This window comes from Streptomyces sp. NPDC004539 (genome assembly GCF_040610055.1).
Taxonomy (GTDB): Bacteria; Actinomycetota; Actinomycetes; order Streptomycetales; family Streptomycetaceae; genus Streptomyces.
The window spans coordinates 1-48,843 of the sequence record NZ_JBEXLS010000051.1 but is presented as its reverse complement, the minus strand read 5'-3'; the positions used below and the strand labels follow the sequence as shown (position 1 = coordinate 48,843).

Annotated in this window: 50 protein-coding genes; 21 read left to right on the top strand and 29 right to left on the bottom strand. The window is 70.9% G+C overall.

Annotated elements, in window-relative coordinates; genetic code table 11:
• The coding region (locus tag ABZX85_RS48995) for a biotin carboxylase N-terminal domain-containing protein (RefSeq protein WP_280842533.1) at positions 1–93 on the bottom strand (93 nt) is incomplete at its 3' end.
• Positions 94–457: 364 nt separating this feature from the next.
• Between ABZX85_RS48995 and ABZX85_RS48990 the strand changes: the two genes are divergently transcribed.
• Positions 458–949 carry a hypothetical protein gene (locus ABZX85_RS48990; protein ID WP_355884903.1) on the top strand — a complete coding sequence of 164 codons (492 nt, stop codon included), beginning with the start codon at positions 458–460 and terminating at the stop codon, positions 947–949.
• On the opposite strand, the gene ABZX85_RS48985 is transcribed toward ABZX85_RS48990, so the two are convergent.
• The 4 genes from ABZX85_RS48985 to ABZX85_RS48970 all read right to left on the bottom strand — a co-directional run bounded on the left by ABZX85_RS48985 (position 918) and on the right by ABZX85_RS48970 (position 3,614).
• Entirely contained in the window at positions 918–1,520 is a 603-nt protein-coding gene (locus tag ABZX85_RS48985; RefSeq protein WP_355884898.1) for a nucleoside triphosphate pyrophosphatase, read from the bottom strand. The two genes, ABZX85_RS48990 and ABZX85_RS48985, sit on opposite strands and share 32 nt — an antisense overlap.
• A gap of 32 nt (positions 1,521–1,552) precedes the next feature.
• Positions 1,553–1,681 (bottom strand): hypothetical protein, encoded by a 129-nt coding sequence (locus ABZX85_RS48980; protein WP_355884897.1) that lies wholly within the window; start codon positions 1,679–1,681, stop codon positions 1,553–1,555.
• 84 nt (positions 1,682–1,765) lie between these two features.
• Positions 1,766–1,972 carry an acyl-CoA carboxylase subunit epsilon gene (locus ABZX85_RS48975; RefSeq protein ID WP_355884896.1) on the bottom strand — a complete coding sequence of 69 codons (207 nt, stop codon included), beginning with the start codon at positions 1,970–1,972 and terminating at the stop codon, positions 1,766–1,768.
• Between the two features lie 37 nt (positions 1,973–2,009).
• Positions 2,010–3,614 (bottom strand): acyl-CoA carboxylase subunit beta, encoded by a 1,605-nt coding sequence (locus ABZX85_RS48970; protein ID WP_355884895.1) that lies wholly within the window; start codon positions 3,612–3,614, stop codon positions 2,010–2,012.
• A 121-nt stretch (positions 3,615–3,735) separates the two neighbouring features.
• On the opposite strand from ABZX85_RS48970, the gene ABZX85_RS48965 reads away from it, so the two are divergent.
• Positions 3,736–4,590 (top strand): biotin--[acetyl-CoA-carboxylase] ligase, encoded by an 855-nt coding sequence (locus tag ABZX85_RS48965; protein ID WP_355884894.1) that lies wholly within the window; start codon positions 3,736–3,738, stop codon positions 4,588–4,590.
• 214 nt (positions 4,591–4,804) lie between these two features.
• Complete coding sequence (locus ABZX85_RS48960; protein WP_355884893.1) at positions 4,805–5,920, top strand: adenylate/guanylate cyclase domain-containing protein; 1,116 nt, start codon at positions 4,805–4,807, stop codon at positions 5,918–5,920.
• Positions 5,921–5,947: 27 nt separating this feature from the next.
• Here the strand turns inward: ABZX85_RS48960 and ABZX85_RS48955 are convergent, their stop codons facing one another.
• Positions 5,948–6,628, bottom strand: coding sequence for a hypothetical protein (locus ABZX85_RS48955; RefSeq protein ID WP_355884892.1), 681 nt, complete (start codon positions 6,626–6,628; stop codon positions 5,948–5,950).
• A gap of 190 nt (positions 6,629–6,818) precedes the next feature.
• Here ABZX85_RS48955 and ABZX85_RS48950 point away from each other — a divergent pair, with 190 nt between their 5' ends.
• Both ABZX85_RS48950 and ABZX85_RS48945 read left to right on the top strand, forming a co-directional pair.
• A complete protein-coding gene (locus tag ABZX85_RS48950) occupies positions 6,819–7,622 on the top strand; it encodes an enoyl-CoA hydratase-related protein (RefSeq protein WP_355884891.1) in 804 nt (267 codons plus the stop codon).
• Between the two features lie 127 nt (positions 7,623–7,749).
• Positions 7,750–8,892 (top strand): diguanylate cyclase, encoded by a 1,143-nt coding sequence (locus ABZX85_RS48945; RefSeq protein ID WP_355884890.1) that lies wholly within the window; start codon positions 7,750–7,752, stop codon positions 8,890–8,892.
• 55 nt (positions 8,893–8,947) lie between these two features.
• Here the strand turns inward: ABZX85_RS48945 and ABZX85_RS48940 are convergent, their stop codons facing one another.
• A complete protein-coding gene (locus ABZX85_RS48940; protein WP_355884889.1) occupies positions 8,948–9,106 on the bottom strand; it encodes a hypothetical protein in 159 nt (52 codons plus the stop codon).
• Positions 9,107–9,246: 140 nt separating this feature from the next.
• Between ABZX85_RS48940 and hutH the strand changes: the two genes are divergently transcribed.
• Positions 9,247–10,785, top strand: coding sequence for a histidine ammonia-lyase (hutH, locus tag ABZX85_RS48935; RefSeq protein ID WP_355884902.1), 1,539 nt, complete (start codon positions 9,247–9,249; stop codon positions 10,783–10,785).
• A 42-nt stretch (positions 10,786–10,827) separates the two neighbouring features.
• Here the strand turns inward: hutH and ABZX85_RS48930 are convergent, their stop codons facing one another.
• The gene (locus ABZX85_RS48930) at positions 10,828–11,613 is read right to left on the bottom strand and encodes a hypothetical protein (protein ID WP_355884888.1); all 786 of its coding nucleotides are present in this window, start codon (positions 11,611–11,613) and stop codon (positions 10,828–10,830) included.
• Positions 11,614–11,658: 45 nt separating this feature from the next.
• On the bottom strand, positions 11,659–11,949 hold the full coding sequence (locus ABZX85_RS48925) for an LPXTG cell wall anchor domain-containing protein (protein WP_355884887.1): 291 nt from the start codon (positions 11,947–11,949) through the stop codon (positions 11,659–11,661).
• A 108-nt stretch (positions 11,950–12,057) separates the two neighbouring features.
• On the opposite strand from ABZX85_RS48925, the gene ABZX85_RS48920 reads away from it, so the two are divergent.
• The 4 genes from ABZX85_RS48920 (at position 12,058) to ABZX85_RS48905 (ending at position 16,282) form a co-directional block, all read left to right on the top strand.
• Complete coding sequence (locus ABZX85_RS48920) at positions 12,058–12,402, top strand: hypothetical protein (protein WP_355884886.1); 345 nt, start codon at positions 12,058–12,060, stop codon at positions 12,400–12,402.
• Between the two features lie 254 nt (positions 12,403–12,656).
• A complete protein-coding gene (locus tag ABZX85_RS48915) occupies positions 12,657–13,922 on the top strand; it encodes an Ig-like domain-containing protein (protein WP_355884885.1) in 1,266 nt (421 codons plus the stop codon).
• A 149-nt stretch (positions 13,923–14,071) separates the two neighbouring features.
• Entirely contained in the window at positions 14,072–15,550 is a 1,479-nt protein-coding gene (locus tag ABZX85_RS48910; RefSeq protein ID WP_355884884.1) for an ABC transporter permease, read from the top strand.
• 48 nt (positions 15,551–15,598) lie between these two features.
• A complete protein-coding gene (locus ABZX85_RS48905) occupies positions 15,599–16,282 on the top strand; it encodes an ABC transporter ATP-binding protein (RefSeq protein WP_355884883.1) in 684 nt (227 codons plus the stop codon).
• 63 nt (positions 16,283–16,345) lie between these two features.
• Here ABZX85_RS48905 and ABZX85_RS48900 read toward each other — a convergent pair whose 3' ends face one another.
• Positions 16,346–16,702 carry an ATP-binding protein gene (locus ABZX85_RS48900; protein WP_355884882.1) on the bottom strand — a complete coding sequence of 119 codons (357 nt, stop codon included), beginning with the start codon at positions 16,700–16,702 and terminating at the stop codon, positions 16,346–16,348.
• A complete protein-coding gene (locus ABZX85_RS48895; RefSeq protein WP_355884881.1) occupies positions 16,699–16,920 on the bottom strand; it encodes a hypothetical protein in 222 nt (73 codons plus the stop codon). Before ABZX85_RS48895 ends, ABZX85_RS48900 begins: the two co-directional genes overlap by 4 nt.
• A 126-nt stretch (positions 16,921–17,046) precedes the next feature.
• Here ABZX85_RS48895 and ABZX85_RS48890 point away from each other — a divergent pair, with 126 nt between their 5' ends.
• Both ABZX85_RS48890 and ABZX85_RS48885 read left to right on the top strand, forming a co-directional pair.
• Positions 17,047–17,910 carry a helix-turn-helix transcriptional regulator gene (locus tag ABZX85_RS48890; RefSeq protein WP_355884880.1) on the top strand — a complete coding sequence of 288 codons (864 nt, stop codon included), beginning with the start codon at positions 17,047–17,049 and terminating at the stop codon, positions 17,908–17,910.
• Positions 17,882–18,169 (top strand): DUF397 domain-containing protein, encoded by a 288-nt coding sequence (locus ABZX85_RS48885; protein ID WP_355884879.1) that lies wholly within the window; start codon positions 17,882–17,884, stop codon positions 18,167–18,169. Before ABZX85_RS48890 ends, ABZX85_RS48885 begins: the two co-directional genes overlap by 29 nt.
• A gap of 198 nt (positions 18,170–18,367) precedes the next feature.
• Here the strand turns inward: ABZX85_RS48885 and ABZX85_RS48880 are convergent, their stop codons facing one another.
• Positions 18,368–19,378 (bottom strand): helix-turn-helix transcriptional regulator, encoded by a 1,011-nt coding sequence (locus ABZX85_RS48880; RefSeq protein WP_355884878.1) that lies wholly within the window; start codon positions 19,376–19,378, stop codon positions 18,368–18,370.
• Between the two features lie 182 nt (positions 19,379–19,560).
• Between ABZX85_RS48880 and ABZX85_RS48875 the strand changes: the two genes are divergently transcribed.
• The gene (locus ABZX85_RS48875; RefSeq protein WP_355884877.1) at positions 19,561–20,601 is read left to right on the top strand and encodes an NAD(P)-dependent alcohol dehydrogenase; all 1,041 of its coding nucleotides are present in this window, start codon (positions 19,561–19,563) and stop codon (positions 20,599–20,601) included.
• 70 nt (positions 20,602–20,671) lie between these two features.
• On the opposite strand, the gene ABZX85_RS48870 is transcribed toward ABZX85_RS48875, so the two are convergent.
• The 6 genes from ABZX85_RS48870 to msrA (ABZX85_RS48845) all read right to left on the bottom strand — a co-directional run bounded on the left by ABZX85_RS48870 (position 20,672) and on the right by msrA (ABZX85_RS48845) (position 26,443).
• Positions 20,672–21,826: an iron ABC transporter permease gene (locus ABZX85_RS48870; RefSeq protein ID WP_355884876.1), complete on the bottom strand. Its 1,155-nt coding sequence runs from the start codon at positions 21,824–21,826 to the stop codon at positions 20,672–20,674.
• Complete coding sequence (locus tag ABZX85_RS48865; RefSeq protein ID WP_355884875.1) at positions 21,823–22,812, bottom strand: iron ABC transporter permease; 990 nt, start codon at positions 22,810–22,812, stop codon at positions 21,823–21,825. The genes ABZX85_RS48870 and ABZX85_RS48865 overlap by 4 nt, the downstream gene beginning before the upstream one ends.
• Positions 22,809–23,867: an iron-siderophore ABC transporter substrate-binding protein gene (locus tag ABZX85_RS48860; protein ID WP_355884874.1), complete on the bottom strand. Its 1,059-nt coding sequence runs from the start codon at positions 23,865–23,867 to the stop codon at positions 22,809–22,811. The genes ABZX85_RS48865 and ABZX85_RS48860 overlap by 4 nt, the downstream gene beginning before the upstream one ends.
• Before the next feature lie 140 nt (positions 23,868–24,007).
• Entirely contained in the window at positions 24,008–24,616 is a 609-nt protein-coding gene (locus ABZX85_RS48855) for a hypothetical protein (RefSeq protein ID WP_355884873.1), read from the bottom strand.
• A gap of 39 nt (positions 24,617–24,655) precedes the next feature.
• Positions 24,656–25,720 carry a serine hydrolase domain-containing protein gene (locus tag ABZX85_RS48850; protein ID WP_355884872.1) on the bottom strand — a complete coding sequence of 355 codons (1,065 nt, stop codon included), beginning with the start codon at positions 25,718–25,720 and terminating at the stop codon, positions 24,656–24,658.
• A 75-nt stretch (positions 25,721–25,795) separates the two neighbouring features.
• Positions 25,796–26,443, bottom strand: a complete 648-nt coding sequence (msrA, locus tag ABZX85_RS48845; protein ID WP_355884871.1) for a peptide-methionine (S)-S-oxide reductase MsrA — start codon at positions 26,441–26,443, stop codon at positions 25,796–25,798.
• A gap of 626 nt (positions 26,444–27,069) precedes the next feature.
• Here msrA (ABZX85_RS48845) and ABZX85_RS48840 point away from each other — a divergent pair.
• Both ABZX85_RS48840 and msrA (ABZX85_RS48835) read left to right on the top strand, forming a co-directional pair.
• Positions 27,070–27,726, top strand: coding sequence for a hypothetical protein (locus ABZX85_RS48840; protein ID WP_355884870.1), 657 nt, complete (start codon positions 27,070–27,072; stop codon positions 27,724–27,726).
• Between the two features lie 157 nt (positions 27,727–27,883).
• Positions 27,884–28,396 carry a peptide-methionine (S)-S-oxide reductase MsrA gene (gene msrA, locus ABZX85_RS48835; RefSeq protein ID WP_355884869.1) on the top strand — a complete coding sequence of 171 codons (513 nt, stop codon included), beginning with the start codon at positions 27,884–27,886 and terminating at the stop codon, positions 28,394–28,396.
• Positions 28,397–28,487: 91 nt separating this feature from the next.
• On the opposite strand, the gene ABZX85_RS48830 is transcribed toward msrA (ABZX85_RS48835), so the two are convergent.
• The 3 genes from ABZX85_RS48830 to ABZX85_RS48820 all read right to left on the bottom strand — a co-directional run bounded on the left by ABZX85_RS48830 (position 28,488) and on the right by ABZX85_RS48820 (position 32,822).
• Positions 28,488–29,579, bottom strand: a complete 1,092-nt coding sequence (locus tag ABZX85_RS48830; protein ID WP_355884868.1) for a hypothetical protein — start codon at positions 29,577–29,579, stop codon at positions 28,488–28,490.
• 92 nt (positions 29,580–29,671) lie between these two features.
• Complete coding sequence (locus tag ABZX85_RS48825; protein WP_355884867.1) at positions 29,672–31,282, bottom strand: M48 family metalloprotease; 1,611 nt, start codon at positions 31,280–31,282, stop codon at positions 29,672–29,674.
• 421 nt (positions 31,283–31,703) lie between these two features.
• Positions 31,704–32,822, bottom strand: a complete 1,119-nt coding sequence (locus ABZX85_RS48820) for a hypothetical protein (protein ID WP_355884866.1) — start codon at positions 32,820–32,822, stop codon at positions 31,704–31,706.
• 185 nt (positions 32,823–33,007) lie between these two features.
• On the opposite strand from ABZX85_RS48820, the gene ABZX85_RS48815 reads away from it, so the two are divergent.
• Entirely contained in the window at positions 33,008–34,162 is a 1,155-nt protein-coding gene (locus ABZX85_RS48815) for a cystathionine gamma-synthase (RefSeq protein WP_355884865.1), read from the top strand.
• Between the two features lie 16 nt (positions 34,163–34,178).
• Here the strand turns inward: ABZX85_RS48815 and ABZX85_RS48810 are convergent, their stop codons facing one another.
• The 3 genes from ABZX85_RS48810 to ABZX85_RS48800 all read right to left on the bottom strand — a co-directional run bounded on the left by ABZX85_RS48810 (position 34,179) and on the right by ABZX85_RS48800 (position 35,530).
• Positions 34,179–34,391, bottom strand: coding sequence for a hypothetical protein (locus ABZX85_RS48810; RefSeq protein ID WP_355884901.1), 213 nt, complete (start codon positions 34,389–34,391; stop codon positions 34,179–34,181).
• 35 nt (positions 34,392–34,426) lie between these two features.
• Positions 34,427–34,876, bottom strand: coding sequence for a sigma factor-like helix-turn-helix DNA-binding protein (locus ABZX85_RS48805; protein ID WP_355884864.1), 450 nt, complete (start codon positions 34,874–34,876; stop codon positions 34,427–34,429).
• A 144-nt stretch (positions 34,877–35,020) separates the two neighbouring features.
• The gene (locus ABZX85_RS48800; RefSeq protein WP_355884900.1) at positions 35,021–35,530 is read right to left on the bottom strand and encodes a MarR family transcriptional regulator; all 510 of its coding nucleotides are present in this window, start codon (positions 35,528–35,530) and stop codon (positions 35,021–35,023) included.
• 162 nt (positions 35,531–35,692) lie between these two features.
• On the opposite strand from ABZX85_RS48800, the gene ilvA reads away from it, so the two are divergent.
• The 3 genes from ilvA to ABZX85_RS48785 all read left to right on the top strand — a co-directional run bounded on the left by ilvA (position 35,693) and on the right by ABZX85_RS48785 (position 38,966).
• Positions 35,693–36,922 (top strand): threonine ammonia-lyase, encoded by a 1,230-nt coding sequence (gene ilvA / locus ABZX85_RS48795; RefSeq protein WP_355884863.1) that lies wholly within the window; start codon positions 35,693–35,695, stop codon positions 36,920–36,922.
• 188 nt (positions 36,923–37,110) lie between these two features.
• Positions 37,111–38,115, top strand: coding sequence for an ATP-binding cassette domain-containing protein (locus tag ABZX85_RS48790; protein WP_355884862.1), 1,005 nt, complete (start codon positions 37,111–37,113; stop codon positions 38,113–38,115).
• Complete coding sequence (locus ABZX85_RS48785) at positions 38,112–38,966, top strand: ABC transporter permease (protein WP_355884861.1); 855 nt, start codon at positions 38,112–38,114, stop codon at positions 38,964–38,966. The genes ABZX85_RS48790 and ABZX85_RS48785 overlap by 4 nt, the downstream gene beginning before the upstream one ends.
• A 181-nt stretch (positions 38,967–39,147) precedes the next feature.
• On the opposite strand, the gene greA is transcribed toward ABZX85_RS48785, so the two are convergent.
• Together greA and ABZX85_RS48775 are read right to left on the bottom strand one after the other, a co-directional pair.
• Positions 39,148–39,648, bottom strand: a complete 501-nt coding sequence (gene greA, locus ABZX85_RS48780; protein ID WP_355884860.1) for a transcription elongation factor GreA — start codon at positions 39,646–39,648, stop codon at positions 39,148–39,150.
• Positions 39,649–39,837: 189 nt separating this feature from the next.
• Positions 39,838–40,236: a DUF4307 domain-containing protein gene (locus tag ABZX85_RS48775; RefSeq protein ID WP_355884859.1), complete on the bottom strand. Its 399-nt coding sequence runs from the start codon at positions 40,234–40,236 to the stop codon at positions 39,838–39,840.
• A gap of 152 nt (positions 40,237–40,388) precedes the next feature.
• On the opposite strand from ABZX85_RS48775, the gene mca reads away from it, so the two are divergent.
• Positions 40,389–41,249: a mycothiol conjugate amidase Mca gene (gene mca / locus ABZX85_RS48770; RefSeq protein WP_355884899.1), complete on the top strand. Its 861-nt coding sequence runs from the start codon at positions 40,389–40,391 to the stop codon at positions 41,247–41,249.
• Positions 41,242–41,493 carry a hypothetical protein gene (locus ABZX85_RS48765; protein WP_355884858.1) on the top strand — a complete coding sequence of 84 codons (252 nt, stop codon included), beginning with the start codon at positions 41,242–41,244 and terminating at the stop codon, positions 41,491–41,493. Before mca ends, ABZX85_RS48765 begins: the two co-directional genes overlap by 8 nt.
• 95 nt (positions 41,494–41,588) lie before the next feature.
• Here the strand turns inward: ABZX85_RS48765 and ABZX85_RS48760 are convergent, their stop codons facing one another.
• The 3 genes from ABZX85_RS48760 to ABZX85_RS48750 all read right to left on the bottom strand — a co-directional run bounded on the left by ABZX85_RS48760 (position 41,589) and on the right by ABZX85_RS48750 (position 48,423).
• Positions 41,589–42,836, bottom strand: a complete 1,248-nt coding sequence (locus ABZX85_RS48760) for a CHAT domain-containing protein (RefSeq protein ID WP_355884857.1) — start codon at positions 42,834–42,836, stop codon at positions 41,589–41,591.
• Positions 42,837–42,839: 3 nt separating this feature from the next.
• Positions 42,840–45,146, bottom strand: a complete 2,307-nt coding sequence (locus tag ABZX85_RS48755; RefSeq protein WP_355884856.1) for a hypothetical protein — start codon at positions 45,144–45,146, stop codon at positions 42,840–42,842.
• A 73-nt stretch (positions 45,147–45,219) separates the two neighbouring features.
• A complete protein-coding gene (locus ABZX85_RS48750) occupies positions 45,220–48,423 on the bottom strand; it encodes a tetratricopeptide repeat protein (protein WP_355884855.1) in 3,204 nt (1,067 codons plus the stop codon).
• Positions 48,424–48,843: the final 420 nt, after the last annotated feature.

Sequence of the window (48,843 nt, the reverse complement as noted above, 5' to 3'; positions counted from 1 at the left end):
GTAGACGGCCACGCTGGCGATACCGGCGTCCCGGCACGCGCGGGCCACACGGACTGCGATTTCGCCACGGTTGGCGATGAGCACCTTGCGCACGATTGAGGCTCCCTCCTGGAAACAAGCCGAGTTTAGGGACTGCCGACACGGCGCATCGACCCGTCCCCAAAGGTGAGCTTGCCCACACAGAGCGTGACGCCAGGCTCGCTCGACCCGCGAAATCCCTTGTCGTACGGCCGTACGCAGGACTCCTCGGAAAACCCTAGCCCTCTGATGTGGTCAAGGTCTCTGTGAAGGCGTGCTGCGGCCCACTCCGTTTCTTTGTCAGATCCCTACGAACGACGCTCCGGATCTTTGCGCCGACGCGAACCATTGTCCTGAGCTTTACCAGTGAGTAGCGTTCCTGATGACCCGAACGTACTTCGGGCGGGAGCAGAATGGCTCCAGCCCGGGTCGAAAGCAGGTGGTGACAGTGGTCCGCAGACCGGTGGCGTGGGTGGTCGCGGTCGTCCTCCTCGCGGAGGCGTTCGGCGTCGCGCTCCTGAACTGGATTCTCGGGACGTTCGTCAGCCGCCAGAACATGTCCCTCGCGGGCCTCGACCCGGACCTGATGGCGAACTCCTCGAAGGCCGCGGGCCTCGTCTTCGCCGCCTACTTCGCCTTCTGCGCCCTCGTCGCGTTCCTGGTCGCCCTCCGGGGCCGCCGCCCGGCGGGCCTCGGCCGCGTCCTGCTGATCAGCGCGGCCGTCGTCCACGGCCTGCTGGCCGCCGTCGCCTGGGGCCTGGTCGGCCCCACGGCCTTCGGCACGCTGATCGTGGTCATGGCCCTGATCGTCCTGCTGCTGATGACGCACGACGGGGCCCCGGACGACGCCGGCGAGCCGGTCGTCGAGGGGAACCCGCGCGGCGGCGGGCCGGGGCCACTCACGCCTCCGTCGGTGCCCACAACTCCGTGATGCCGATGCCGAGTTCACCGAGCAGCCGGCGAACGAGCGGCAGGCTCAGGCCGATCACGTTCCCGTGGTCGCCGTCGATGCCGTCGATGAACGGCGCCGAACGGCCGTCGAGCGTGAACGCCCCGGCGACGTAGAGGGGTTCACCCGTCGCGACGTACGCGGCGATCTCCCCGTCCGTCGGTTCGCCGAAGCGGACGACCGTGGAGGCGACGGCGGAGGTCCAGCGGCCGTCGGCGTAGACGCAGTGCCCGGTCTGGAGGGTGCCCGCCCGGCCGCGCATCGACTTCCAGCGGGCGGTGGCCTCCTCGGCGTCGGCGGGCTTGCCGAGCGCCTGGCCGTCGAGGTCGAGGACCGAGTCGCAGCCGATCACGACCGCGCCCGCGGCCTCCGGGCGGGCGGCGACCACCGACGCCTTCGCCTCCGCGAGCGCCCGCGCCAGCTCGGCCGGGGTGGGGGCGGTGATCGCGTCCTCGTCGACGCCGCTGACGATCTTCTCGGGCGCGAAACCGGCGTCCCGCAGCAGCTTGAGGCGGGCCGGGGACTGGGAGGCGAGGATCAGGCGGCGAGTCATGGGGGTCAGGGTAGTCGGGGGAGGTCAGGGGTTCACTTCAGGCCGAGGACGATCATCGCCAGCACCATGGCCGCCGCCATGAGAACGCCCAGTCTCCGCAACATGACCTGCATGTCGCGGAGTTCCTTGGGAGGTTCGTTCTCAGGGTCGGACCACAGCATGATGTCCAGGGTGCGACGGAAAGGTGGAGAAGACCTGAGTACTAGTACTCAAGTCTTCCGCTTTCACCCCGGCCAGTACGTCTTTCACCCCGGCCAGTACGTCCGGGCCCACGCCGCCGCTCCCGGCCGGGGCAGCCCCCGCCCCGCGATCCGCGCCGGATCGGACCAGGCGTCCCGCGCCTTCGGGGCGTCGGCCGCCTGCGCGGAGGCCGACGCCCTGGCTCGCACCACCGCGAGTGCGGCGGCCAGCTCCTCCGGGGTGGGGTTCCCCCGTACGACCTTGATGTTCACGGCGTCTCCTTGGAGGGGTCCGTCTGGAGGGGTACCTCTAGAGGGGGATGTTCCCGTGCTTCTTCGGCGGCAGGGACTCCCGCTTCGTCCGCAGCTGCCGCAGCCCCCGTACGACGTGCCGCCGGGTGTCGGACGGCATGACCACCGCGTCGACGTACCCGCGCTCGGCGGCGATGTACGGGTTGAGGAGGGTGTCCTCGTACTCCTGGACGAGCCGCGCGCGCACCGCCTCGACGTCCTCCCCGCTCGCCTCCGCCTCGGCGATGGTCCGCCGGTGCAGGATGTTGACGGCGCCCTGGGCGCCCATGACGGCGATCTGCGCGGTCGGCCAGGCCAGGTTGAGGTCGGCGCCGAGGTGCTTGGACCCCATCACGTCGTACGCGCCCCCGTAAGCCTTGCGGGTGATGACGGTGATGAGCGGGACCGTCGCCTCGGCGTAGGCGTAGATCAGCTTCGCGCCCCGGCGGATGATGCCGTCGTGCTCCTGGTCGACGCCGGGCAGGAAGCCGGGGACATCGACGAACGTGATGACCGGGACGTTGAACGCGTCGCAGGTCCGCACGAACCGCGCGGCCTTCTCGCTCGCCTTGATGTCCAGGCAACCGGCGTACTGCATCGGCTGGTTGGCGACGATCCCGACCGGCTGCCCCTCCACCCGCCCGAACCCGGTGAGGATGTTCGGCGCGTACAGCGGCTGCGTCTCGAAGAACTCCGCGTCGTCCAGGACGTGTTCGACGACCGTGTGCATGTCGTACGGCTGGTTCGCGGAGTCCGGGACGAGGGTGTCCAGCTCCAAGTCCTCGTCCGTGACGGCGAGATCGGCCTCCTCGGGGAAGACCGGCGCCTCGGCGAGGTTGTTGGACGGCAGGTACGACAGCAGCTGCTTGACGTACTCGACCGCGTCCTTCTCGTCCCCGGCCATGTGGTGCGCCACGCCCGACACGGAGTTGTGGGTGCGCGCGCCGCCCAGCTCCTCGAAGCCGACGTCCTCACCCGTCACCGTCTTGATGACGTCGGGACCCGTGATGAACATGTGCGAGGTCTGGTCGACCATCACCGTGAAGTCGGTGATCGCGGGGGAGTAGACCGCCCCGCCCGCACACGGCCCGACGACCAGGCTGATCTGCGGGATCACCCCTGAGGCGTGGGTATTACGCCGGAAGATCTCCCCGTACGCCCCCAGCGAGGCGACCCCCTCCTGGATGCGCGCGCCGCCCGAGTCGTTGATCCCGATCACCGGGCAGCCCGTCTTCAGCGCGAAGTCCATCACCTTGACGATCTTCTGCCCGTACGTCTCGCCGAGCGCCCCGCCGAACACCGTGAAGTCCTGCGAGAACACGGCCACCGGACGGCCGTCGACCGTGCCGTACCCGGTGACGACCCCGTCCCCGTAGGGCCGGTTGTGCTCCAGGCCGAAGTTGGTCGAGCGGTGCCGGGCGAACTCGTCCAGCTCGACGAACGAGCCTTCGTCCAGGAGCAGTTCGATGCGCTCACGGGCCGTCAGCTTGCCCTTGGAGTGCTGCTTCTCGACGGCCCGCTCCGACCCGGCGTGCGTCGCCTCGTCTACGCGGCGGCGCAGATCCGCGAGTTTCCCCGCGGTCGTATGGATGTCGATCTCGTGACGCTCTTCCGGCTCGGACATCGGGATGCGGCTCCCTGCCTGCTCAAAAGGGGAACGGTGGAATTAGGGGTTACCCGTTCGTAGAGTAGTGGTGCCCCTACGGGTCGGCAGTGCGGCGTTGGCCACACCTAGGGTGGGTCGTATGACACCCCGAGACGCCGCAGACCCGAGCCCCTGGTCCGACCTCGAACGCCCCCCGCTGAACGCGCTCGCCCTGCGCCGGGGGCTCGTCCGGGAGGGCGGGCTGTGGCGCGAGGTGCGGGTCGTACGCAGCACGGGCTCCACGAACACGGACCTCGCGGCCGTCGCCGACACCACCCCCGAGGGCACGGTCCTGGTCGCCGAGGAGCAGACCGCCGCGCGGGGCCGCCTCGACCGCCGCTGGACGGCTCCGCCGCGCTCGGGCCTCTTCTTCTCGGTCCTGCTCCGTCCCTCTCGGGTACCGGTCCACCGCTGGGGCTGGCTCCCCCTGCTGACCGGCGTCGCCGTGGCGACGGGGCTGGCGCGGTCGGCAGGGGTGGACACGTCCCTCAAATGGCCCAACGACCTCCTCGTGAAGGTCGAGGGCGAGGAACGCAAGGCCGGCGGCATCCTCGCGGAACGCGCCGACACCGACGCGGTGATCATCGGCGTAGGCATCAACGTCACCCTCAAGTCCGACGAACTCCCCGTACCCCAGGCGGGCTCCCTCGCCCTGGCAGGCGCGGTGAGCACCGACCGCGACCCGTTGCTCCGTGCCGTCCTCCGCTCCTTGGAGGAGTGGTACGGAAAGTGGACGGAGGCGGACGGCGACCCCCTGACGAGCGGCCTCCAGGAAACCTACGCGGCAGGCTGCGCGACGCTGGGCCGCACAGTCCGCGCGGAACTCCCGGGCGACCGGTCGGTCGTAGGGGAAGCGGTCGCGGTCGACGGCGACGGCAGACTGGTGCTCGCGACGGAGGAGGGGGTACGGGAGCCGGTGGGGGCGGGGGACATCGTGCACTTGCGACCGGCGTAGAGCCGGGGGACTTTTGGAACTGGCGTCAGGGATATGCCCTAAGGGGCGCGGGGAACTGCGCGAGCAACCACGACGGCGGGAAAGCCGGACAAACACAGCAACCCTCACGGCGCTACCCGCCCCGGTTCCCCTTCCCCGCGTGAGCTACCGCACATCTGCCGTAAAGTTGACCCCGGTCGATACCTGACCGTGGCAGACCGGAAAGGCAGCAGGCGTGACCGTCGACGACACCGGCTCCGACGTGGGCGAGGACGCTGCCGACCCCGGCGAGGACCCCCTCGCGCTGCGCCTGGAGGGCCTCATCCTGGGTGCGGAGCGCCGCTACACCCCCTTCCAGGCGGCCCGCAGCGCGGGCGTCTCGATGGAACTGGCGTCCAGGTTCTGGCGTGCGATGGGCTTCGCGGACATCGGCCAGGCGAAGGCGCTGACCGAGGCGGACGTCCTCGCCCTGCGCCGCCTCGCGGGCCTCGTCGAGGCGGGCCTGCTGAGCGAGGCGATGGCCGTCCAGGTCGCCCGCTCCACCGGCCAGACGACCGCCCGCCTCGCGGAGTGGCAGATCGACTCCTTCCTGGAGGGCCTGACCGAACCCCCGGAGCCGGGCATGACCCGCACCGAGGTGACGTACCCGATCGTCGAACTCCTCCTCCCCGAACTGGAGGAGTTCCTCGTCTACGTCTGGCGCCGCCAGCTCGCCGCGTCGGCGGGCCGCGTCGTCCAGACCGCGGACGACGAGGAGATGGTGGACCGGCGGCTCGCCGTCGGCTTCGCCGACCTCGTCGGCTTCACGCGGCTGACCCGCCGCATGGAGGAGGAGGAACTCGGCGAACTGGTCGAGGCGTTCGAGACCACCGCCGCCGACCTGGTCGCCGCGCACGGCGGCCGGCTGATCAAGACCCTGGGCGACGAGGTCCTGTACGCGGCGGACGACGCCGGCACGGCCGCGGAGATCGGCCTGCGCCTCATCGAGACGATGGCGAACGACGAGACGATGCCGGAACTCCGCGTCGGCATGGCCTTCGGCACGGTCACCACCCGGATGGGCGACGTCTTCGGTACGACGGTCAACCTCGCCTCCCGCCTCACCTCCATAGCCCCCCGGGACGCGGTCCTCGTCGACACGGCGTTCGCGGAGGACCTGATCCGCAGCGGCGACGCGCCCGCCTCCGAGGCGCAGGCCGCCGAGGAGGCCGCCAAGGCCGAGAAGGAGGGGGAGGAGCCGCCGGGCTACCGCTTCGCCCTCCAGCCGATGTGGCAACGCCCGGTGCGGGGCCTCGGTGTGGTGGAACCCTGGCTGCTGAGCAGGCGGGACGGGGACGAGGGGGCGGTCTAAGGAGGCGGTCCAGAGGTCGTAGGGGGTCTACGGGGAGGGCCGGGGCGCGGCGAAGGGTGTGTCCACGCAGAGGCCGATCGCCGGTATGCAGAGCTCGTGGGGGTTGTCGGGGGCGGTGGGCGTCGGAGCGGGGGTCGAGGCCGGGGGCGGGTGGCTCGCTGGGGGTACGACCGTGGGGGTGGGGGCCGGTGCGGGGGTATGGGCGGGGGCGGGGGCGGTGCCGTACGGCGGGGTACTACGGGTTGGTGCCGGGGGTACCCGTACATCCTGAGCGGGAGCCGACGGGCGGGGGACGCCGGAGGTACTAGGGGTATTACGGGACTGGGCGCCCCCGGACGCGGCACCCTCTGAAGTACTACGGGTATCACCCGGGCCCCCTGGAGCGACCGGTATCGCCGCAGCGGCGTTCGTCGCGGGATCGCCGACGCCGGCGTCGTACCCGGAACCCGTAGTACCCGTAGACCCCGTAGTACCCCCGTCACCCACCGCCGCCCCCGCGACCGGGTCCCCGCCGACCTGGCCCTGTCCCTGTGCCTGCCCCTGCGCCTGGCCCTGGTCCGGGACGATCCGCAGCAGTCCCAGTACCCCCGCCGCGAAGGCGAGGCCGCCGGCCGCGAGGACCACCTTGCGGGGGCGGGGGCGACGGTGCCGGCCGCGGGGGCGGAATCCGCCGGAGCGGGGTGCCGCCGGATCGTCTGACTCGTACATGTCCCCTCCCGATGGGCCGCAGCGACGGTATGCGCGGGGGAGGGCGGGCGGCCGGGAGTCCGGGGGGATGTCACTCGAACGGGTAGTCGTACGTCGAACCCGTCGCCCTTCCCCGGGCGGGGGATGTACTGCGATGATCGCCCCGGACGAAGTGTTAACCAGCGTTAACGACGTGACCCCGGAGGATGGCATGAGCAGCGAGGAACGGTTCGGCGAGCATGTCCTGGTGCGCCGGCACTCCGACGGACACGTGGCGGAACTGGCGCTGGACCGGCCGAAGGCGATGAACGCGGTCTCGACGGAGATGGCCCGCTCGATCACCGCCGCCTGCACGGCCCTGGGGGTCGACCCCGACGTCCGTGTCGTGGTCCTCACCTCCACCCACGACCGCGCCTTCTGCGTCGGCGCCGACCTCAAGGAGCGCAACTCCTTCACGGACGACGACCTCCGCCGCCAGCGCCCCACCGCGCGCGCCGCCTACACCGCCGTCCTCGACCTCCCCGTCCCCGCCATCGCCGCGGTCAACGGCTTCGCCCTCGGCGGCGGCTTCGAACTCGCCCTGTCCTGCGACGTGATCGTGGCAGACGGCACGGCGGTGGTGGGGCTGCCGGAGGTCTCGGTGGGCGTCATCCCGGGCGGCGGCGGCACGCAGCTCCTGCCCCGCCGGGTGGGCGCCGCCCGCGCCGCCGAACTGATCTTCTCGGCGCGACGCGTGGAGGCCGCCGAGGCAAGGGAGTTGGGCTTGGTGGACGTGCTGGTCGAGGAGGGGAAGGTACGGGACGAGGCCCTCTCCCTGGGCGCCCGCATCGCCGCCAACTCCCCGATCGGCCTGCGCGCCGCGAAAAAGGCCCTGCGCCTCGGCCAGGGGCTGGACCTCAGGGCGGGCCTCGAGGTGGAGGACGCGGCGTGGCGGACGGTGGCGTTCTCGGGGGACAGGGCGGAGGGGGTAAAGGCTTTCAATGAGAAACGGAAGCCCGTATGGCCGGGTGAGTAGTCCAACCCAGGGGCGCGGGGAACTGCGCGACCAGCCACATTCAACCCGCACCCCGAGACCCACAGATCCCCCCCACTCGGACCGTCCAAAACCTCCGTTTCAACCCATATATCCCTAGCCTGAAGTAATGGGCCCCGACAGACACCTCGCGGCAGTGGTAACCCTCGCGCAGGGCATGGCAGCCGCGCGCACCCCCAGGGACACCTGGGCCGCCGCGGCGGCCGGCGCGTGCCACGCCCTGGACGGCACCTTCGCGGCGCTGTCGGTGTGGGAGCGGGCGCGAGGCAGACTGCGGGTCCTGGTGAACGTGGGGGAGCGGGCCCCGGACGAGGAGGAGTACCCGGAGTCGGAGTCGTACCCGGTCCACCAGTTCCCGGAGATCACGGAGTTCCTGCACGAACGCTGGGCCACCGGCGGCGAGCCGAACGCGTGGGTGGAGACGGCACAGGGCCCGACGACGGGCACCCCGGGATACGTCCACCAGCGCGTCGCGGCGCTGCGCCGCAGAGGCCGGGGCTCCTGCGTGGTCGCCCCGATCGTCCTGCACGGCCGCGCCTGGGGCGAGTTGTACGTGGCGAGGCCGACGCAGTCACCCCCCTTCGGCCGGGCGGACGCCGACTTCGCGACGGTCCTCGCGTCGGTCGTCGCGGCGGGCCTCGCGCAGACGGAACGCCTGGAGGAGGCCCGGCGCCTCGCGTTCACGGACGCGCTGACGGGGCTGGCGAACCGCAGGGCGGTGGACGTCCGGCTGGACGAGGCGGTCGAGCGGCACCGGCGGGAGGGGGTGACCGTCAGCCTCGTCGTGTGCGACCTGAACGGGCTGAAGAAGGTCAACGACACGAAGGGGCACGCGGTCGGGGACCGCCTGCTGGAACGGTTCGGCTCGATCCTGTCCCTGTGCGGGGCGATGCTGCCCGGCGCGCTGGCGGCCCGGCTCGGGGGCGACGAGTTCTGTCTGCTCGCGGTGGGGCCGACGGCGGACGAGGTGGTGACGGCGGCGACGGAGCTCTGCCGGCGGGCGGGGGAGCTGGAGCTGGGGGACGGGGTGGCCTGCGGGATGGCGTCGACGTCCGACCCCATCGGGCCCATCCGCACGGCCCGCCGCCTCTTCCGGCTCGCGGACGCGGCGCAGTACCGGGCGAAGGCGGAACGGGCGGGATACCCGGTGGTCGCGGGACGCAAGGGCCCCGAGGACCCCGTAGTACTCCTGGCGGACACCCCACCCCCTACCGGCGCCGAGCGGCGACGGTTCCGTGGGGGCGGGGGGTAGGAGGGGCGGGGTATTACGGGTACCAGGGGCCGGTCCGCGTCGGTACTACGGGTACTCAGCTCATGTCCGCCCAGAAGTTGCTGAGGCTGCTCTCCGCGGGCAGCGTGAAGTCCCGGGACCGGATGTAGCCGGCCGTGCAGTCGGGGCTGGTGAAGGTGATCAGCTTGACCGCGCGGCCCAGGTAGAGGTCCTGGTGCCCGTCCTTCCTCACCATCAGGTGCAGCAGGCCGCCCGTGGAGGCGGAGGCGGGCGCGCCCGGCCGGGGTGGGTGGTGGTGATCGCATCGGTAAGGGTCAGAACCGGTCTCCGGTCGTGACTTATTCGTCTTCAGTGCGTACGCTCCTGAATATGGATATGCACACTGTGGTGGTGCGGCCCACCGGGGTCACCGCGTCGGACGTTCTCGCCGTGGCCCGGGGCGGTGCCCGGATCGAACTGTCGGCGGAGGCGGTCGCGGCGCTGGCGGCGGCGCGGGAGATCGTGGACGCGCTGGCGGCCAAGCCGGAGCCGGTCTACGGGGTCTCCACCGGGTTCGGCGCCCTCGCCACCCGGCACATCGGCCCGGAGCTGCGCACCCAGCTCCAGCGCAACATCGTCCGCTCGCACGCCGCGGGGATGGGCCCGCGCGTCGAGCGCGAGGTCGTCCGCGCGCTGATGTTCCTGCGCCTCAAGACGGTCTGCTCGGGCCATACGGGCGTCCGCCCCGAGGTCGCCCGGACGATGGCCGACATCCTCAACGCCGGTATCACCCCCGTGGTCCACGAGTACGGCTCCCTCGGCTGCTCCGGCGACCTCGCCCCCCTCTCCCACTGCGCCCTGACCCTCATGGGCGAGGGCGACGCGGAGGGCCCCGACGGCGTCGTACGGCCCGCCGGTGAGCTGCTCGCGGCGCACGGTATTACCCCTGTGGAGCTACGGGAGAAGGAGGGGCTCGCCCTCCTCAACGGCACCGACGGCATGCTCGGCATGCTCCTGATGGCGCTCGCCGACCTCGACGCCCTCTACAAGGCCGCCGACGTCACCGCCGCCCTCTCCCTGGAGGCGCTCCTCGGCACCGCCAAGGTCCTCGCCCCCGAGCTGCACGCGATCCGCCCGCACCCCGGCCAGGGCGACTCCGCCGCCAACATGCTCGCCGTGCTGGAGGGTTCGGAGCTGACCGGACATCACCAGGACGACGCGCCGCGCGTCCAGGACGCGTACTCCGTGCGGTGCGCTCCGCAGGTCGCCGGGGCCGGACGGGACACCCTCGCGCACGCCCGCCTCGTCGCGGAACGGGAGCTGGCGTCGGCCGTCGACAACCCCGTAGTACTTCCGGACGGTCGGGTGGAGTCCAACGGGAACTTCCACGGCGCCCCCGTCGCCTACGTCCTCGACTTCCTCGCGATCGCCGTCGCCGACCTCGCGTCCATCGCCGAGCGCCGTACCGACCGGCTGCTCGACAAGAACCGCAGCCACGGCCTGCCGCCGTTCCTCGCGGACGACGCCGGCGTCGACTCCGGCCTGATGATCGCCCAGTACACGCAGGCGGCGCTGGTCAGCGAGTTGAAGCGGCTCGCCGTACCCGCCTCGGCCGACTCGATCCCCTCCTCGGCGATGCAGGAGGACCACGTCTCGATGGGCTGGTCCGCCGCGCGCAAGCTGCGTACCGCCGTCGACAACCTCACCCGGGTGCTCGCGGTCGAGCTGTACGCGGCGACGCGGGGCGTCGAACTCCGCGAGGGCCTCCGGCCGGCGGCGGCGACGCAGGCCGTCATCAGCGCCGTCCGTGAGGCGGGCGTCCAGGGGCCGGGGCCGGACCGGTTCCTCGCGCCCGACCTCGCCGCGGCGGACGCGTTCGTGCGGGGCGGGGGGCTGCTGGAGGCGGTGGAGAAGGTGACGGGACCGCTCAGGTAGCCGGAAGGGCCCCCGTAAGTACTACGGGGGCCCCTGAGAGGGTTACTTCAGCTTGGCGAGCTGGGCGGTGATGAGGGCCGGCGGGTTCTTCGGGCTCTCGCCCTGGCCGGCGAACGCGGCGAGGTTCAGGCTGTAGAACGTGGCGACGGTGTTGCCCTTGCGGATCACTTCGCCGTGGACCGGGACCGTGGTCCCCTCGATGTCCACCGCCTCGACGAAGGCCAGCGCCTCGTCGCCTCCGCCGGTGCCCTTCTCGGCGGTGACCTTCGTGATCTTGGTGGGCTCGCCGTCGGCGTCGGTCGAGGTGAAGCCGCCCGAGCAGGCGGTGATGCTGTCGGAGACCGCCTTCATGGCCTTCGTCGCGCCGTCGCCCTCGTAGGAGGACAGGCCGATGAGCGTCCGGGTGTTGGCCAGCGCCGCCGTGGCGCTGAGCTCGCCGGAGCCGCCCGCCTTCTTCTCCTCCTTGAGGGCGGTGTTGGCGGACACGGTGGTGTCACCGGGCGGCAGGCCGAGGGTGGACCACAGGAGCGGGCTGCACTCCGTCTTGTCGACCTTCCCCTGGTCCTTCGACTTCGGCAGCAGGGCCTCGCTGCCGTCGGTGGCGTAGCCCGTGACATCCCCCGCCACCAGCAGCAGCTTCTTCAGCTCCGCCGCCGTCGACGCCTTCCCCGCGGGCGCGACGGGAGCCGTCGGAGACGCCTTGGTGTCGGCGGTGTCTTCGGACTTGTCACCGGAGTCGGAATCGGACGAGCAGCCGGTGATGAATGCGAGCGAGAGCGCGCTCGCGGCGGCCGTCATGGACAGCCGCACCCCCCAGGAACGGTTCATGGGATCGAACTATGAAGTTCAAGCCAAGGAACAGTCAAATTAGGCTCAAAAATCCAGACGTTCCCGGCGAACCGAATAAAGGACGAAACCCGCACCCAAGGTGAGGAAAAGACTCCCGCCTACGACATACGGCGTGGTGTCGAAACTGCCGGTGTCGGCGAGTTCCGCGCCGGACGAATCCGAGAGGGGCACCGCACGCGCCTGCTGGGAGGCGCTCTGCGATGGCGTGGACGCTTCCTGGACCGTGTCGGCCTTGGCGGAGGGGACGAACCACAGGGCGCACAGGAGGGTCCCCGCGGCGGTGGCGGTCAGCAGCGGACGGCGGGCGGAGGACACGGAATATCGATCTCCTTGTGGCGCGGGAGAAATTGGCCGTGGGGCGATGTTAGTGAAAGACGAGGGTCACGGGAAAGTCACGGGGGTGAGAGATCGTACGCTCCCCGCATGACTACGGAAAACACCTCGCGCTTTGTCCGCCTTCGCGTGGATATCGTGCTGGAACTCGACGACGAAGGCGCCGTGACCGGCGCCGCGCTGGAGCGCCTCGCGGAGGACCCGGAGCTCGCGGGCGACGAGCGGGCGTACGCCGAGAGCGCTGTGACGGAAGACACCGCGGAGGCGCTCGCCTATCTCGTCGACCCGTTCGGCCTGGTCAGCGGGGTGCCCGGGGTGGAACTCGTGCAGGCGTCCTGGTCCACCGAGCGCATCGACTACGACCCCGATTCGCCGGAATGGGACCTCGACGAGGATGATGACCAGGAGGACGACGCCATGGACCGCAACGGTTGAGCGTCCTGGGGAACTCGTGAAATCCGCGGCCCCGGACGGAAACCGCGTCCGGGGTTTCGTCGTCTCAGGCAGTACGCAGGCCACTGCCGCCTCAGGGCCATGACGTCCGTCGGACGACGTGGTGTCGCCCACATGCCGGGAACATGTGGAACGGACGGCGGCAGTAGGCGCGTTGACAGTGAAGAGGGTGCCCGGGGTTTGGGGAAGGCCCTCGGGGAAACGGGGACGTCCGGGTTCCGGGAAATCGGCAACGTATGGAGAAGCGAGTGATAGCGAACAGTAAGCGGCGCAAGGGTCTCAGGGCCGCGTCCGCACTGCTCGGGGGGGTCCTGGTGCTCTCCGCGTGTTCTGGTGGCGACGACAGCGCTTCCGGCAGCGGCGGCAAGGACACCTCGCAGGCCAAGGCCGACGAGGCGGCGGCTGCGAAGGCGTCCGTGGCGGACATCAAGATCACGCCCGCGGACGGCTCCGCCAACGCCTCCATCAACAACTCCGCGGCCGTCACGGTCAGCAAGGGCACGCTCACGGCCGTCACGATGACGACGGCCGACGGCACCGCCGTCAAGGGCGAGCTCTCCGCCGACAAGCTGACCTGGAAGCCGAGCGACCAGCTGGAGCGCTCGACGACGTACAAGGTCGCCGCCGAGGCCACCGACTCCGAGGGCCGTGTCGCGCACGAGAACGGGTCGTTCACGACCGTCTCCCCGGCCAACAGCTTCATCGGCAACTTCACCCCCGAGGACGGCTCGACCGTCGGCGTGGGCATGCCGGTCTCGATCAACTTCAACAAGGCGATCACCAACAAGGCCGCGGTCCAGAAGGGCATCACGGTCACCTCCAGCAGCGGCCAGGAGGTCGTCGGTCACTGGTTCAACGCGAACCGCATCGACTTCCGCCCCGAGCAGTACTGGACGGAGAACTCCACCGTCACGCTGAAGCTCGCGCTCGACGGTGTCGAGGGCGCGGCCGGTGTCGTCGGCGTCCAGCAGAAGACCGTCACCTTCAAGATCGGCCGCAACCAGGTCAGTTACGTCGACGCGAAGACCAAGCAGATGAAGGTCACGCAGGACGGCAAGACCATCAAGACCATCCCGATCTCCGCCGGTTCGCCCGACAACAAGACGTACGAGGGCACGATGGTGATGTCGGAGAAGTTCAAGGAGACGCGCATGAACGGCGCGACCGTGGGCTTCACCGACGACGACGGCAAGGGCGAGTACGACATCAAGGACGTCCCGCACGCCATCCGGCTGACCAACTCCGGGACGTTCATCCACGGCAACTACTGGGGCGCCAAGTCCATCTTCGGCTCCACCAACACCAGCCACGGCTGTGTCGGCCTGTCCGACACGAAGGGCGCCAACGACACGGGTACGGCCGGGTACTGGTTCTACACGAACTCGATGGTCGGTGACGTCGTGGTCGTCCAGAACACCGGCGACAAGACGGTCGCGCCCGACAACGGGCTGAACGGCTGGAACATGAGCTGGGCCGACTGGAAGGCCGGATCTTCCGCCTGACGTACGGCAGTTGAACGGTGCCGCTTCCCTCGTCCGGGGGGAGCGGCACCGGCGTTTCACAGGGTTCCCCGCCCCGGCACAGTGCCTTCTCATGCAGCTCTTATCCACGGCTTATGGAGTCATCACACGCCGTCCCTAGCTTTCGGCGCATGTTCTTCACCTACCTGAGGCGCGAGTTGCGCCGCCGTAGAAAAGCGGCCCTCGTCGTCGCCTCCGGACTCGCGCTGGGTATCGCGCTGGTCATCGTGGTCAACTCCGTGTCCTCCGGCATGGGGAAGGCCCAGGACAAGGTCCTCCAGTCGCTCTACGGCCTCGGCACCGACATGACCGTCACCAAGGCGGCAGCCGCCGGCGGGACCGGCTCCGAGCGTCCGCGCTTCCAGTTCGACGCGCAGGACAGCGACTCCGACGCGTCGCAGAGCAGCGACGTCGTCATGGTGCGCGGCTTCCAGACACTCGCCACCTCGACCGTGACGCAGGTCGGCAAGCAGAGCGGGGTCGCCGACGCGGTCGGCGGGCTCAGCGTCCAAGTCATCAAGGTGGACGGGCAGTTCACGCGCGGGCAGTTCCAGCAGAACGAGGGCGGCAGCGGTACGGGGACCGGCCGTGGCGGTGCCGGCGGTGCCGGCGGCTCCGGTGGTCAGCCGCAGGGTGAAGTCCAGGGCGGGGGCGCCAACTTCGACGTCAACAACTACTCCGTGTACGGAACCGACGTCACCAAGCCGGAGTTGGGGCCGCTGACCTCGTCGAAGATCACCAGCGGGCGGACGTTCAAGACGTCCGAGACCGCGGCGAAGGTCGCCGTCGTCGACGCGTCCTACGCCAAGGAGAAGTCCCTCAAGGTCGGTTCGACCGTCACCATCAAGACCGTCAAGTTCTCCGTCATCGGCATCGCGACCGCCGACAGCGGCGACTCCGCCGCCAACCTGTACATCCCGCTCGCCCAGGCGCAGACCCTCGCCGACGCGAAGGACAAGGTCACGACGATCTACGTCAAGGCCACCGACTCGCAGAAGATCGACGGGGTCAAGTCCGCGATCCAGAAGAACGTCACGGGTACGACGGTGACGACCTCGGCGGATCTCGCGGACACGGTCTCCGGCTCCCTCTCGACGGCGTCCTCGCTCGCGACCAGCGTCGGCAAGTGGCTCTCGATCGCCGTGCTGATCGCGGCGTTCCTCGTCGCCGGTCTGCTGACCTCCTCCGCCGTCTCCCGCCGGGTGCGCGAGTTCGGCACGCTCAAGGCGCTGGGGTGGAAGTCGGGCCGGGTGACCCGGCAGGTGATCGGCGAGGCGATGGTGAACGGGCTGCTCGGCGGGGCGCTCGGGATCGCGCTGGGCCTCGCGGGGGCGTACGTGGTGACGGCCATCAGCCCCACGCTGCAAGCCCAGTTGGGCGGCGGCAACGGCGGCGGTGGGGGTGGCGGCGGCTTCGGTGGCGGTCCCGGTGGGGGTGGCCGTGCGGCGGCGGCCCGCACGCTCGACGTCGCCCTCACGGCCCCGGTGAGTGTGTCAACTGTCGCGCTGGCCGTGGGACTTGCGGTGGCCGGTGGGCTGATCGCCGGGGCGTTCGGTGGCTGGCGGGCGTCCCGGCTGCGGCCCGCTGACGCGCTGCGGCGCGTCGAGTAGCGGCTGGCGGCCCCTCCCCACGTCCCTCTTCGGAGCTTTGGAGCTTCCATGTACGAACTCAGAAACGTCACCAAGCGCTACACCCGGGGCAAGGACACCGTACTCGCCCTGGACGACGTCGACTTGACCATCCCCGACGGGGACCGCCTCGTCATCCAGGGCCCCACCGGCGGCGGCAAGTCCACCCTCCTCCAGATGCTCGGCGCCCTCGACCGCCCCTCGTCCGGCGAAGTCATCCTGGACGGCACGGACTTGGCGAAACTCTCCGAGGCCAAGCTGACGAAGGTGCGCAGCGAGAACATCGGTTTCGTCTTCCAGTCCTTCAACCTGATCCCCACCCTGACCGCCCAGGAGAACGTGGAAACCGCCCTCGTCCCCCTCGGCCTCAAGGTCAAGGAACGCCGCCAACGGGCCGCTGAAGCACTGGAGTCGGTGGGCCTGGGCGAGCGACTCTCCCATCTCCCCTCCGAGATGTCCGGCGGCCAGCAGCAACGCGTCGCGATAGCGCGGGCGTTGGTGAAGCGTCCGAAGGTGTTGTTGGCCGACGAACCCACCGGCAACCTCGACGAGAGCATGCGCGACGAGATCATGGACGTCCTGGAGACGCTGTGGAAGGAGCACGGGCTGACGTTCATCATGGTCACCCATGACTCGTCCATCGCGAAGAAGGCGCCTCGTCTCGTGACGATCCGGAAGGGTCGGGTGACGGTGACGGAGAAGGCGGCGTCCTGACGTTCTGAGGTGCGGAAGGCCGGTCTCGGGAGATCCCCGGAACCGGCCTTCTCGCGTATCGCGTCAGTCCGCCGGCCTCACCTCGCACCACACCGTCTTCCGGCCCACCCCCTGTTCCACACCCCAGCGTTCGGCCAGGGCGTTCAGGAGGGCGAGACCTCTTCCCGACTCGTCGGTGAGGGTCGCGTGGAGGAGGGTGGGGAGGGCGCGGGGGTCGGGGTCGGTGACTTCGACGCGGGTACGGCCGTGTTCCGTAGCGCGGACCCTGACCGTCACCGGGGTGCCGTCCCCGACGTGGTCGATGACGTTCGTGATCAGTTCCGTGGCGCACAGGCGGACGTCGTACGAGTGGTCGCGCAGCCGGTCCCGCAGCTCCGGGACCGCCTTGGGGGTCGCCAACAGGTCGTACTCGAAGCTCACTTGGCCGCGGCCTCACGGAGGATGCCGGCGAGGGAGAGGGCTGTGGTGGAGGGGCAGTTGCCGAGCGAGAGGAGGTTGAGGGGCGGGTTGTAGCGGCCCGCGTAGCTCGGGAGATCCAGGCCGAGGGAGGGGAGTTGGAGGCCGTGGAGGGCGAGGGCCTGGCGGAGTTCTTCGACGCAGGCGGGGATGTCGTTGGGGGAGGGAGGGGTGTGGGGCATGTGGGGGAGTCACTTTCTGTGCGGTGTGTGACGAATGCCTCACAGGGTGTCGTGCCGGTCGCTACCGTGAAAGGGGTTTTGCGTTCGCAGCGCACGCTGCGAAGAGCCGGTCAAGGGGTGAGGAACATGGCGCGAGGCAAGGACATCGACGGTTCCGAGGGGGTCTCGACCTTCTACGGCAAGGAGCTGCGCTGGAAGCGGGAGCGGGCGGGCATGTCGTTGGAGGAGCTGCTCGCCGGGAGCTTCTTCGGCAAGACGTACCTCAGCGACATCGAGCGGGGCGAGCGCAACATGCCGATCGAACTGGCACGGCACGTGGACCAACGGCTCGGTACGGACGGGTACTTCGAGCGGAACTGCGAGGACGTGCGGAAGTCGAGGAGGAAGGGGCACGCGAAGTACTTCGAGAAGGTGCTGGAGGCGGAGAAGCACGCGTTGACGATCGAGGAGTGGGCGCCCACGCTGGTGCCGGGGTTGCTGCAAACTCCGGATTACGCGCGGACTGTTGTGCTGGCGACCCACCCGTTGGCCCTCGACGAAGAGGTGGAGGAGAAGGTCAGTGGCCGAATGGAACGAGCCGACCTCTTCGAGAGGGACCATCACAAGCCGGAGTACTGGGCGATCCTGCACGAGTTGCTGATCACCGACCCGATCCTCCCGCCGCTGGAGATGGCCGAGCAGCTTGACCGGATCGTGGGGTTGGCCGAGCGGCGCCGAATTGTTCCGCAGATCCTCCTGCGAACTCACGGGGCGCATCCGTTCATGACGGGACCTGCGTTGTTCATGACGTTCCCGGATGCTCCGCCACTGTTCTACACGGAGGCGCTGCACAGCGGTGACACCATCGATGATCCGGCGCTCGTCCTGGAGTACCGCAGGTCGTACGATCGCCTCAGGGCCGCCGCACGTTCTCCCAAGGCGTCCCTGGCCATGATCAAAGCAGCGGCAGAGGATTACCGAAATGGCAAGCGACCGGATCGACTTGAGTGACGCCCTGTGGCTCAAGAGCAGCTACAGCAACGGTAGCGGCGGGAACTGCGTCGAGGTTGCCAGCAACTTCCCCGGCGCAGCCATCTGGCGCAAGTCCAGCCACAGCAACGCGGGCGGCGGCAACTGCGTCGAACTCGCCACCAACCTCCCCCACCTCATCCCCGTCCGCGACTCCAAACTCCCCACCAGCCCCACCCTCCTCCTCACCCCCACCGCCTGGACCCCCTTCCTCGCCGCCCTCAAGACCCCCACCCCGTAACGATTCGCGGGGCCACTACACGATCGACCCCGAACCCTGGGGTCCCCCCTTCGTCGTCCAGGACGCCCGACGGGCACCGAGGGCCGAAACCGGGCCTGCCCTTGCGGAGCCCCCTCGCGGCGGACTGCTTCGGCCCTTACGAACTGCACCTCGGCCCTGTCCGGACGTACCCGCGGGGCCGGTACGCCCGACGGAACGTCACGGCCGCTCAGGCAACTCCACCCGAGCCGCATCCGCCCCCCAACTAGCCAGCAACCGCAACCCCTCCGCGCTGGTCGACCCCGGCTCGGCCGAGTACATCACGAGGGTCTGCTCGGGGTCCGCGGCGGACTTGAACCCCTCGTAGGACAGGGTGAGTTCGCCGACGAGGGGATGCAGGAGGCGCTTCACGCCGAAGCTCTTCTCCTTGACGTCGTGGATGGCCCAGAGTCGGCGGAACTCCTCGCTCTTGACGGAGAGTTCGCCGACGAGGGCGGAGAGGCGGGGGTCGTCGGGATGGCAGCCGGCCTCCCAGCGGAGGGTGGCGACGACGTCGCCCGCCTTCTGGTCCCATTCGAGGTAGAGGTCACGGAACTCGGGGTGCAGGAAGACGAGACGGGCGAAGTTGCGCTCGGCGGGCGGGAGTTGGGACCAGTCACCGAAGAGCGCCGACGCCATCCGGTTCCACGTGAGGATCTCGGACCGCCGCCCGATGATGTACGCGGGCACCCCGTCCATCGAGTCGAGCAGCTGCCGCAGGGTGGACCGCACCGGCTTCTGCCGCCCCGCCCCCGACTTCTTCTTGTGCTGCTTGGGCCCCGCGAGATGCATGAGATGCGCGTGCTCGGAGTCCGTCAGCCGCAGCGCCCGCGCGACCGAGTCGAGGATCTCCGTCGAGACGTTCCGCCCGTTGCCCTGCTCAAGACGCGTGTAGTACGCGACGGACACCCCCGCGAGCTGCGCCAGCTCCTCCCGCCGCAGCCCCGGCACCCGCCGATGCCGCCCGAACCCCGACAAGCCGACGTCCTCCGGCTGCAACCGGGCCCGCCGGGTCCGCAGGAACTCACTCAGCTCGGCCCGCCGGTCCAGCCCGGCGGCGGCCCGCTCACCGGACTCGGCCGCCCGGCCCACACCCGCCGACCCGCTCGATCCGGCCACCCGCCCCACCTCCGCCGCAGACCCGCCGACCCTTGCCGCCTCGCCCGTCCCCCTGTGCCGCTCCTCGTCCATACCCCCAGTATCCGCGACCCCTAATGGTCGTACGCCCCCGATCCTGTCCCCGCCAGTGGTACGCACGCCGAACGTAGGCAAAGCGGTGATCTGGGCGGATACCCGGACCTCGTGGCAGGCTGAAAAACGTGCCCGGCCCGAAGGCAGGCCGGGACGCAACCCCCCGCTAGGAGAACCACGGCATGACCACCGTCGCCGCGTACGCCGCCCCCGCCGCCAAGGCCCCGCTCGCCCGCACCACCATCGAGCGCCGCCCGGTCGGCGAGTTCGACGTCCAGATCGACATCAAGTTCGCCGGAATCTGCCACTCCGACATCCACCAGGCCCAGGAAGGCTGGGGCAGCGCCATCTTCCCGATGGTCCCGGGCCACGAGATCGCGGGCATCGTCTCCGAGGTCGGCCCCGGCGTCACGAAGTACCAGGTCGGCGACCGTGTCGGCGTCGGCTGCATGGTCGACTCGTGCGGCGAGTGCGGGAACTGCAAGGCCGGTGTCGAGCAGTTCTGCGCGCAGGGCAACGTCGCCACGTACAACGCCATCGGCAAGGACGGCGAGCCGACGTACGGCGGCTACTCCGAGAAGATCGTCGTCAAGGAGAGCTTCGTCGTCCGCATCCCGGACGGCCTCGCCCTCGACATCGCCGCGCCCCTGCTGTGCGCCGGCATCACCACCTACTCCCCGCTGAAGCACTGGGGCGCCGGTCCCGGCAAGAAGGTCGCCGTCATCGGCCTCGGTGGGCTCGGCCACATGGCCGTCAAGATCGCCGACGCGCTCGGCGCCGAGGTCACCGTCCTCTCGCAGACCCTCAGCAAGCAGGCGGACGGCCTCAAGCTCGGCGCGGACCACTACTTCGCGACCAGCGACCCGGACACGTTCAAGCAGCTCACGGGCGCCTTCGACCTCATCGTCTCGACGGTCTCCGCGCCGCTGGACTTCGGCGCCTACCTCAGCCTCCTCAAGACCGGCGGCGCGCTCGTCAACGTCGGCGCCCCCGAGGAGCCCATCTCCCTCAACCTCTTCTCCCTCATCGGCGGCAACAAGACCCTCGCCGGCTCGATGATCGGCGGCATCGCCGAGACCCAGGAGATGCTCGACTTCTGCGCCGAGCACAACCTCGGCTCCGAGATCGAGCTGATCTCCGCCGCCGAGATCAACGAGGCGTACGAGCGTGTCGTGAACAGCGATGTGCGGTACCGGTTCGTGATCGACACGGCCACGATCTGAGTCTGACGGTCGTACGACCATCGAGTGACTGAGGGCTGGCTCTCCGGTATCCCCTACCGGAGAGCCAGCCCTACGTGCGTCTGCCGAGCAGCCACAGCAGATACGGCCCTCCCACCAGCGCCGTCAGCGCCCCCACCGGAATCTCCAGCGGCGGCACCAGCACCCGCGCCACCAGGTCCGCGATCACGAGGACGACGGCCCCGGCCAGCCCCGACGCGACGAGCGGGAGGTGCGGCGTACGGGTCAGCCGGCGGGCCAGTTGGGGAGACGTGAGAGCCACGAACCCGATCGGACCGGCCGCACCGGTCGCGGCGGCGGCCAGTACGACCCCTAGTACCGTCAGCCCGAGCCGCACCCGGTCGACCCTGACGCCGAGCCCCGAGGCCGTCTCGGGGTCGAGCCCCAGGGGACGGACCGCCCGGCTCGCCCACACCAGCGCGGGCAGGGCCAGCAGGAGGACGACACCGAGGGGCCGCGCCTGCTCCCACCCCCGCCCGTTCAGGCTCCCCGTCAGCCAGAGTTTCAGCTGCTCGGCGGCGTCCAGCTCACTGTCCGCGAGGTACAGCTGGACCACGGCGGACAGGGCCACCCCGATGCCCACGCCGGTCAGCACGAACCGGTTCGGCTGAAGCCCGTTCCGCCAGGCCAGCGCGTACACCAGCGCCGCCGCCGCGAGGCCGCCCAGCACGGAGACGACGGGCATCGCGGACGGCGACGACACCACGCCGGTCGCCAGCGCGCCCACGGTCGCCGCAGCCGCGCCGTGCCCGACACCGATCACGTCGGGGCTGGCCAGCGGATTCCGGGTGACCGTCTGGACCAACGCCCCCGAGACCCCCAGGGCCACCCCCACCAACGCGCCCACCACGATCCGGGGTACCCGTAGCTCCCCTACGACCAGGTCATAAGGGCCGGGCGTCCCCCTGAGGGTCGACCACACCTGCGCCGGGGACACCACGGTCTGGCCCAGACAGGCCGACGCCAGCATCGCGCCCCCGAGCAGGACGAGAAGGACCGCGGAGACGGCGAGGGAACGCCGGTGGACGACTAGGGAGAGGCGAGGGGTGGGTCGTACCACCAGGGAACCCGTACGACCTGCGGGGGAACCCGTACGACCCGTGGGGGACGGTGTGCTGCCCGTGGGGGACGACGGCGGACGATCCGCCGGGGGCGGCGTACGACCCGTAGTACCTCCGGGGGACGCGGAGAGCTTGCCCGTCCTCATGCGACCTCCTTCCGCCGCCGTACCAGCACCACCAGCACCGGCACCCCCACCAACGCCGTCATCACCCCGGCCGGCACCTCGGCGGGCGCGCGCACCACCCGGCCCGCCACGTCCGCGAGGACCAGCAGGGCCGCCCCCAGCAGCGCGGACAGCGGCAGCAGCGTCCGGTGACCCCCCTTGACCAGCCGCCGCGCGAGATGCGGCACGACCAGGCCGACGAACACGATCGGCCCGGCGGCGGCCACCGCGGACGCCGTCAGCAGCGTCGCACCGAGCGCCGCCGAGCCCCGTACCAGCCGCACCCGATGCCCGAGCGCCCGCGCCGTCTCGTCCCCCAGCGCCAACGCGTCGAGCCCCGGCGCGCACAGCATCACCAGCACCGCCCCGACCAGCAGAAACGGCAGCATCCGTACGACACTGTCGGCGTCCCGCCCGCTCAGCGCGCCGACCTGCCAGAACCGGAACTGGTCGAGCGTCGCGGACGACGAGGTGAGGACGACGGTCGTCCCCCCGGCGGTCATCGCCGCCAACGCCGTTCCCGCCAGGGCGAGTTTGACCGGTGACGCACCGCCCCGCCCGCGCGAGGCGATCGCGTACACGAGACACGCGGCGACCACCGCACCGGCGAACGCGAACCAGACGTACCCGCTGAAACCGTTTGCGAGACCGAGCGAGATCGCGACGACCACCCCGGCCGCCGCGCCCTGGCTCAGCCCCAGAATCCCGGGATCGGCCAGCGGATTTCTCGTAACCGCTTGCAGAGACGCCCCGGCGAGCCCGAGCGCCGCACCGGCCGTCAGCCCGATCTCGGTGCGGGGCAGCCGCAGCGACCGGACGACCAGCGCGTCCGGGGAGTCACCCTGACGCAGCAGCGCGTCCAGGACCGCCGACGGGGGGACGGCCCGCGTACCGACGGCGAGGCTGAGCACGACGGCGGCGGCCACCGCGAGGGTGGCCGCCGGCCAGACGAGCAGGCGTCGGGTCACTTGGACAGGTGCTCCGAGAGTTCGCCGACGACGAGACGCGCGGCCGTGGGACCGGCGTTCAGGTACCAGGGGTCGTCGTCGACCTGCACCGCGTGCCCGGCCTTGACGCCCTTCATGCCCTTCCACAGCGGGCCCGCGACCGTGCTCGCGGCGTCCGTCTTCGACGCGTCGCCCTGCACGGAGTAGAAGATCCAGTCGGCGTCCGCCGTGTCGATCTTCTCGCTGCTGATGTCCTGCGAGACGGCCCTGAACTGCTGCGACGCCGGGCGGCCGAGGCCCATGTCGACGGCGAGTGAGCCGGTGAAGGAGGAGACGCCGAACATGCGGGTGCGGTCGGGGGTGAAGCGGATCATGGAAACGGTGGGGGAACCGGTTACTGCCGTTCCCTTCGCTTTGGCGTCCGCGACGATGCCGTCCAGCAGCTTCTGGGCCGCCTGGCCCTTGCCGGTCGCGTCGCCCACGAGGAGGAGGTCCCGCTTCCAGTTGATGCCCTGGCCCGCGGTGACGACCGTGGGGGCGATCTTCGTCAGCTTGGGGTAGAGGTCCGCGAGGGACTTGTTGACCAGGATCAGGTCCGGCTTGGCCGTCGCGAGGGACTCCAGGTTCGGGGCCTGGCGGGTGCCGGCGTCCGTCATCGACTTCAGCGCGCTCTTGTACTGCGGGAACGCGTCGTTCAGGTAGTCGGGGACCAGCCCCGCGTTCTCCGCGCGCGTCGAGGCGGTCGGGACGACGCCGAGGGTGAGGAGGTCGTCGAGCTGGCCGGTGCTGAGGACGGCGATCTTCTTGGGCTCGGCCTTGATCGTCGTACTGCCCTCGAAGTGCTTGACCGTCCGGGGGAAGGCGCCGTCGGTGTCGACGTCCGAGCCCATGCCGGCCGCGAGGGCGCTGGGGGCGGCGGTCGGGCCCTCCTCGGCGCCCGCGACCTTGTTGACGCCGGCCGGGGTCTTGGCGTCGGTCGTCGCCTTGGCGCTGTCCGAGTCGGTCGAGCAGCCTGCGAGGAGGATGCCTCCGATCAGGGAGGCGGTCAGGACTGCTGTCGGCTTGGACGTGCGCACGAGGGTACTCCGGGGGCATGAGGGGCTTGCCGGGGCAAGGGGTTTCGCAAAGGGGTTTTGCTAAGGCAAGCCTTACCTTAACCCTTCGATCTGTGGGGAAGCGGACAGGGGGGAGGGCGCGGGCGGGGTCGGGTGCCTGGTCAGGCGCTTCCGTGGTTGTCGGGGCGCTCGATCGGGAGGGTGGTGATGCCCAGGTCCCTGCGCATGTGCTGGCGCACCTCGTAGAGGCCCTCGGAGGCGGCCTGGAGTTCTTCGAGAAGGGCGTCCAGGGGGGTGGGGGTGCGGTGGGAGGGGTGTTCGTGGCGGGTCAACTGGGTGTGGACGCGCTGGAGTTGGTGGACGACTTTGCCCGCGGCGAGGAGGACGTCGTCCGATACGACGAGTTGGGCCGTCGCGTATGCCTCGCGGAGGTCTCGGAGGGCGTCCGTGCGGTCGGTGGCGTCGGGGGTGGCCGGGGCGGCGTCGGGGGTGTTCGAGGTTGCCGCCGCCGCTGCCAGGGACTCCCTGTGCTGCCAGAGGAGCAGGTGCAACTCCCTGATCGCCTTGTTGAGTTGGACGTACGACACTCTTCGTGCCTCGGCGTTCTCGCGGCGTTCCGCCGCGCCGCGCTCCTCCTGCCGCTCCTTGCGGGCGTGCTCCAGCTCCATCGACGTGGAGCGGAGGGTGCCTCGGTGGGCCAGGATGCCGGAGAGGAGCGTGCCGGCGACGCCGACCACGGCGACGATGAGGGCGCTGGTGGAGGGGGACATGGGGGGACGGTAGCTCAGGCGGGCGGCGGGGCGGGTGGCTCAGAGCCCCTGCAAGCCCTCGTACGCCGTCGACACGACCTCCAACCCCCGCTGGTCCTGGGCCGGTTCGCGCATCTGGTTGGTCACGTACGCGACGACCATCCGGGCGTCGGGATCGACGAGGACCAGGGAGCCGCCCCAGCCGCCCCAGCCCAGCGTGTTGCCGAACAGCCCGTATCCGAGGCCCCATTGGACCGGCATCCCCAACAGCCGGTCCTCGCCGGTGAATTGGGTCAGGCGGGCCAGCTCCAGGGTGCGGCCGGTGAGCCGGGTCTGCGCGAGGGCGACGGAGCGGGCGTTGCCGTATCCGCTGGCCGCGGGGATCTGGGAGCGGCGCCAGGGAAGGGAGTTGCCGTCGCGGACGCGGATGCGGGCGGGGGCGTCCGGGTCGGGCGCCGGCGCGTTCGCCCCCGGTGCGCTCGCCGCGTACTCCTCCGTCTCCCCCGGCGGGGGGACGGTCTCGGCGACCCGGTGGTCGTGCTCGGCGGCCAGCCCGATGTGGAAGTCCGCGTCCAGCGGGCCCGCGATCTCCGCCGCGAAGAACTCGCCGACGGTCCGCCCGGTGATCCTCCGTACGACCTCGCCCACCAGGTACCCCTGCGTCAGCGAGTGGTACCCCGCTTCCTCGCCCGGCGTCCACTGCGGGGTCAGGCCCGCGAGACGTTCGGTGACGGCCGTCCAGTCGTACAACTCCTCCACCGTGCCCGGCCAGTCGGGGAGGCCGGCGGTGTGCGAGAGGAGGTGCCGGACGCGTACGTCCTTGGCGCCGAACTCCGGCCAGTAGTAGGTGACTTCCGTGTCCGGGTCGAGCAACTTCCGTTCGATCAGGGTCAGTGCCGTCAGTGCGGTCATCGTCTTCGTCACCGACCACACGTTCGTGAGCGTGTCCTGTCGCCAGGGGGTGCTGCGCGCTGCGTCCGCGTATCCGCCCCACACGTCCACCACGGGCCGCCCGTCCACGAACACGGCGACCGAGCCGCCGGTGTCGCCCTCGTCCAGGAGGCGGGCGAGGAGGGTCGGGACGGAGCGGAAGAGTTCGTCGTACGTGCCCTGGATGTCGGCCATGTAGGGCATTAGCGGGGGGAGTCGGGGTGCAGGGCAACCGAATTACGCTGACGTGCGCGGGAGTTGCCCCGCGACTCACGCCCGGTACAGCACCCCCGTACCGCCCAACCCGCAGTATCCGCCCGGGTTGTGGGCGAGGTACTGCTGATGCAGCGCGCTCGCCGGATAGAACGGGTACTCCTCCGCCGCCAGGATCTCGGTGGTGATCTCCCCGTACCCGGCCTCCGTGAGGCACTTCTGATAGACGGCGAGCGAGCCCTCGGCGGCGTCCCGCTGCGCTCCGTCCCGCACGAAGATCAGCGAACGGACGTGCGTCCCCACGTCGTTGCCCTGCCGGAACCCCTGCGTGGGGTCGTGCGCCTCCCAGAACAGCACGAGCAGATCCTCGTACGACACCCGCGCGGGGTCGTACACCACCCGTACGGTCTCGGCGTGCCCGGTCATCCCGGTCCGCACCTCGTCATCAACGGGAAACGGGGTAAACCCGCCCTGGAACCCGACGACGGTGGTCCAAACCCCCGCCAGCACCTGCCAGTACCGCCTCTCGGCCCCCCAGAAACACCCCAACGCGAACTCCGCCACCCCGTACCCCTCCGGATACGGCCCCAACAACCCCGTCCTCAACACCACATGCCTCTCCGGCACCTCATACGCCAACGCCCCCCTCCCCACCGGCGCCTCCTCCCGCCCCGGCATCCTCAACTCCCGCCGCCCAAACCCCACAACGCCCCCTCCCATCCCGCCCGAACCTGAACTCCCCATTGTCCGATGGGGAGTGGCGAGTGCACAGGGGGAGGCCGGACGGGGTGGGTGGGTTTTCGGCCGTGGGGGAGTCTGGGGCAGGGGGCGGGTGGTGGTCGCGGCGTTGTGTGTGGTGGGGGCTGATGTTCCGTTCCCGGCAGGGTGGTACCCGTAGCGGACCGAACGGGGAGGCCCGTCGGATCGAGCAACTGTGCGTCGGACCACAGGGGTTGGAGGGGTTGCGGGACACATGCCGTGCGGTCGTCACGGGTGACGTCTGGGCCCAGGCGCCGACCGGTCTCGGGGGTCGGCGCCTTCCTCGCGTACGTCGAGCACCGGTGAACCGAGGCCGTGACCAGCGACGCGTGACCGGCCGCGGAGCGTTCCTTCGAGGCGGCGGCTCCCCTTTCCGCCCGTAGGGCCCGGCGGTGGTGCAGAAGGAAGGCCGCGAACGAGACCAGCAGCCCGGCGAGCGCGATGCCGGTCACCCAGGCTTCCCCCATGTCAGCTCCTGACGACGTACGAGAGTCGAGCCGCGGTGGGTTTCGGTGTCATCGCCACCGTCCAGACGATTGAACATCCCGCCGCGCGGCCACTTCAATGGCCGGATGACCACGGCACCCATGACCGGCGGCGGGCTCGTCGCCGGCAGCGTTTCCCTCGATGACGTCATGACGGAGCTCGGCCGGCGTCGGCCGGTGTTTCATTCCGAGGCTGATATGCAGCACGGGTTCGCCCGGCAGCTGTGGGAGCTTGCGGGGGGCGTGGAATCCAGGCTCGAAGTGCCGCAGCGGCGGGACTCGGGGAAGACGGAGTACCTGGACCTCCTGTGCATCGGACCGGCCCGTACCGCGATCGAGTTCAAGTACTTCACCCGGCGCTGGTCCGGCACGGTGGGTGCTCCGGCCGAGGAGTACAGCTTGAAGGACCACGCCGCGACGGACCTGGCCCGGCTGTACTTCGTACGGGACATAGCCCGGCTGGAGCGCTTCGGCAGGGGGCGGGAGCAGAACGGGTTCGCGGTCATGGTGACCAATGAGGCGTCCCTGTGGACACCGCCCTCGCCGGGGCGGAAGGCGACGCGTGATCAGGACTTCCGGATTCATCAAGGGCGCCGGTTGGAGGGCACGTTGTTGTGGGCGGACGGTGAGTATGCGGCCAACACGTGCAAGCTGGGCGGTATTTACGACCTGGAGTGGAAGCCGTACTCCGAACTGGGCGGGGCGGGTGGGGAGTTTCGCTATCTGGCTGTTCCGGTCGGGTAGTACGTGTGAACGGGAGGGGAGGCGTTGTCGAGGGAGTCGGGACTCAGCGCCCGGCACCCCCTTACCGCTGGCGGAATCGCTCGGCCCCGTCGAGTGTTGGACCGTGCAGACAAGCCGGGCGGCCCGGTGGGTGAGTCGACGAGACGGAGGAGTGGACATGGCGGGGCAGACGCAGAGGGCTGTGCTGGCCGGTGGGTGTTTCTGGGGGATGGAGGAGCTGGTGCGGCGGTTGCCGGGGGTGACCGCGACGCGGGTCGGGTACAGCGGGGGAGATGTCGAGAACGCCACGTACCGTAATCACGGCACGCACGCGGAGGCGCTGGAGGTGCTGTACGACCCCGAGCAGACCGACTACCGCGCGCTGCTGGAGTTCTTCTTCCAGATCCACGACCCGAGCACCAAGAACCGCCAGGGCAACGACATCGGCCTCAGCTACCGCTCGGCGATCTACTACGTGGACGACGAGCAGAAGCGCATCGCCGAGGACACGATCGCGGACGTGGACGCCTCCGGGATCTGGCCCGGCAAGGTCGTCACCGAGGTGGAGCCGGTCGGCCCCTTCTGGGAGGCCGAGCCGGAGCACCAGGACTACCTCCAGCGGTACCCGGACGGCTACACCTGCCACTTCCCCAGGCCGGGCTGGCGGCTCCCGACCCGTACGGAGGGCTGAGCCACCCGTACGACCCTGACGCCGCCCACCCCCGTCCGGTACCCGTAGTACCCCCGGCCCCGCCGGAGGGCACGTGATACCCGTAGTACCCCTACTCCCCCCGAGCCGCCCACGCCGCCGTGTCCCGCACCCGGCAGTAGTACTCCGCCATGTCGTTCCGATACCGCCACGGCAGCGCGTCCACGTACCCGTCGACCAGGCGGAACTGTTCGAGGGACGCCTCGGCGCGGTCCTGCATCGCGAGGTAGAACGCGAGGAGGTGGCGGAGCTCGGGGAGCCGGGGGTGGCCGGGGTCGGCGGCGGCGGCGTCCGCGAGCCCCGCGTTGACGCGGGCGACCATCTCGGGCGTCTGGTCGACGGCGGCGTCGTCGGACTCGTCGTGCTCGAAGTGGGCGATGAGCGGCAGGGCCGTCAGAAGGCTGCCGAGCGGCGCGGAGGCCGCCGCGCGCTCCGCGAAGTCCATCGCGAGCCGCTCGGAACCCCGCCACTTCGCGCACCAGTACTGGAGCGCCGAGAAGTGCGCCTCGTAGTGGTGCGGGTCCCGCGCGACGATCTCCGTCCACAGCTTGTCCATCTCGGAGTTGGGGTACCCGAGCCCGAGCGCGACCCAGATCTCCGTGACGAACGGAGTGGGGTCGTCGGGGTTCAGATCCGCCGCCAGCGCGATCTCCGCGCGGGCGTTCTCCAGCGTCCGGTGGAACCCGGCGAACTGCTCCCCCGTCGTGTACTTCGCCTTCTTCGCACCCCGGATGTTCCACGCGAGGATCACGGTCGAACGGGCCCGTACGACGGCCGCGTCCGGGTCCCCGGGCCGCTCCCGCTCCCACGCGAGCAGCCAGTCGTCCTCCTCGGCGGCCTGCTCCGCGACGAGGTACGCGAACCCGGAGCGCCGTTCCCAGTCCCGCCCGATCCCGGTCATCACCTCGGCGACGGCCCGCCAGTCGCCCCGGCGCGCGGCGGCGAGACCGGTCCGCTGGTCCTCCGGCAGGGGTCCGGCGTACTCGGTGCTCTGCCGTTCGGCCGGCAGCAGACCGAGCCGCTCGGCGTGGGCGGCACCCTCCCCGCCGGGCCCGCCGTCCCCGCTCGGCGAGAAGAACTCCTTCAGGAACACCCAGGCCAGCCAGAGGCCCGCGAGTACTACGGGGGCGGCGAGGACGCCGAGTATCCAGAGCAGGACGGTCATGTCACTTTCCTCAGGGGGGTCAAAGGGCCGGTACGTCTCGGGTACTACGGGACACTCCCGTACATCTCAGGTACTACGGGGTCGCCCCTCCCTCACCCGCCCCCCACCGTCGGCGGCAGCAACGCCCGCAGCGGCCCCGTGTCCGGATGATCCGCCAGCGCCGCCTCCACGGCCGCGTCCAGCGCCTCGCCTCCGGAGTCCCCGGGAAACCGCACCACAGCGGCCTCGGACCACGAGAACTCCCAGGTCAGCAGCGACTGCGCGTTCAGCTCCGCGAGGACCATCGTCGTCAGCAGACCGCGCAGCGGCGGCCGGACGAACTCCCGGAACGCCCGCCCCTTCGCCGCCACCGCCTCGTCGGACAACGGCAGCCGCCGGGCCATCAGCCACACCTGCCCGTCGTCGATGACGGTCAGGAGCGCCGCCACCGTCGGCCGCGCCTTCGTGTGCATCGCCAGCGCCCGGTGCAGCGGGGTGTCGAGCGCGGTGAGCCGCTCGGACATCGACGCGTCCAGCAGCTCCTGCCAGCCCGCCGCCCGCCGCAGCGCCCGCGCCTCGTCGGACAGCGCGGCGTCCTCCAGCGCGGCCAGCGTCCGGGACACGTCCGCGAGCACCCCGAGCGCGGCCCCCTTCGCCTCGTCCGTACGCCCGTCCGCGGGCAGCGCCTCGATCCGCCGCACCCGCTCCGCGATCGGCGGATGCGAGTCGTACGGCGACACCGGCTCCGTCGGCAACTCGGTGCGCGCGTCGGCGAGTTGGAGTTCGCGGGCGGTGAGGAGCCGGCCGAAGCCGCCGAAGAACTCACCGCGCGGCGGCAGCAGCCCGGCCGGTGCGCCGAGGGTGGCGTACGACTCCAGGTAGAAGTCGTGGGCCGAGTCCAGCACCGGGATCTCGCGCAGCGCGGAGGCCGCCGCGTCCCGGCCCGCGATCCGCGCGGACGCGAGGTCGGCGGCGAACTCCTGGTCGCGGGCGGTGGAGAGGGAGGCGCGCAGGTAGAGGCCGCCGTACCAGCTGTAGATCCCGGCCATCGCCCGGTACGTCACCCCCGCCCCGGAGACGTCCGTCCCGCGCGTCTTCCTCCCCTTCGCGAGCCGCTTGGCGTCGGCCTTCTCCTGCCGGGCCCGCTCCTTGTCCTGCTTGGCCTCGGCCTTCGTGCGGAACTGCTCGATCGTCCGCCCGATCTGCGTGCGCCCGCGCACGACCAGCGCGGACAGCCGGGTGTCACCGCCGGTGAAGTGTCCGTACTCGTGCGCCAGAACCGCTCTGAGCTGGGCCTCGCTGAGGCCGGTCAGCAGCGGGACGCCGAGGAAGAGGCGGCGCGGGCCGGGGAGCAGGCCGAGCAGGCGCGGGTACTCGCTGACCGCGGCGTTGACGTCGGCCGTCAGGACGATCTCGTCCGGCACCCGCGTCCCCGACGCCAGGGCCAGCTCCCGCACCAGCGCCCACAGCCGGGGTTCGTCCGCCTCGCCGACCCTCAGTCCGACCGGCTCGTCGTCCTTCGGCCTGCGGATCATGAGCATGCCGCGTACGACGGGGATCGCGAGCAGCACCGACACGATCGCGAGCTTCCCGGACACCGAGGCGGGCAGCCAGGTGAACGCCGCCGCGTCCAGGCCCGCGAGCGCGGCCAGCAGGGCGACGCCGAGCAGATAGAAACCGGCCAGCAGCAACAGGGCGCGCGCGGCGCGCAGAGTCGGGCCCATCGGGCTGATCCCCCCACGAGATCGTCAGCAGAACTGGTCGGTGTGGTCGCATCGGCCAGGGATTGTGGGGGGAAGCGGAGTATCCATCGGCGCAGGTCAGGTGGGCAATCCCGGGGTCCGGTAAGGGTGGAATGTTCCTGACAAATTTGAGGTTCGCGGGGCCGTGGACGCGGAGGGGGCGGTTCCGGGGGCACAGGGGCGGCTTCCGGCCTCGACGCACCGGCCTCGCGGCCCCGCCCCTGGCCTCGCGGCCCCGCCTCCGGCCTCGCAGCCCCAGCACCCCGGCTTCGGCACGCCGGCCTCGCAGCCCCAGCGCTGCGGCCTCGCACCCCGGGCCCCGTCACCTCGGCCTCGCCCCCCGGCCTCTCAGCCCAGCCCTGCGCCCCCCGGCCCTGAACCCCACCCCCTCACACCCCCACCCTCACGCATGCAGCGTCGCCGGGCTCCCCCCGTTCGCCTCGTACCCCGCGACCGCCAGCGCGCGGTACACCGCGAACTCGGCCGCCGGGTCCGCGGAGAGCGTCCAAGGGAGGGCGCCCACATGCCCGTCCACATGGACGAGCTGGTTCATCGCCTCGGCCCAGCGCTCCGAGCGGACCAGGAAGAAGATCAGGAGATGCCGGACGTGCGCCAGCATCGGGTCGTCCCGCCGCGCGGAGTGCACCGCGTGCAGCGCGCCGTGGATCGCCTTCGTGACGACCTCGCTCTGGTAGAAACCTCGGACGAGATTGACTTCGGGGAGATGCTCGAACACCGAGAACAGGGGCATCGCCGCCAGCAGCGACCCCTGCGGCGCGCGGGCCGCGGCGGCCTCCGCGAAGGACTGGGCCAGCTCACGGGAGCCGTGCCACTTCTCGCACCAGTAGTGCAGGGCCGCGAGATGCGCGCCCATGTGGTTCGGCGCGCGGTCCAGGATCTTCAGCCAGAGCTGCTCGAACTCCTCCCGCGAGTAGTTCAGCCCGCGCGCGATCGACAGCTCGACGATGTACGGCACCGGATCGCCGGGGGAGAGGAGCGCCGCCTGCCCGCAGGCCGCCTTCGCCTCCTCCATGATGATCCGGAAGTCGTCCGTCCCCGGCGCGGACGTCCGCCACGCCTGCTGCACCAGGAACTCGGCGTGCACCGCCGCGCCGCCCGCGTCCTTCGGCTGCTCGGCCCGCCACACCCGCAGCCACTGCCCGCCCGGGCTGTCGCTCACCCCGCCCGGCCGCTGCTGGAGCTCCAGCGCCGCCGCCCCGGCGAACGCCTGCACCCGCTGCCAGCGGACCTCGCCGTCCTTCTCCGTCCCCGCGAGCAGCTGCCGCGCCGCGCCGTAGTCCTGCGAGCGCTGCACCACGTCCAGCACATCGGTCAGGTCCCGGTCGGGGCCCGGCATCCGGATGTCCAGCTCCTCCTCCCGCACGAAGCCGTAGTCCGCCGGGTCCGCCGCGTCCGGATGCCCCGGCTGGACCAGCTCGATCCCGCCCCGCCTGCGCCGCAGATACGGCAGCAGCACGAAGCTCAGCAGCAGCGCCCCGAACAGGACCAACAAAATCTCCATGCCTCAAGCGAACCAGACCGCACCGACAAATGGCCAACCCCTCCCCCTCAGCCTGTGGATAACTTCCCGGCCTGTGGACAACCCCGCCCTCACCCTGTCCTCAACCCGCGCCCTACCTCGCCCCCACCCCACCCGTACCCCACCCGTACCGCACCACCGCCCCGAGCGCACTACCCTCGGAACCCATGAGCGACAGGCACATCAGTCAGCACTTCGAGACGCTCGCCATCCACGCGGGCAACACGGCGGACCCCCTGACCGGGGCGGTCGTCCCGCCGATCTACCAGGTCTCGACCTACAAGCAGGACGGCGTCGGCGGGCTGCGCGGCGGCTACGAGTACAGCCGCAGCGCGAACCCCACGCGCACGGCGCTGGAGGAGAACCTCGCGGCGCTGGAGGGCGGTCGGCGCGGGCTCGCGTTCGCGTCGGGCCTGGCGGCCGAGGACTGCCTGCTGCGCACCCTGCTGAGCCCGGGCGACCACGTGGTCATCCCGAACGACGCCTACGGCGGCACGTTCCGGCTGTTCGCGAAGGTCGTCGCCCGCTGGGGCGTGGAGTGGTCGGTGGCCGACACCAGCGACCCGTCCGCCGTCCGCGCGGCGATCACCCCGAACACCAAGGCCGTCTGGGTGGAGACCCCCTCCAACCCGCTGCTCGGCATCACCGACATCGCCGCGGTCGCCCAGATCGCGCACGACGCGGGCGCGCGCCTCGTCGTCGACAACACCTTCGCCACGCCCTACCTCCAGCAGCCGCTGGCGCTCGGCGCGGACGTCGTCGTGCACTCGCTGACGAAGTACATGGGCGGCCACTCCGACGTCGTGGGCGGCGCGCTGGTCACGGCCGACGAGGCGCTCGGCGAGGAGCTGGCGTACCACCAGAACGCGATGGGCGCGGTCGCCGGGCCCTTCGACTCCTGGCTGGTGCTGCGCGGGGCGAAGACGCTGTCCGTGCGGATGGACCGGCACAGCGAGAACGCCACGAAGATCGCCGACATGCTGACCCGGCACGCGCGCGTGACGAACGTGCTCTACCCCGGGCTCCCGGACCACCCGGGGCACGAGATCGCCGCGAAGCAGATGCGGTCCTTCGGCGGGATGATCTCCTTCCAGGTGACCGGGGGCGAGGAGGCGGCCGTCGAGGTCTGCAACCGCACGAAGGTGTTCACCCTCGGCGAGTCCCTCGGGGGCGTCGAGTCCCTCATCGAGCACCCCGGCCGGATGACGCACGCGTCGGTCGCCGGTTCCGCGCTCGAAGTCCCCGCCGACCTCGTCCGGCTCTCCGTCGGCATCGAGAACGTCGAGGACCTCCTGGAGGACCTGAAGCAGGCGCTCGGCTGAGTTCTCCTCGGCCGGGTCACCAGCCCGTGACGGGTGGGGTCGTCTCCGACGGCGGCTCCACCCACGGGTGCGCGAGAGCCGCCCACACGGTGAACGCGACGACCCCCGCGCACAGCAGCGTCCACATCACCCGGCGCGCCGTCCTGTGCCACCGCAGCAGCCGCGCACCCCGGCGCACGGCCTCCGCCGTCACCTCCGGCGGCACCACCAGCGTGCGCCCCTCCATCATCCGCCGCACGGTCACCTCGCGGTTCGACCGGGTGCTCACGACGGCACGGCCTTCGGCGCGGGCCGGGCCGGTGCCGGGCCCCGGGGCGGGTGCAGGAGGTTCGTCGTGGCGCGGTGGCAGATCGCCCGGGCGCGTTCGGGGGAGAGGCCGAGGAGGGCCGCGATCTGTTCCTCGGCGATGCCCTCGTGGTGACGCAGGACCAGGATCAGCCGCTCCTGGGGGCTCAGGCGGGCCAGCGGCGAGTCCGGGTGCGTGGCGTGGTGGCGCCAGGCGGAGTGCGCGAACCGGGTGGCGAGCTGCCCGCGCGCGTGGTCGTACGGATCACCGCCCTGGACGCGGTCCCAGGAGGCGTACGTACGGGCGAGGGCGAGCGCCAGCAGGCGTCGCGCGCGCGGGTTGTCGTCCGCGGTCTCCCCGGTGATCAGCGTGGCCGTCCACAGCAGCCGCCCCCCGGCCCCTGCCACGAACGCCTCGAACTCCCGCACCCCGCACCTCCCCCGGCGTCCCGACCGTCCTCATCTGAGGACAACGACCCCCCACCGGTCAACCCCTGTGCGCGGACGGCCCCTCAGGACGCCAGTACGGGCCCCCGGACCCGTCCCTCGGCCCCCGGCCGCCCCGGTGCTCCCTCAGGACTCGTCCTGCGCGGGCTCCGTCCCGGCGACACCCTGCGTCGACATCCGCTCGGAGAGCGCCGTGTTGAAGCGGGTCAGGAGGGAGCAGAAGGCTTCGCGTTCCTCCGGCTGCCAGTCCTCGGTGAGCTCGGCCATCAGCTGACGGCGGGAGGAACGGACCTCCTCCAGGCGCGACTTGCCGCGCGGGGAGAGCTGGAGGACGACCGCGCGGCCGTCCTCGGGGTGGGAGGTGCGCTTGACGAGACCGGTGTCGACGAGCGGCGCGACCTGCCGGGTGACCGTCGAGGAGTCGATGCCCATGCTGGCGGCGAGCGCCTTGACGCCCATCGGGCCCTCTTTGTCGAGCCGGTTGAGCAGCAGGTAGGCCGCGCGGTCCATGGAGTTGCGGACCTGGCCCACCCCGCCGAGCCGGGTCTGCTCCGCGCGCCGGGCGAAGAGCGCGACCTCGTGCTGGAGGGCGTCGAGAAGACCGGTGTCACCGACGGTCGTCATGTCCATCGACATTTCAGGTGTTGTGGGCATGGCCGGGGGCTCGCTCCATCATGAAGGCTCTGGGTTGGGGGACAGGGTACGCGGCCGGACGGGCGGCCGTACCGGCGCTGCGCAAACCTGTCCGCGCCTCGGTCGGGCGACTCGTTCCCGCCTGTGAACTGCGATGCTGGAGTCATGAGCTACCGCACGGCTGACTCCTTTCGTCCCGTCACATTGGACGACGTCCGGGGCGCCCAGAAGATGCTCTCGGGCATCGCGCGGACGACGGCCATGGAAGGCAGCCGGTACCTGACTCAGCTCGTCGGCTCCCCGGTCCACCTCAAGTGCGAGAACCTCCAGCGCACGGGTTCCTTCAAGCTGCGCGGCGCGTACGTCCGGATCGCCGGCCTCCTCCCCGAGGAGCGCGCCGCCGGGGTCGTCGCCGCGAGCGCGGGCAACCACGCGCAGGGCGTCGCCCTCGCCTCGGCCCTCCTCGGCGTGCACGCCACGGTCTTCATGCCGCAGGGCGCCCCCCTGCCGAAGATCAGCGCGACCCGGGAGTACGGCGCGGAGGTCCGCCTGCACGGCCAGGTCGTCGACGAGACCCTCGCGGCGGCCGAGGAGTACGCCGCCGAGACGGGCGCGGTCTTCATCCACCCCTTCGACCACGCGGACGTCATCGCAGGTCAGGGCACAGTCGGCCTGGAGATCCTGGAACAGTGCCCGGAGGTGCGGACGATCGTCGTCGGCATCGGCGGGGGCGGCCTCGCCGCCGGTATCGCGGTCGCCGTGAAGGCGCTGCGCCCGGACGTCCGGATCGTCGGCGTGCAGGCCGCCGGTGCCGCCGCCTACCCGCCCTCGCTCGCGGCCGGACGGCCCGTGTCGGTGCCCGCGCCGCTGACGATGGCCGACGGCATCCGCGTCGGCCGCCCCGGGGACGTGCCCTTCGGACTCGTCCGCGACCTCGTCGACGAGGTGCGTACGGTCACGGAGGACGAACTGTCCGCCGCGCTGCTGCTCTGCCTGGAGCGGGCCAAGCTCGTCGTGGAACCGGCGGGCGCGAGCCCCGTCGCCGCGCTGCTGGGCGAGCCCGGCGCGTTCGAGGGGCCGGTCGTCGCGGTCCTGTCGGGCGGGAACGTCGACCCGGTGCTGATGCAACGCGTCCTGCGGCACGGAATGGCGGCACAGGGCCGCTACCTCGCCGTACGGCTGCGCCTCACGGACCGTCCCGGCGCCCTCGCGACGCTGCTCGGGGTGCTGTCGGGCGCCGACGCGAACGTCCTCGACGTCAGCCATGTCCGCACCGACCCGCGGCTCGGGCTGAGCGAGGCCGAGGTCGAACTGCACCTGGAGACGAAGGGTCCGGCGCACTGCGCCGAGGTCGGCGGGGCGCTGCGGGCCGCGGGCTACACCGTCATCGACTAGAACGCCGCAGGTCACGAGAGAGCCGCTCACCCGCACGGGTGAAGTGCATTGAGCAACGCGATACATCGCGTTATGGTGTGTCGTACATCGCTCGAACGGCTGTCGGGCGATCCGCGAGTCACGAACCTACGCTTTTCGCAAGGCCCCTTCGTACGATCCGAAGAATCCCCGATGACGTGGAGAACCCAATGCCGGGTGCCATCTACGCCGAAGGACTCGTGAAGACCTTCGGTGACGTCAAAGCCCTCGACGGCGTCGACCTCGACGTCCCGGAGGGCACGGTCCTGGGCCTGCTCGGGCCCAACGGCGCGGGCAAGACCACCGCCGTACGCTGCCTGACGACCCTGCTGCGCCCCGACCGGGGCCGCGCGGTCGTCGCCGGGCTCGACGTCCTCAAGCAGCCCAACGAGGTCCGCCGCTCGATCGGCCTCTCCGGCCAGTTCGCCGCGGTCGACGAATACCTGACCGGCCGCGAGAACCTCGTCATGGTCGGCCGCCTCTACCAGATGTCCGCCCGCCAGGCGAAGGCCCGCGCGGCCGAACTCCTCGACCGCTTCGACCTCGCGGACGCCGCGGACCGCACCGCCAAGACCTACTCCGGCGGCATGCGCCGCCGCCTCGACCTCGCCGCCGCCCTCGTCGTCTCCCCGCCGGTGATGTTCATGGACGAACCGACGACCGGCCTCGACCCCCGCAACCGCCTGCTCCTGTGGGAGGTCATCAAGAACCTCGTCTCCGGCGGCACGACCCTCCTGCTCACCACGCAGTACCTGGAGGAGGCCGACCAACTGGCCCACGACATCGCCGTCGTCGACCACGGCCGCGTCATCGCCCGGGGCACCTCCGACCAGCTCAAGGCGCGCACCGGCGGCGAGCGCGTCGAGGTCGTCGTCCACGACCGCGCGCACATCCCGACCGCCGCCGACCTCCTCACCGCCTCCGGCAAGGGCTCCGTCACCGTCGAGGAGCACACCCGCCGGCTCACCGTCCCCGTCACCGGCGGCGCCAAACTCCTCGCCGAGATCATCCGCGAACTCGACCTGCGGGGCATCGAGATCGACGACATCGGCCTGCGCAGGCCCACCCTCGACGACGTCTTCCTCTCCCTCACCGGACACGTCGCCGAGGAGAAGCCCGACACCGACACCACCCCCGAGACCGGCACCGAGAAGAAGGGCAGGGCCGCGAAATGACCGCCACCGACCCCCGCGTCGTCCCCGCCCCGCCGCACCCCGCCGTCCAGTCCTTCCGGGACTCCATGGTCGTGGCCAAGCGGAACCTGATCCGCATGTCCCGCATCCCGGAGATGGTTCTCTTCGGGGTCATCCAGCCGGTCATGTTCGTGATCCTGTTCGCCTACGTCTTCGGCGGCTCCATGAAGATCGGCAACAGCACCGACCCCGACGTCTACAAGAACTTCCTGATGGCCGGGATCTTCGCCCAGACCGTCACCTTCGCCACCGCCGGAGCGGGCGCCGGTATCGCCGACGACATGCACAAGGGCCTCATCGACCGGTTCCGTTCCCTGCCGATGGCCCGCGGCGCGGTCCTCACCGGGCGCACCGTCGCCGACCTCGTCCAGACCGCCCTCACCCTCGTCGTCCTCGCCGTCGTCGCCCTCCTCGTCGGCTGGCGCCTCGGCACGGCCCAGCCCACCAACTTCGGCAAGATCCTCGGCGGCTTCGGCCTCCTGCTCCTGCTCGGCTACGCCTTCACCTGGATCGGCGCGCTGATCGGCCTCTCGGTCCGCACCCCCGAAGCGGCCACCTCCGGCGGCCTCATCTGGCTCTTCCCGGTCACCTTCATCTCCAACGCCTTCGTCGACTCCGCCCAGATGACCCCCTGGCTGCGGCACATCGCCGAATGGAACCCCTTCAGCGCGACTGTCCAAGCCTGCCGCCAGCTCTTCGGCGACCCCGGCCTCTCCCGCTCCGACGCCTGGCCCATGCAGCACCCCGTCTGGGCCTCGGTCCTCTACTCCCTCCTGATCATCCTCGTCTTCCGCACCCTCGCGGTCCGCAAGTACCGCTCGGCCACGGCATGATCTGGTCCAGCTGGCTCCGCCTGACCGCCCCAGGAGCCCTGCCGCTGCCCCGCACCCCCGAGGCACCCCGGATCACCGTCCGTCCGGACCGCCCCCGGCGACGGCCGGCCCGGGGCCCCGCACATGACGAGACCCCCGGCACCGAAGCGGTGGCGGGGGTCTGCCGAGGGCGCGTGGGGGCTCAGCCGTTGTACGGCTCCGCCTTCAGGATGCGGACCATCGCCTTCCTCCCGTTGGGGAGTTCGTACTCCGCGTCCTCGCCGACCTTGTGCCCGGTCACACCGGAGCCCAGGGGCGACTGAGGGGAGTACGTCTCGATCTCGGTGCTCGCGTATTCGCGGGACGCCAGCAGGAACGTCAGGGTGTCGTCCTCGTCGCCGTCGAAGGCGATCGTGACGACCATGCCCGGAGCGACCGTGCCGTCCGCCGACTGCGGAGTCTCGCCGACCTTGGCGTGCTCCAGCAGCTGCGTGAGCTGGCGCACGCGAAGCTCCTGCTTGCCCTGCTCCTCCTTGGCCGCGTGGTACCCGCCGTTCTCGCGCAGGTCACCTTCCTCGCGCGCCGCCGCGATCTTCGCGGTGATCTCCGAGCGCGCGGGACCAGTAAGGTACGCAAGCTCGTCCTTGAGCTTGTTGTACGCCTCCTGGGTCAGCCAGGTGACGTTCTCGCTGGTCTGGGTCACAGGTGCTCCTCGTAGGTACGGAAATACAAAGCAACGCCCTACCCCAAAGCATGTTCCTTCAGGGATGGGCGAAACCACGAGCCTAACAATTCGACGGCGGAAGGGGGAGGACATAAGTCACCGGAAAACCGTCACCGCAGGTCAGAGCAGCCCCCTACGCGGGACGCATCGAACGCGCGAGCGCCCGGTTCAGCTCGGATGACACCCCAGCAGCTCGGCGGTCGTCCCCCGGGCCGTCGTACGGAGCGTGACGACCTTGTCGATCCGGGTGTCCGAGCCGGAGAAGCGGAAGTCCGCGCGGCCGACCTCGGAGCCGTCCTCGGCCTGCGAGCGGACCGTGCAGTAGCCGCTGGTGCCCGAGTCCTTGCGGACTTCGAGGTGCACCTCGACGGACGAGTCGGAGACCTGGAAGGCGATCAGCTCACCGCTGATCTCGTTCTGGCCGACGTAGTGCCAGCCGAACCAGCCGATCATCCCGAGGAACAGCACACCCAGGACCCCGCCGAGAACCTTCAGCCGGTGATCGGCCCGGGCGTCGGAGGTACGGCCGTAGCGCCCCTCGGGCGCACCCGCACTTGCCGTACTCATGATGGTCCTCCGGGCCCCGGAACAATTCGCCCCCCGATTCGGTCACTATAGAAGCCCCCCGCGCGCGGGAGAGCACCACCCCCTATCGCACCTGCGGACGTCCGCGGGTGCCGACCGACTGAGGATGAGTCTTGACTGACCAGCTGCGACTGATGGCCGTCCACGCCCACCCCGACGACGAGTCGAGCAAGGGCGCGGCCACGATGGCGAAGTACGTGGCCGAGGGGGTGGACGTCCTTGTGGTGACCTGCACGGGCGGGGAGCGCGGCTCCATCCTCAACCCCAAGCTCCAGGGCGACACGTACATCGAGGAGCACATCCACGAGGTGCGCAAGAAGGAGATGGACGAGGCCCGCGAGATCCTCGGGATCAAGCAGGAGTGGCTCGGCTTCGTCGACTCCGGCCTGCCCGAGGGCGACCCGCTGCCCCCGCTCCCCGAGGGCTGCTTCGCCCTTGAGGACGAGGACAAGGCGGCCGGGGAACTCGTCCGCAAGATCCGTTCGTTCCGTCCGCAGGTGATCACCACCTACGACGAGAACGGCGGCTACCCGCACCCCGACCACATCATGACCCACAAGATCTCGATGATCGCCTTCGAGGCGGCGGCGGACACCGAGAAGTACCCCGAGTCCGAGTACGGCCCGGCCTACCAGCCGCGCAAGCTCTACTACAACCAGGGCTTCAACCGGCAGCGCACCCAGGCGCTGCACGACGCGATGATCGCCCGCGGCATGGAGTCCCCGTACGAGGAGTGGCTCAAGCGGTGGGACGAGTTCGAGCGCGTCGAACGCGTCCTGACCACGCATGTCCCGTGCGCCGAGTACTACGAGATCCGCGACAAGGCGCTCCTCGCGCACGCCACGCAGATCGACCCCGACGGCGGCTGGTTCCGGGTGCCGATGGAGATCCAGAAGGAGGTCTGGCCGACCGAGGAGTACGAGCTCGCGAAGTCCCTCGTCGCTACCTCCATCCCCGAGGACGACCTCTTTGCGGGCATCCGCGACAATGCCTGACATGAGCGCAAGCGTGAGCCTGGCAATGACGCATCTCGTCCCCCTCGCGAAGGAGGTCGACGAGAACAAGGTGACCCCCGGCGTCCTCGGCTTCATCGTCTTCGCCGCGATGGCGTTGGCGGTGTGGGGCCTGATGAAGTCGATGAGCAAGCACATGAACCGGGTCGACTTCAAGGAACCGGCGGGTTCGTCCGCCGCCTCCGCCTCCTCGGAGGACGCCCCGGAGAAGCCCGCCAAGGGCTGACCGCCCGATCGCCCCGAGGGCAGTGGCTCGGTCGTACCGCCGCGATGTGGCGACGACCGGGCCGTACGGCTGTCCCGAGCGGGTTGTGATCCGTGTCACGTTCCCTGTGGGGCCCGCTCCAGGCGCCGGTCCATCCCGCAGTGCAGCGCGTACGCGAGGCCCAGCGGATTGTGGAACGCGTCCGCGAAGTGCCGGGCGAGCGTGTGGGCGATCTCGCCGGCCGTGTCCGTACCGCCGAGATAGCGGGTGACGAACGCGTACGCGTACTCCGCCGCGAACACCTGCGGCATCTCGATCTGCGGGCCCAGCACACCGCCCGCCCCCGCCGTGATCAGCGCGCCGCCCAGGTACGTGAGATCCGCCCCGCCCGGCAGGCCGGCGTAACACGCGTTGAACAGCACCAGCGGCCGGTACGGCAACAGGCCCGCCGTGCGCCGCGCCAACACCGTGTGCGCGTCGATGTCCTGACTGTCCGTCAACTGCACGACGAGCAGCGGCGCGCCCGCGTCCTGCGCCGCCTCGAACCTGCCGTGGCACCAGAAGTACATCAACTGGTCCTCCATCCGGCCCGACTTGAGCGCCGCCAGCAGCTCGTCCCGGCGGGAGCGCTCCACGCATACGGTGCCCTGCGCGAGGGCCGTCGCGACGTCCGCCGCGCGCGTCACGCCGTCCCGGTCGATGTTCCTGTCGTGGTTCAGGCTCACGACCGGGACGGGCGGGGGGAGTTGGGGCTCCGACTCGTCCGGGAAGTCGGCGTATCTGCCGCCCGTCTGCTCGAACTGGTGGCGGTAGCCCAGGAATCGGTGAAGTGGGTTCTCGGCGGAGTCGGCGGGCAGGGCCAGCATGGGCCAGGGGAGGAACAGGGGGGAGTCGATTCTGACGCGCAGGGGTTTCTCGCCGGTCAGTGCGTCCCGTACGACGTTTCGGAGCCGGTCCGCCGCGCGGTCCCCTCGGCCCAGTAGCTCGCTCCACAGCAGGTACGCGCCCTGGTCCGCCAACTCCTCCAGGATCTCCGGGAGTTCGTGTTCGGCGGTGAGGTCCAGGCGGGTCGCGTAGGGCTCGGTGAAGTCGTCCGCCGACTGGTAGGCGACGAGTTCCTTCCGCCACAGGGTGCGCAGGCGGGCCGCGCTCGTGCGGATCGTCGACGGGGAGACGTCCAGGCGGGCCGTGTACTCGTACGGGGACGGGGGGAGGGCCGTGCCGTACGCGCGGGCCCTGATGTGGTCCTCCGCGTAGGTGTCCAGGGTGAGGACCAGGTCCGGGTGGCGGATCGTCGACGCCGGGTGCCTCGTGAAGCCGTGGCTCGGGTCCTGGGTGATGCGCAGGGGGAGTTCCTTCGGCACCGGTCAGGGCCTCCGCAGGGAGGTGGGGGTGGTGCCGGTCGAGGGGGTCGTGGTGGTGTCCGTGACGTCGAACTCCGTCTCCACCTCCTGGAGGACCGTGCCGGTGAGGTGGTGTTCCACCGTGAAGCGGATGCGGTGGGGGCCGGGGCGGTGGGGGGTGAACCGGAATTCGGCGCCGGCGTCCGTGTCGTCCGGCGGGCCGGGGCGGATCGTCACCGCGTGGTCCGGGTCGATGTCCGCCGGGGTGAGGGGGGTGGCTCTCGCCGAGAGCCAGGGGAGGGTGGGGGAGGTGGACCAGGGGTGGCGGGGGCCCGGGACGACCTGGAGGGTCAGGCGGTGGTCGTCGTGCAGGGTGAGGCGGACCTTCGACTCCGTCGCGGGCAGGCGGAATTCGGCGTGCTCGTAGCGGGGTTCCGGGATGAGGAGGCGGGCGGCGAAGGGGATGCGGAAGCGGCCGTGGTCCCAGGGCCATTCGGTGGTGGCCAGGAGGGTGGGTGGGTAGCGGCGGGCTAGTTCGCGGAGGGCTTCGGGGGGTGGGTCTTCGTTGTTGGCGAGGGCTTGGGCGAGGGTGGTCCAGGCTAGGCCGGCTTCGTCGCCGATTTCGGTGAAGCGGGCTCGAGCGTGGGCGAAGGAGTGGGGGCCGGAGGGGTGGTGGGGGTTGCGGATGGCCAGTTCGAGGGAGGTCCAGGCTGAGCCGTGGGGGCAGCCGAGGTTCGCGAATGCCTTGATGTTCAGGGAGAGTTCGATGATCTCGTCTCCGACGCGCCCGGGTGAGGACGGCAGGGAGAGCCAAGCGCGGATGATCGTGAAGTGCCGTGACCAGGCCGCGCACAACTGGTCCCTGAGGACGAGCGGCGCCCGGTGTCTCCAGTCCCCGGCCTTCGACAAGGCGAAGAACAGGTTGGCCCACATCTCGTGGCGCCGGTTCGGCTGAATCCGGGTCGGGAACGCATCGTCGACGGGCACGTCGTCGGTGAAACCGCTGACGCCCAACAGCATGGCCAGCCGCATCTGTTCGGCGCCCGCCCAGTCGATGCCCTCGGCGTCATGGACGTCCTGGAACGCCACCCGAGCAGCGTCGATCAGCTTCTCCCCCTCGTCGAAGTCCCCGCTCAGCAACCGCCAACGCCCGTAGTACAGCATCGCCCACGCCTCGCCCCGCAGGTCCCCGGCGACTTGATGCGCCTCGATCGCGCGGCGCAGGAGTGGGCCCACACCACGCAGGTCACCTCGGTCGCAGGCGACGGCGGCGCGGGTGTGGAGGACCCAGCCGTTGGCAGGACGCCGGTCAGGGATCGCGGCGAGCAGCCGGGCCGCTTCACGTAGGTTCCCCCGCTCCCATTTCTTCACGGCGGCGCCCACCTGGCCGTCCCGGCGTGCGGTGGCGACCGGAGGCGAGCCCGTGTAGACCCAGAGCGCCATCAACTCCAGGACATGATCGGCCCGTTCGAGTTCCGTGGTCAGCGTCCGGACGAGTCCCCGGACGTCGTCGTCCCGCGAGAGGCTCAGCAGCCGCCCGGCCAGCAGGACGTACGTCCACGCGTGCGCGTCGACGAGTGGGCCGTCAGCCGCTTTGAGCAGCCGGGTGAAGACCGAGACCGCCCGGTCGTGGAGTTGCTCGGCAGACCAGCGTCCGGTGACGTCCGCGACGGCCGAACCGTACAGCCGTACCCCCGAGTTGGTCTCACGGGCCAAGTACCGGCCGGACAACTGTGCGATGGCGCCGGGGAGTACGGGGATCGATGAGGCCAGCAGTGGCGGGTAGGGCAGGAAGAGGGTGCCTGTCGTGGTGAGCGCGGCGAGGTGCTCGTACAGCCGACTCGCACCCGGGGACAGCCGGGCGGGCTGCTCGCCGGGTGTGGGCGGGCCGTCTTCGTCGGCGGGTAACTGGTGGTATCCGGTGAGGAGTTCGGAGACACCGAGGGCCGCCACGGCGACCGGCGTCCCGTTGATCAGCCCGCGCACGGTGTCGAGGAGCGGTCGGCCGGCGCCGTCGAGGAGGAGGACGGTGCCGACGGGGAGCCCGCTCAGCACTCGGCGGCAGAGTGCCCGGAGCGACTCGGGGAATTCCGGGGTCGGTTCCAGCTCGGAGACGTCGAACCGCCGCCGCAGCGGAGGCGACGCCAGCAGCCGCAGCAAGGTCACCTCCTGCGGCTCCTCCACCCCGATGTCCTCGACGAGGATCAAGGACTCCCGGGGTACCAGGTGGGCCAACTGCTGCACCAGCAGCGTCCGTCCCCAGTCGGAGCCGCCGCTGACCGCCACCAGCCGCCGCCCGGCCAGCTCCTCGTACAGCCGCTCCCCGTCCATCCCCGCCCCCTCCTGCTCCAGGCCGTCTCCCGAGCAGCCCCGCCGAAGCCGCCACCCCCGTCCCCTCCCGCTCCTATGCCGCCCCCGCCGACACCACCACCCCCATCACCTCCCGCGCATGCCTCCCCGGCACCATCCGCAGCCGCCAAGCCTGCCACCCGGCCTCCAGGCTGACCCCCCTCTCCAGCACCAGCCCGTACGCCTCGACGAAATCACCGAGCTTGTCGTCGCGCAACGGATGCCCCTCGCGGCCGAGTTGGAGAAGCTCCTCCTGGGCGACGGCGGTACCGATCTCGACGCCGCCGGGGGAGGCGTACGGCAGCAGCGTGCAGCGCAGGAACCGTGCCCAGTCCTCCCCGCGCCGGTCCCCGTAGGACGAGAACAGGGAGATCGCCTCGTCGCACAGCGAAAGCGCCTGCGCCGTACGGGCGTTGCCGGCGTCGACGACGGCCAGCTCCAGGCACGTCCACGCCTCCCCGTGCGCCACCCCGATCCGCTGGAAGTCGGCCCGCGCGTCCATCAGCAACTGCCGGGCGAACCCGGAGTTGCGCAGGGACCCGGTCTGCGCGGCCCGCTGATCACGGGTGACGCGGGCGGACTGATGCCGCGCGCAGGCGAGCCCGTAGACGTCCCGCATCCGGGAGAACATCGTCCGGGATCGCTCCAACTCGCGGACGGACCGGTCGAGTTGGCCGATCTCCTCCAGGGCGAGCCCGAGATAGTAGATCGTCCACGCCTCACCCCGGGCGTCCTCGTTCTCCCGGTGCCGGGCGGCGGCGGCCCGCAACTCCTCGGCTGCTAGGGCGGATTCACCGGAGATCAGCCGGGCCCGCGCGAGCTGGGTGAGCGCCCACGCCTCGCCCCGGGAGTCCCGGGTGCGCCCGTACAGTTCGAGCGCCCGGCTCAACTCCCCGACGGCCTCGTCGAGTTCTCCGCGCCGCAGGTTCAACTGGCCCAACTGGTAGTGCGCCCAGGCTTCCCCGTGCACCGACCCACCGCGCCGGTGCAGGACGAGCGACTCCGTCAGCAGCTCCAGCGCCTCCGACAGCCGCGCCCGGTCCCGCTCGACGGCGGCCAGCGCGTGCATCGTCCACGCCCGGTCGGTCGCCAGCTCCGGCGCCTGCTGCATGTCGAGCGCCTCCCGCAGCTTCGCCGCCGCCTCCACCAGGTTTCCCTGGTGGTGCAGGGTGATCCCGAGGGAGCAGAGCGCGCGGGCGGCCCCGGCGTCGTGATGCGCTTCGAGGTACAGGTCGACGACGGACGTCAGCGTCGTCCGCGCCTTGTCCAGCTCCCCGAGCTGCCGCGCGGCGATCCCGGTCCGCCACTGCACGGACCGCACGAGCAGGCTCTGGTCGATGGACTGGGCCAACTCGCTGATCTCGCCCAGCCGGTAGAGGTCGCCGCGCAGCAGGCAGTAGTCGCACAGCGCGCCCAGCAGACTGAGCACGGCCGCCTGGTCGACGCCCTCGGCGTGCCGCAGGGTCGCGGTGATGAAGCTGGACTCGTCGTCGAGCCAGCGCAACGCCTCGTCCAGGGACGTGAATCCGTGCGGGCTGAACCGGTCGGAGCGGGTCGACATGTTGCCGTCGACCAACCGCAGCACCGAGTCGGCGAGTTCGGAGTAGCTGACGATCAACCGCTCCTGGGCGGCGACCAGTTCCGACGTCTCCTCCTCGTCCTGGAGCCGGGCGGCGGCGAAGGCGCGTACCAGGTCGTGCAGCCGGAACCGGTCCCCGCGTACCCGGTCGACGAGCCCGGCGCGGGCCAACTCGCCCAGCAGCCGGGCGGCTTCGGAGCGGTCGGTGGCGAGGAGCGCGGCAGCGGCGGCGGCACCGAGCGAGGCCCGTCCGGCGAGCGCGAGCCGGCGCAGGAGCCGCCGGGTCTGCTCGGGCTGGTCGGTGTAGCGCAGCCACAGGGCCCGGTCCGTGGGGGCCACCGGCCCGTACGCGCCCAACTCCGCCGCGAGCCCGCGGGGTGTGCGCGGGCCGAGCGCGGAACCGGCGACGCGCAGGGCGAGCGGGAGTCCGCCGCACAGGTCCAGGAGCCGGTCGGTCGCCTCGGCGTCGTACGGGCCCGTGCTGTCCTGTGCGGCGGCGGCGAGGAGTTCCTCGGCGCCGGCCGCCTCCAGCGGGCGTACCGGCAACTCGTGGACCCAGGCGCCGAGTTCGGCGGGCAGGGCGAGCGGGGTGCGGGACGTCACGAGGATCAGGCTGTCGGAGCGCTCCGGGATCAGGGCGCGGACCTGGGCCGGGTCGGAGGCGTCGTCGAGGACGACGGTGACCGGGAGTTTCGTGAGGTGCTGGTAGTACAGCTCGCTCAGTCGCTTCACCTGCTGGTCCGCCGACGACCGCTCCCGGAACAGGAGTTGCTCGCGCGGGGCGCCGAGCCGGTTGAGGAGGTGCAGCAGCGCGTCGCGCGTCGACAGCGGGCCTTCGTCCGAACCGCCGCGCAGGTCCACGACGCAGGCTCCCCGGAACTGGTCGCGCAGATCGTGCGCCGCGCGCACCGCCAGCGTCGTACGGCCGCTGCCCGGTTCGCCGTGCAGGACGACCACCGTGGGTCGGGTGCGGGTGCTGGCCCGGCTCGCCTGCACCCACTGCCGGATCTTCGCCAGCTCCTGCCGCCGCCCGGCGAACACCCCGGTGGCCTCGGGGAGTTGGGCGTACGACTGCTCCAGCAGCGTCCGGCCGCGGGCGGCGGCGCTCTTGTCGGCGCCCCGCAGTTGCGGTCCGGCGGTCTTCTTCGGGGCCGTCGACGCGCTCAGCACCCGCTGCTGGTCGAGGAAGGGCCGGATGCCCCGGACCTCCAGGGCCGTCAGCCACTGGAGCCTCAACTGCTCGGCCCCGCCCGGCTGTCCGGCCGCACCGGCCCGGCGGCTCGCGGCCGGCAGATGCGTCCCGGCGACCTTCACGACGGTCGCCGCCGCGCCGACCACCCCGACCGCGACGCCCGCGCCCAGCGCCGTACCGGTGCCGGTCCCCAGCACCAGATCCGCGACTGTCGTCGTCACCGCGGCGACTCCCGCTATCAGCAGGGGAGTTCGCCCGCCCTCCTGCGCGTACCGCTTCCCGAAGGTGACGTTCGCCGCCTCGGCCTCGTTCAACGCCCGTGTGTACGCCTCGTATTCGGCCCCGGCGGTCTCCGCCATCGCGTCCAGCGCACCCCGCGCCCGGCCGAGCAGCACCTTCCCGTCCGTACGGCCCCCCGAGCGCCGCACTTCCTCCTCCACGGCCCGAACCACCAGCCGCTCAGCCTCCACCCGATGACTGTCCCGCATGTCCCGTCCCCCTCCGGCGGCAACAGTTGTCCTTGGTCAAGTGTGCGGCGGGGGGCGCCCCGATGCGAAGGGGCGGATTGGCACCGTCCTGTCACAACTCGTTGCCGCATGTCGGCAAGAAGGGGGCGCACGGGCTGAGTGCGCGTACTCAGAGCGGTTGAGCACACCGACCGGTCACCGGAGCCCGCCCGTCCGTTGGAATGAAGCCATGGACACCGCAACCGACCGCCACGTGCGCATCCTCGCCGGCTGGGGCCTCGGCCTCCTGCTCCCCATGACCGTCCTGGCCTTTCTCGGCAATCTCGCCACCGAGCGGGGAACCCAGTGAGCGTTTTCAGCTTGGCCATCGATCGGGTGATGTCGACAGCGTGCGCAACGCACGAGGCTCCCGTGCCGTTGGGGGAGGTGTTCGAAGTCTCA

What these genes read in the sequence shown, in the direction of transcription:
- ABZX85_RS48880 (WP_355884878.1), bottom strand. Translation starts at nt 19,378, where the DNA reads ATGGACGAGGAGCGGCACAGGGGGACGGGCGAGGCGGCAAGGGTCGGC.
- mca (WP_355884899.1), top strand. Translation starts at nt 40,389, where the DNA reads ATGGCCGTCCACGCCCACCCCGACGACGAGTCGAGCAAGGGCGCGGCC.
- ABZX85_RS48875 (WP_355884877.1), top strand. Translation starts at nt 19,561, where the DNA reads ATGACCACCGTCGCCGCGTACGCCGCCCCCGCCGCCAAGGCCCCGCTC.
- ABZX85_RS48985 (WP_355884898.1), bottom strand. Translation starts at nt 1,520, where the DNA reads ATGACTCGCCGCCTGATCCTCGCCTCCCAGTCCCCGGCCCGCCTCAAG.
- ABZX85_RS48850 (WP_355884872.1), bottom strand. Translation starts at nt 25,720, where the DNA reads ATGGCCGACATCCAGGGCACGTACGACGAACTCTTCCGCTCCGTCCCG.
- ilvA (WP_355884863.1), top strand. Translation starts at nt 35,693, where the DNA reads ATGAGCTACCGCACGGCTGACTCCTTTCGTCCCGTCACATTGGACGAC.
- ABZX85_RS48810 (WP_355884901.1), bottom strand. Translation starts at nt 34,391, where the DNA reads ATGATGGAGGGGCGCACGCTGGTGGTGCCGCCGGAGGTGACGGCGGAG.
- ABZX85_RS48930 (WP_355884888.1), bottom strand. Translation starts at nt 11,613, where the DNA reads ATGAACCGTTCCTGGGGGGTGCGGCTGTCCATGACGGCCGCCGCGAGC.
- hutH (WP_355884902.1), top strand. Translation starts at nt 9,247, where the DNA reads ATGCACACTGTGGTGGTGCGGCCCACCGGGGTCACCGCGTCGGACGTT.
- ABZX85_RS48950 (WP_355884891.1), top strand. Translation starts at nt 6,819, where the DNA reads ATGAGCAGCGAGGAACGGTTCGGCGAGCATGTCCTGGTGCGCCGGCAC.
- ABZX85_RS48785 (WP_355884861.1), top strand. Translation starts at nt 38,112, where the DNA reads ATGACCGCCACCGACCCCCGCGTCGTCCCCGCCCCGCCGCACCCCGCC.
- ABZX85_RS48750 (WP_355884855.1), bottom strand. Translation starts at nt 48,423, where the DNA reads ATGCGGGACAGTCATCGGGTGGAGGCTGAGCGGCTGGTGGTTCGGGCC.
- ABZX85_RS48755 (WP_355884856.1), bottom strand. Translation starts at nt 45,146, where the DNA reads ATGGACGGGGAGCGGCTGTACGAGGAGCTGGCCGGGCGGCGGCTGGTG.
- ABZX85_RS48970 (WP_355884895.1), bottom strand. Translation starts at nt 3,614, where the DNA reads ATGTCCGAGCCGGAAGAGCGTCACGAGATCGACATCCATACGACCGCG.
- ABZX85_RS48910 (WP_355884884.1), top strand. Translation starts at nt 14,072, where the DNA reads ATGTTCTTCACCTACCTGAGGCGCGAGTTGCGCCGCCGTAGAAAAGCG.
- ABZX85_RS48820 (WP_355884866.1), bottom strand. Translation starts at nt 32,822, where the DNA reads ATGGAGATTTTGTTGGTCCTGTTCGGGGCGCTGCTGCTGAGCTTCGTG.
- ABZX85_RS48905 (WP_355884883.1), top strand. Translation starts at nt 15,599, where the DNA reads ATGTACGAACTCAGAAACGTCACCAAGCGCTACACCCGGGGCAAGGAC.
- ABZX85_RS48775 (WP_355884859.1), bottom strand. Translation starts at nt 40,236, where the DNA reads ATGAGTACGGCAAGTGCGGGTGCGCCCGAGGGGCGCTACGGCCGTACC.
- ABZX85_RS48890 (WP_355884880.1), top strand. Translation starts at nt 17,047, where the DNA reads ATGGCGCGAGGCAAGGACATCGACGGTTCCGAGGGGGTCTCGACCTTC.
- ABZX85_RS48830 (WP_355884868.1), bottom strand. Translation starts at nt 29,579, where the DNA reads ATGACCGTCCTGCTCTGGATACTCGGCGTCCTCGCCGCCCCCGTAGTA.
- ABZX85_RS48815 (WP_355884865.1), top strand. Translation starts at nt 33,008, where the DNA reads ATGAGCGACAGGCACATCAGTCAGCACTTCGAGACGCTCGCCATCCAC.
- ABZX85_RS48980 (WP_355884897.1), bottom strand. Translation starts at nt 1,681, where the DNA reads ATGCTGTGGTCCGACCCTGAGAACGAACCTCCCAAGGAACTCCGCGAC.
- ABZX85_RS48855 (WP_355884873.1), bottom strand. Translation starts at nt 24,616, where the DNA reads ATGTCCCCCTCCACCAGCGCCCTCATCGTCGCCGTGGTCGGCGTCGCC.
- ABZX85_RS48965 (WP_355884894.1), top strand. Translation starts at nt 3,736, where the DNA reads ATGACACCCCGAGACGCCGCAGACCCGAGCCCCTGGTCCGACCTCGAA.
- ABZX85_RS48945 (WP_355884890.1), top strand. Translation starts at nt 7,750, where the DNA reads ATGGGCCCCGACAGACACCTCGCGGCAGTGGTAACCCTCGCGCAGGGC.
- ABZX85_RS48765 (WP_355884858.1), top strand. Translation starts at nt 41,242, where the DNA reads ATGCCTGACATGAGCGCAAGCGTGAGCCTGGCAATGACGCATCTCGTC.
- ABZX85_RS48915 (WP_355884885.1), top strand. Translation starts at nt 12,657, where the DNA reads ATGGAGAAGCGAGTGATAGCGAACAGTAAGCGGCGCAAGGGTCTCAGG.
- ABZX85_RS48895 (WP_355884881.1), bottom strand. Translation starts at nt 16,920, where the DNA reads ATGCCCCACACCCCTCCCTCCCCCAACGACATCCCCGCCTGCGTCGAA.
- ABZX85_RS48825 (WP_355884867.1), bottom strand. Translation starts at nt 31,282, where the DNA reads ATGGGCCCGACTCTGCGCGCCGCGCGCGCCCTGTTGCTGCTGGCCGGT.
- ABZX85_RS48800 (WP_355884900.1), bottom strand. Translation starts at nt 35,530, where the DNA reads ATGTCGATGGACATGACGACCGTCGGTGACACCGGTCTTCTCGACGCC.
- ABZX85_RS48920 (WP_355884886.1), top strand. Translation starts at nt 12,058, where the DNA reads ATGACTACGGAAAACACCTCGCGCTTTGTCCGCCTTCGCGTGGATATC.
- ABZX85_RS48940 (WP_355884889.1), bottom strand. Translation starts at nt 9,106, where the DNA reads ATGGTGAGGAAGGACGGGCACCAGGACCTCTACCTGGGCCGCGCGGTC.
- ABZX85_RS48870 (WP_355884876.1), bottom strand. Translation starts at nt 21,826, where the DNA reads ATGAGGACGGGCAAGCTCTCCGCGTCCCCCGGAGGTACTACGGGTCGT.
- ABZX85_RS48790 (WP_355884862.1), top strand. Translation starts at nt 37,111, where the DNA reads ATGCCGGGTGCCATCTACGCCGAAGGACTCGTGAAGACCTTCGGTGAC.
- ABZX85_RS48955 (WP_355884892.1), bottom strand. Translation starts at nt 6,628, where the DNA reads ATGTACGAGTCAGACGATCCGGCGGCACCCCGCTCCGGCGGATTCCGC.
- ABZX85_RS48885 (WP_355884879.1), top strand. Translation starts at nt 17,882, where the DNA reads ATGGCAAGCGACCGGATCGACTTGAGTGACGCCCTGTGGCTCAAGAGC.
- ABZX85_RS48840 (WP_355884870.1), top strand. Translation starts at nt 27,070, where the DNA reads ATGACCACGGCACCCATGACCGGCGGCGGGCTCGTCGCCGGCAGCGTT.
- msrA (WP_355884869.1), top strand. Translation starts at nt 27,884, where the DNA reads ATGGCGGGGCAGACGCAGAGGGCTGTGCTGGCCGGTGGGTGTTTCTGG.